Raw genomic sequence first — 57,671 nt, forward strand, 5'->3', positions numbered from 1 at the left:
AGGATCAACATATAAAGGCAGGCAGAGCGGCACGTTCGGCCGTTTCGGCATTTATTCCTTTAACGGCAACAAAATCATTACAACATCGGGAGGCGGCATGCTCGTGTCTGACGATGAAGCCGCGATTGAAAAAGCGAGGTTTCTTGCGTCCCAGGCGAGAGATGCCGCCGTTCATTACCAGCACAGCGAGCTCGGGTATAACTACAGGCTCAGCAACATTCTCGCGGGCGTGGGGATATCGCAGCTGGAAGTGCTCGAAGATCGCGTTCGGGCGAGGAGAGAAATCTTTCACAGGTATCGGGAAGCGCTGGAAACGTATCCGGGCATCCGCATGATGCCGGAGCTTGAAGGAACGGTTTCAAACCGCTGGCTGACGGCTCTGACGCTTGATAACGGCGTGACGCCGGAAGAAGCCGTCGCCTGTCTTGCGGAACAGAACATTGAGGCCCGGCCGCTGTGGAAACCGCTGCATACGCAGCCGCTTTTCTCATCTTCCGTCTTTTATCCTCACAGCGAACATGAGCGTGTCTCTGAGAACCTTTTCAGCCGGGGCATCTGTCTGCCGTCCGGGTCTGACTTGTCTTCTGAGGAGCAGCAGCGTGTCATTGACGCACTTGCGCAACTGTTTGAAACGAAAGGGGAGAAAACATGGACAGCCGCCATGTTATGAGCCGATTAAAAGAAACGCTGACGGGTCTGCTCAGCGTTATACCGCCGCAATCTGACATCATATATGCCGACTATCCCCTCTACGGAAATGTAGGGGATTTATTGATAATGAAAGGGACGGAGGCGTTTTTTAAAGCGCACGGCATCCGCGTGAAACAGCGCTGGAATCCCGACAATTTTCCATTCGGGCGCCGGGCGGACAAAAAGACGATCATCGTCTGTCAGGGTGGCGGAAATTTCGGGGATCTCTATCCGTACTATCAGACGTTCAGGGAAAAAATCGTCAAATCCTTTCCGGAAAACAGGATCGTCATCCTGCCGCAATCCATCTATTATCAGGATGAGACACGGCTTGAGAAGACATCGGCGCTTTTTGCGGAGCACAAGGATCTCCACCTGTTTACGAGAGATCATGTGTCATACGAAACTGCAAAACACTTCTTTTCGGCGAATCATATCGGGCTTATGCCTGACATGGCCCATCAGCTGTATCCGATGGCGGCGTCAGCGGCTCCGTCACGCGGCAGGCTTCATTTTATCCGCACGGATGGGGAAATCAATCCGAAGCTGCAAATCAATTCTTCCGTTAAAAGCTGCGACTGGCAGGATGTGCTGTCAGCAAGCGACCGCAGGGGAATCGCTTTTTTCCAAACGCTGAATGTTTTGAATAAAAAAGCGGGAAACCCGCTGCCGATTGCGCGGTTTTGGAAACGCTATTCCGATTTCTTAACGAAGAAAGCGGTCCTGTTTTTCAGCAGGTACGAATCGGTGGAAACGTCAAGGCTTCACGGCCACATTCTGTCCTCGCTTCTCGGGAAACCGAATACCGTCATTGATAATTCATACGGGAAAAACGCCAACTATTATTACACCTGGATGCACGAAGCGCCGGATGTCCGTCTGATCGGGGAAACCGCCGGCACGAAGGAAAACCTTCCGCTTTGAATGAGCGGAAGGTTTATTTTGTTTCTCCGCGTTTTACTTTGTTGTACGCCTCATCCAAATGCTGAATTCTTTTGAGCACAACCGAGTTTTTCGTCAGCTGATCCTGAACAAGGGTTGAGACGACGGAGCGGTAATAGCTGTTCATCGCATGAATTCGGTCTTCATTCGGATTCATTTCAATGTGCTGTGTAAAGTTTTCAATAAAATAAGGAACAGAAAAAAGTTCTGACATCTATAAAGCAACTCCTTTTAATAAGTATATACGGTATGAAACCAATCATGTACAATGAAAAAAGGGGAGTGAGCATGATGGATATCAAACTTCAGCAAACACAAATGTTAAAGCCTCAATTAACGCAAGAGCTTAAACAGGCTATCACATTACTCGGATACAATTCCGCGGAACTGGCCGGATATATTGATGAGCTCTCACTGGAAAACCCTCTGATTGAACGAAAGGAAACAGACACGCCGCCACTATCTTACCATAAAACAAGTAAAAACAGGATGAAAGAACGGGACGGAAGCCAGCAGATCAGACTTACCCGCAAAACACTGCAGGATTCGCTCAAACAGCAAGCCTTAGATATGAAGCTGTCCGATGATGAGAAAAAGATTTTCAATTATCTGATACATTCATTGGACTCAAACGGATATTTAAAAGAGGACATAGCAGCTGCCGCCGACCATGTATCCGCTTCACAAGAGGAGACGGAAGCGGTTCTGAAAAAGCTTCAATCCCTTGAGCCCGCGGGAATCGGCGCCAGGTCTTTGCAGGAATGCATCCTTCTTCAGCTCCGCCGTCTTCCCGAGCGGAACGAACAGGCGGAATGGATTGCCGACGCCTATTTTGAGCTATTTGCAAGAAAGAACTGGAAAGCGCTTACACTAAAAACGGGCATTCCGCTTAAAGACATTCAGGACATCGCTGACATGATCAGCGCCCTTGATCCGAGGCCGGGGCTCCGTTATGCGCATGAGGAGCCGGGTTTTTACGTGGAACCGGATATTTTCATCACAGTGAAAAACGGCATCATTCAAGCGCGGCTCAACAGCCGTTCGTTTCCTGACATCCAGCTTCATACCCATTATCAGCCGCTCTTGTCAGCTGCCGGGTGCCGTGACACGAAAAATTATCTGTCGGCAAAATATCAGGAATGGCGCTGGCTGAACCGGGCTTTGTCGCAAAGAAAACAAACGATCACGAGAATTATCGGCGTCCTGACTGAACGGCAGGAATCCTTTTTTCTCACAGGAAAAAGCGGAATGCAGCCGCTGACCTTAAGAGAGGTGGCGGAAACGCTGGAGCTCCACGAATCAACGATCAGCCGGGCCATCAAAGGGAAGTACGTTCAGACGCCGTACGGACTGTATGAAATGAAAACATTTTTCTCGGCGAAAGCTGAATCGTCAGGGGACGGCGGCGCCTCCAATTATGCCGTAAAAGCGCATCTGGAGGCATTGGTCGGTAAAGAAGATAAAAAGAAACCTTTTTCAGATCAAAAGCTTGCCGATCTGCTGCATGAACAATATGACATCCGAATCTCAAGGCGCACCGTCGCCAAATACCGTGACCAATTAAATATTCCGCCGTCATCGGCGAGAAAACGGTACAGCTGAAACCTCCCCGAGCCAAACCCCGGGGAGGTTCTCCGTGTTACGGGATCATCCATGAAAACAGATGATGCTGTAAAAATGTAATGAGACAGACGAGCAGAAGCAAAAACAGACTGTGCTTAATCGTAAAACGGAAAAGGTCGGCCTCCTTGCCCGCCAGACCGACAGCGGCACAGGCAACCGCAATGGATTGCGGAGAAATCATTTTTCCGGTGACACCGCCTGATGAATTGGCGGCAACGGAGAGAACCGGGTCCATCCCGACAGAGAGCGCCGTCACCTTTTGCAATCCGCCGAACAATAGATTGGCCGACGTATCAGAGCCGGTAATAAACACGCCGAGCCAGCCGAGCACCGGCGAAAAAAAGGTAAACATCGCGCCCGTCATGGCAAGCGCAAGACCGAGTGTCGTGCTCATGCCGGAAGCATTCGTCACATAAGCAAAGCCGACAACAGAAACAATGGTCACGACCGGAAGCGTTAACTCTTTCACCGTTTCTATAAACGCTTCGCCCCATGTCTTCCACGACATGCCGAGGGCGAACTTGGAGATGACGGCGGCAATCAGAATCGCCGTCCCCGCTGAACCGAAAAGCTCAAGTTTGTACACGGCTTCAATCGGCGTGCCGTCCGCCTGAAGAATCTGCTGATTCACAAATGGGACGGGAGGCGTGAAGGTCAATGCACGCCCGGCTGCATTCAGCCAGGAAAGCCACATTGACGTTCCTTCATAATGACCGGTTAAGGCAGCCTTCACGCCGGGAATCCCCCAGACGGATATCATGGCCGTCAGAAGAAGGAAAGGAGACCACGCTTTAAACACCGCGGCGCCCCCGTACTTGATCGGCGCCCGGTCAGCGGCCGCTGCTGATTCCCGTTCTGCCGCGAAACGAAAGGCCGTTTTCGGTTTCCAAAATTTCAAAAACAGAGCGAGCGCGGCCATGGAAACAAGCGCCGACAGCACATCCGGAAGCTCAGGCCCTAAAAAATTCGAGCTTGCGTACTGCACGGCCGCAAAGGAGACGCCGGAAACAAGAATGGCCGGCCATACCTCAAAAGCCTTTTTAAACCCGCTCATCAAAATGATTAAGTACAGCGGAATAAAGACGGATAAAAACGGAAGCTGCCGGCCGACCATTTGAGAAATTTCCATTGCCGGTATCCCGGTCGGACCTTCGACGGCGGTAATCGGAATGCCGATCGCGCCGAAGGCAACGGGCGCCGTATTGGCAATCAGGCAAATTCCCGCCGCATACAGCGGCTGAAAACCAAGTCCGACGAGTAAAGCGGCCGAGATCGCGACGGGAGCGCCGAAACCGGCGGCGCCTTCTAAAAACGCCCCGAATGAAAAGGCGATGAGCAGCGCCTGCAAACGCCGGTCATCTGTAATTGACAGCACCGAACTCCGGATAATCTCAAACTGCCCCGTTTTCACGGTGATTTTATACAGAAAGACCGATGTGACGATAATCCAGCCGATCGGAAGCAGCCCGTACACCGCTCCCTGAGAAGCGGACATCACCGCTTTTTCAGCCGGCATGCCGTAAACAAATACAGCGATTAAAAGTGAAACGGCTAACGTTAAAAGCCCCGCTATGTACCCCTTCATCCGTTTCACCGCAAGCGCCCAAAAAAAGAAGATAATCGGCACGAGCGCGCAAGCTGCCGATAAAAGCAAATTTCCCCCTAAAGGAGCGTACCCCTGTGTCCATTGCATCCCTAAAAAACCCCTCCTTATGTCATGTAAGCGATTACTTTTTATGATAAGGTCATCTGATGACCGGGTTAATTAGCATTATATTTTGAAAGTTTTGAAAGTACAATACTTTTCTTGAACAAATTGTCTGAACCTGTCGGCAATACAAAAAAAGAAGTATAATAGACGATAAACATCAAGATTCACAAGTGACGGGGTGATTGCGTTGAAATATAAACAAATTAAAACGAAAAAAATCTACGAGGAAGTCGCTGACGCATTGCTGGAGAAGATAAAAGCGGGCGAGCTTAAGCCGGGTGAAAAGCTTGATTCCGTTCAGGCGCTTTCTGAGAGTTTTCAGGTCAGCCGCTCGGCGGTCAGAGAAGCGCTGTCGGCTTTGAAAGCGATGGGGCTCGTCGACATGAAGCAGGGAGAAGGCACATACATAAGAGAATTTGAGCCGTCTCATGTTTCCCAGCCGCTTTCTTCCGCCCTTTTGATGAAAAAAGAGGACGTCAAACAGCTGCTCGAAGTCAGAAAGCTGCTTGAACTCGGCGTCGCCGCCATGGCCGCTGAAAAACGCACCGAAGACGATTTACAAAAAATCCGCCAAGCTCTCCTGGAGATGAAAGACATTGACGGAGACGAAGAATTGGGCGAAAAAGCGGATTTCTCCTTTCACATGGCGCTGGCAGAAGCATCACAAAACGGGCTGCTCAAGCATCTCATGAATCATGTCTCCGCGCTCCTTTTGGAAACGATGAGAGAAACGAGAAAAATTTGGCTGTTTTCTAAACGAACGAGCGTGCAGCGATTGTATGAAGAGCATGAACGCATTTACAGCGCCGTCGCCGCCAAAGACGCGGATGAAGCGGAAGCCGCGATGACGGCGCACCTGACGAATGTGGAAGACGTGCTGGGGGCTTATTTTGAAGAAAATGTATAGAAGCTGACTTGTGAAAGGGGATAACATCACATGCAGGCCGAATCTTTTTTTTCTGACCATGTAAAGAAAGCTCTGACAAACGATCCTCCAGGGGAATGGATGCCGGCAGTTCCGAAAGCGTGCATCCCCCTGCATTCCGGCTATCCCGATCCCGCACTCGTTCCTGATAAGGAGCTGAAAGAAGCCGCCGCCCGCCTTCTGGATGAGGAGCGCGATCTGCCGCTGCATTATATGGGAAGCCCGAGGACGGCCGTTTTAAAAAAGCAGATTCAAGAACGGTTAGCCATCCGCGGCATTCACTGTCGGGACGATGAGCTGCTCGTGACGTCAGGCGCCTGTCAGGCGATAGATCTGGCTGCACGTGTTTTCCTCGATGAACAAACCGCCGCTGCCGTTGAAGCTCCGGTCTACATGGAAGCGCTCGAGATGTTTAAAAATTACACACCGCATATCATGAGCATTCCGACAGATCAAGAGGGCCTGCAAACAGAAACATTAGCGTTCATGCTTGAGGAAAGAAAACGAAAAGGGCTTCTGCTTCCCCGTCTTCTCTACACGATACCCGCTTTTCAGAATCCTGCGGGAACCGTAATGTCAGCGAAGCGGAGAACCCGCCTGCTTCAGCTTGCCGAAACGTATGATTTTCTCATCTTGGAGGATGATGCATACGGCGAGCTCGGATTCACCGATATTCCGCCGCCCTTGAAAGCCATGGATCAAAACGGCCGGGTGCTGTACGCCGGTTCATTATCAAAAGTCATCGCCCGGGTATGAGGATCGGCTGGATTGCAGGAGACGCCGCATTCATCACGGCATTGTCATGGTTAAAAAAAGACTTAGGCCACCCGTTTTCCCAAGCGGTGACCGCCGTCTATCTGGAACAAACGAATGTTGAAAAACGGCTCGCCGCCTTGCGGGAAGCATACCGGAGCAAACGTGACGTTTTGCTCGCCGCATCAGCGCGATATCTTCCGGAATCCGCATCCTGGCACGTGCCGGAAGGCGGTTACTTTGTATGGGTGAAAGCGCCGGGGGCGGATACGTCCGCACTGCTGGCGCGGGCTCTATCTCACGGCGTTTCCTATGTCCCCGGTAAATATTTTTTTCTGCATCAGGAAGACGGTGCGGAATATCTTCGCCTGTCGTTCAGTTATGCCGGTAAAGCCGCGATAAAAGAGGGTGTGCAAAAACTGGGACGTCTGCTGGAAAACGGGATGTAGAGCAGCTTGAGGAGCTTTCGGGCTTCTCTTTTTTTGTCCCCTTCAGCGCATCGGACGAAAGGATTTTTCAGAAAAACCTTCCAATCCATATTCAGAATAGTGTAGGATATTCATAGAGCTTTCCTAAAAACAGGTCATCAGATGACCGGATCACATATTGAGGATGAAAGAGGGGTTCATCATGAAAGTCTCATTATTTGTCACGTGCCTTGTGGATATGTTCCAGACCAATGTCGGAAAGGCGACGGTTGAGGTGCTGGAACGGTTCGGGTGTGAGGTGGATTTTCCCGAGGGGCAGATTTGCTGCGGGCAGCCCGCATACAACAGCGGGTATGTGACGGATGCGAAAAAAGCGATGAAGCGGATGATTGCCGCATTTGAAGAAGCGGAGTACGTCGTCAGTCCGTCAGGTTCCTGTACGACGATGTTCCGTGAATATCCGCATCTGTTTCAGGACGATCCGAAGTGGGCGGCAAAAGCGCAGCAGCTTGCGGACAAAACATATGAGTTAACAGATTTTATCGTCAACGTTCTCGGGGTGGAGGATGTCGGGGCGGTGCTGCATAAAAAAGCGACAGTCCATACATCGTGCCACATGACGAGGCTGCTCGGCGTGTCGGAGGAGCCGATGAAGCTTTTGCGCCATGTCAAGGGGCTCGAGCTGACCGCGCTTCCCGGAAAGCACCAATGCTGCGGATTCGGAGGAACATTTTCTGTGAAAATGGCTCAAATCTCTGAACAAATGGTGGATGAGAAGGTCGCCTGCGTGGAAGACACGGAGGCCGAAGTGCTGATCGGGGCGGATTGCGGCTGTCTGATGAATATCGGCGGGCGTCTTGACCGTAAGGATAAAAACGTCAGAGTCATGCACATCGCCGAAGTGCTGAACAGCAGATAACACGAGAAACAACAAGGGGGGAAAATCATGGCGATGAAAATCGGTACCGCCGCTTTTAAAGAGCGGGTATCAGAAGGAATAGATAATGAGTTTATGAGAGGAGCCGTCTCCGGAGCGCAGGAACGGCTCAGGACAAGAAGGCTTCAGGCGGCCGAAGAATTGGGAAACTGGGAGGATTGGCGTTCCCATGCGGAAGAAATCAGACAGCATGTGCTGGACAATCTTGATTTCTATTTGGAACAGCTCGCCGAAAATGTCGCCAACAGAGGCGGACACGTCTTTTTCGCTGAAACGGCGGAAGAAGCGTCCTCCTATATCCGCGATGTCATCCGGCAGAAAAACGCCAAAAAAATCGTAAAATCCAAATCCATGGTGACAGAAGAAATCAATATGAACGAAGTGCTTGAGGAAGAGGGCTGTGAAGTCACTGAAACGGATCTCGGCGAATACATTCTCCAGATTGACGATCACGATCCGCCGTCACATATCGTTGCTCCCGCTCTTCACAAAAACAAAGAGCAGATCCGTGACGTGTTTAAAGAGAGACTCGAATACAAACAGACGGAAAAACCGGAAGAGCTCGTCATGCACGCGCGCAGCGTTCTCCGGAAAAAATTTCTCGAAGCGGATGTCGGCATTACAGGCTGCAACTTTGCGATCGCGGATACCGGATCGGTCAGTCTCGTGACGAACGAAGGAAACGGCCGCCTTGTGTCCGCGCTGCCGAAGACGCAGATCACCGTGATGGGAATGGAGCGGATCGTTCCGTCATTTTCTGAGTTTGAAGTGCTTGTCAGCATGCTGACGAGAAGCGCGGTCGGCCAGCGGCTTACAAGTTACATTACGGCGCTGACGGGTCCCCGGCAGCAAGGAGAAGCGGACGGGCCTGAGGAATTCCACCTCGTGGTTGTGGACAACGGGCGTTCCCGCATACTCGGCACGGAATTTCAATCAGTGCTGCAATGTATCCGCTGCGCCGCCTGCATCAACGTCTGTCCCGTGTACCGGCATGTCGGCGGACACTCGTACGGGTCCATCTATTCGGGTCCGATCGGCGCCGTCTTATCGCCTCTTCTCGGCGGATATGACGAATACAAGGAGCTCCCGTACGCATCTTCCTTATGCGCGGCCTGTACGGAAGCATGTCCCGTTAAAATTCCGCTGCACGAGCTGCTGCTCAAGCATCGGCAGAACATCGTGGAAAAAGAGGGCAAAGCGCCGATCAGCGAAAAACTGGCGATGAAAGCCTTCGGGCTCGGCTCGTCATCCCCGTCCCTTTATAAAATGGGATCGAAATGGGCGCCTGCCGCCATGACGCCGTTTACGGAAGATGACAAAATATCAAAAGGGCCGGGGCCGTTAAAAGAATGGACGGCAATACGGGACTTCCCGGCGCCGCATAAATCGAGATTCAGAGATTGGTTTAAAGACCGGGAAAAACAAAAGGGGGAAGAATGATGATGAAAGGGACGGTTACACATCAGGAATCCTTTTTAAACCGGATCGCCGAACGTCTGGGCAGAGAGCGCAGGAAATCAGGCGTGTCCCTGCCTGAATGGAAGTATCAGCCTCAATATCAAACGCATGCGGGCTGTACGGAAGACGATCTTGTCATGATGCTGAAAGACCACTGCGTCAACATTCATACCGAACTGATCGAAACGGATGCAGCCGGGCTTTACGATGCTTTGCGCACGCAGGTGAACCGCTTTGAAGGAGGGCCTGTCATCATTCCGAAGGACAGCCGCTTTGAAACGTACGGCTTGCAGACCCTTATGACAGAAGAGTGGCCGGATGAAGGGATTCCCGTTTGGGAATGGGACGCGGAACAAGGAGCGAAAAATATTGAAAAAGCGGAACAAGCGAATGTGGGCATCACATTCAGCGAGATCACGCTTGCGGAATCAGCCACCGTTGTTTTGTATGCGTCAGAGCATGCCGGCCGTTCTGTCAGCCTGCTTCCGACCACCTATATCGCAATCATCCCGAAATCTTCCATTGTGCCGAGAATGACACAGGCCAGCGATATACTGAAACAGCAGATCAGAGACGGCGTCACCGTTCCTTCCTGCATTAACTATATTACTGGACCGAGCAACTCGGCCGATATCGAAATGGATTTGGTTGTCGGCGTCCACGGACCCGTTAAAGCCGCTTATATCCTTGTGAATGACCGATAAAAAAACAAACCCCGGTTTGCGGCCGGGGTTTGTTTTTATATAAACGCGTTAATGATCATGATAAAACAGATTGCACTGACAGAAATAATCGTTTCCATCGCCGTCCATGTCAGGAACGTTTCTTTTACCGTCATTCCGAAATACTCTTTAATGAGCCAGAAACCGGAGTCATTGACATGTGACAGAATCAAAGAGCCCGCTCCCGTTGCCAAAACGAGAAGCTCGCTGCTGACGCCCGGCATGACAGATGCAATCGGTGCAACAATGCCGGCCGCCGTCATCATGGCGACAGTCGCTGAACCCGTGGCGACACGGATGACCGCCGCGATCGTCCAGCTTAAAAGAACGGGAGAGAAGCTTGAATGCTTCGCCATGTCAGCGATATACGTGCCGACGCCTGAATCAATCAGGACGTTGTTAAAAGCGCCGCCGGCTCCGATCACAAGCAGAATGGAAGCAATCGGTCCCAGACAGTCATTGCTGAATTTTAAAATGCTTTCTCTGTCAAAGCCCTGATAAAAACCAAGGCTGAAAAAGGAGTAAACCGTGGCGATCAAAAGCGCCGTGACAGGGTCGCCGATAAATTTAAAAGTTTCATAGAGCGTGCTTTTTTCCGGAAGCGCAATTTCGGCAAGCGTTGCCATAAGCATCAGGATCACCGGTACCAATATCGTAAACAATGTATTTGCGAATCCCGGAAGCTTGCGTTTTTCATTCCGTTCAATAAATTGTTTTTTCAACAGTTCGGGAACGGGTTTATGAATGCGCTTACCAATCCATTTTCCGTAAAGCGGCCCCGCGATGATGGCAGTCGGAATCCCAACGATTAAAGAAAACAAAATCGTTTTTCCGACATTGGCGTGATAAATGCCGACAGCCGCCATCGCCGCCGGGTGGGGCGGAACCAATCCGTGCACGACGGAAAGTCCCGCAAGGAGCGGAATTCCGATCGTCACTAATGAAACCCCGGTTTCAATCGCAATCGTAAACAAAAGCGGCACGAGCAGGACGAAGCCGACCTGGAAAAAGACCGGGATGCCGACAATAAAAGCGACGGCCATCATCGCCCAATGCACTTTCTTTTTGCCGAAGCGGCCGATCAGGGTGTGGGCGATACGCTCCGCACCGCCTGATTCAGCCATCATTTTTCCGAGCATCGTACCGAGGGCCAGCACGATCGCAAGCAGCGACAGCGTATTGCCGAGCCCGGTTTTCATCGAAGCGATAATGTCCGGCAGATTCATGCCCGTTGCGAAACCGACAAGGATGGATGTAATCAAAAGACTGATAAACGGATTTAATTTAGCGACCGTAATCAATAAGAGTAAAACGATAATAGCGGCAATGACAATAAACAGTAACATGACCTTTTCACCCTTTCAAAGAAGAATTAACGGCTTTGTTTGAGCTGAAATTCACTGATGACGTCAAATTCATCTTTGAGCTTGTCATACAGCCGCTCGTATAAGTAAAACAGCTCAATATATGTTTCGCTGTTTTTGACGTTCGGTTCATGGCGGTGAGAAATTCTGATCCAGTCCTGAACATCCTCGATCCGTTCCATTTCGCCAAGGCTGTGCAAAGCGAGAACGGCCGCTCCGAGCGCCGAGGCTTCGTAACTTTCCGGAACGAGGACTTCCCGTCCCATCGTATCGGACAAAATCTGCCTCCACAGCGGCGATCTCGCAAATCCTCCCGAAGCCCGCACGTCTTTCGCGGGGCCCGCCAAATCTCTCAGTGCGACACCGATTGAAAAGACGCTCATGATGACGCCTTCCAGCACCGCTCTGATAAAATGCTCCCGTTTATGGCGGAGGCTGATGCCGAAAAACGTTCCGCGGGCATTCGGATTCCAAAACGGCGCGCGCTCCCCTGATAAAAACGGCAGAAACAGCAATCCCTCAGAGCCTGCGGGCACTTTATCAGCGATATCAATCATTAAATCATACGGATCAATGCCGAGCCGCTTCGCCGTTTCGACTTCCGGAGAAGCGAATTCGTCTCGAAGCCAGCGCAGCATAATGCCTCCGTTATTCGTCGGGCCTCCGATGACCCAATGCTTGTCAGTCAGCGCGTAACAGAATGTCCGCGCTTTTTCATCCGTAATCGGCGCATCCGTCACCGAACGCACGGCTCCGCTTGTTCCGATCGTAACGGCCACTTCGCCTTTGCCGATCGCGCCGACTCCAAGGTTGGCGAGCACGCCGTCATTTGCGCCGATAATAAACGGTGTATCCGCATGAATGCCCATCCGTGCAGCGATTTCCGGCGCAAGGCCGCGCAGCTGATGAGTGGTCGGCACGATGTCCGACAGCTGATCTTCCCGGATTCCGGCAATCCGGAGCGCTTCTTCATCCCAGGAAAGCGTATCTAAACGGAACAGCCCCGTTGCCGAAGCGATCGAATAATCGACGACATAAGTTCCGAAAAACTCGTGCAGAATATATTCTTTAATACTGATGAATTTGGCGGTTTTCGCGAATGTCTCCTTGTCCTGTTCTTTCATCCACACAATTTTGGAAAGCGGAGACATCGGGTGAATCGGCGTACCCGTTCTTTTATAAATATCAAAACCGTTCATCTCTTTTAAAATACGTTTTGATTGCTCGGCGCTGCGGTTGTCCGCCCAAATGATGCTTTTGGTCAGCAGGCCGCCGTTTTGATCGACAGCTATCAATGAGTGCATGGCGGTGCTGATGCCGATTGCAAGCAGATTGTCAGGGCTCAGTCCGGCCTTTGTGACGGCGCCTCTGATGCTTCCGATAACCGCTTCCAGAATGTGCTCAGGATCCTGCTCGGCCCATGCCGGCTTTGGCTGTATTAAATCATAGTGAACCGAATGCTTGGCTAACACTTTGCCTCTTGGTCCGAACAGAACGGCTTTCGTACTGGTCGTGCCGATATCCAGACCGATAACAGCTTGGGTTTCCTTCATAATATATCCCGCCTAATCTGATTGAATAATAAGATAGATTGATAATGTATGCCCTTACAAAGTCAATTATAGGAATAATTTTTTTATAAATCAACGATGAAGAAGAAAATTTTTTTCATAAAATTGCCTCAATTCCCGCTGTATCGGCATTCTCTCTTTTGAAAAATAAATATTACAAACGTTTGTGCGCGATCATTTTTCTGATTTGCTGCAAGTTGGCGAGCGTTTTCTCCTGCCGCAGCCGGGCCGTGGCGAAATACAGTGTATCAATGACCGACAGCTGGGCAAGCCTTGCGGACATTGCTTCCGTTCTGAAAGCCGTCTCCCTTGTTGATGTATACAGCACCACGTCGGAAATCTGGGTGAGCGGCGACTTTTGGTAGCTTGTAATGCCGATCGTGCCGGCGCCGAGCGATTTGGCCGTTTTCACCGCGTCGAGCACGTCCTTGTTGCTTCCCGAATGAGAAATACCGATGACTGCGCTTTCAGGACCGAGAAGACCCGCTGACATCGCCTGAAAGTGAGAATCCGTGTGCGCGATGCAATTTATACCCGTACGCATAAATTTATGATACGCGTCTATGGCGATCAGCCCGGAACCGCCGTTTCCGTAAAATTCGATTCTGTCTGCGCGGTGAATCATTTCTACCGCTTTTTCAACGTCGGCCGGGTCTAATAAATGAAAGGTATCGGTCAGACCGGAAATGTTTGTGCGGAAAACTTTCCGGATGATGACTTCGATATCGTCGTCGGGGCTCATTTCTTCATGAATGTGCTGCACCGGCTCCTGAACGATCTCCTGAGCCAGCGTGATTTTTAAATCCTGATAGCCGGAAAAACCGAGCCGTTTGCACAGCCTGAAAATCGTCGCTTCAGAGCTTTTCGTTTTTTCCGCCAGCTGAATGATGGAAAGGTGAACCACGTCTTTCGGTTCCTTCACGATATGGTCTGCAATCGCTCTCAATTTTGGCGACAAACCTTTGCTGGCCGCCTGAATCTTCCCGATGCTGCTTGAATTCACAGGGGTCATGCTATAACCTCCCTACTCGAATGTAAACGCATACTTTTATGATAAAGCAAGTTCTGTCATAAGGGAATCAGGTTTTGCTTTCTTTACCGCAAATGAAAGAAAAGAGAAAAGTATATCGGGGACACCGCCTCAATGACACTTCATACATCCGATTTTTACAAAAAGTGATCGTTCTCTGAAAAGTGCCGGTGCCCAAGTCGCCGGCCATAAGTCAAACACATGATGGAAAGCTGTCCTGCTACAGTCCGGTTTCTAGTGAGTTGCCAGCGCTTGAAGTTCCAGATGAATTTCTTCAAATTAGTGTTCCGCCATTAGCAGTCAGTTCTTTATTAACTGGATTAATCAAAAGAGAAGGATCATTAAGCAGGAGAACACTTGAGAAGCACAGGTCTAATCAGCTTCTGGAGAAAAACTTCAAATTAATATAATAATCTAATTGCTCTGAAACGCGTACCATACATTATACTTTCAATGATTTTTAAACTCTGAGGAGGAAATTCACATGAAAGTAATTGCAATTGACTTAGATGGCACGCTGTTATCAGAGAACTTAACTATCCAAGAACAAGATGTAAGAGCTTTAAAGCTTGGACAAAAACAAGGTCATCTTGTAACAATCGCTACAGGGAGAGCTTTATTTGATGCAAAACACATCATCAATAAATATGGTTTGGATTTTCCGATTATTGCTTCAAACGGCGCTCAAATTGATGTGAGAAATCAGGTAATATTCGAACATTTTATGGATTCAGATGTAATCCAACCTATCATAACATGGTTAAATAAAGAGGAAATCTATTATCAGCTTTACTTATCTGACAAAATTGCCGTATCAAATCAAGGAATTCAGCAGCTTGAAAAAGAACTTTACAATACAGTAATGGAAGAACCTCATTTTAATCAAGAAGTATTTTGGAATTCTATTAAAGCTCAAATACATCAATACGGGTTAGAGGAAATACCGGGTACAATTGACCCTATCGATTATCGGTATGTCATAAAATGTATGATCGTTTCGCCAAACCAAAGAAAATTAAAAAAAGCTAAAGAATATTTTGGACAACTGAAGGAGTGTGCCGTAACGAGTTCAGGAGCATTCAATCTTGAAATCACAAGTGCAGGAGTAGATAAAGGAGCGTCATTAAATAAACTTTGTGAACATTATGGAACGGATGCGCGGAATGCAATCGCAATAGGTGATAATTTAAATGATCTGCCTATGTTTCATGCAGCAGGAATAGGGATAGCCATGGGAAATGCAGATAAGAAGCTTATTCAATTGGCTGCTTTTAAAACGTTATCGAATGATGAGTGTGGTGTATCTTATGCTTTTGATCATTACATTCTGACGAAAGAAGAAGACCCTAAACCGCGGAGTATACAGCCATGAGCCATTTTGTGAAAAGGTGTTTAATCTATATTGTCGGATTGTTTATTTTATCCGTGGGGGTTGTATGTATGATTAAATCTAATACCGGAATTGCCCCCTGGGATGCTCTGAACGTGGCTTTATCAGAACTCATTGGCCTTACAATCGGGTCATGGGTTTTCATTGTCGGAGGAATCCTTATCTTTATAAACAGCCTCATAAAAATGCGGTTTCCTAATCTAGCCGGTTTTATTCCGATTGTTATTATTGGAAGTTTTGTTGACCTTTTAAACTTAAAGGTTCTTTCGTTCTTAAAAACAGATGCTGTAATTCTTCAATGGAGTTTATTTTTGACAGGGTTGTGTATATTGGCTATGGGAATCGCTATATATTTAAGAGCATCTTTTCCTTCGATACCGAATGATGAATTAATGTTGGCTATTACTGAACGCACAGGTTGGGGTATTAATATTACAAAGACGATAGGGGAAGCTTTAGCTTTTGTGCTTGCAATCATTCTTCAGGGGCCGATTGGGATAGGAACCATCATTGTGCTGCTATGTCTGGGGATATTAGTAGGTTTATTTGACAAACTATTACACAAGATGGGGAAGCCCCGTTCTATCTATAGTGTGGGACAGGAAGGCGCACATATTCATGCAGGCCATGATAAAACAATTCATTAAATGCTTATTTTCCCTTGTGTTGTTCAGTGTGAAATCCTGATAACGCTGTCTAAGAAGGAGTAACAGTAATGACAAACATTACAGAGATAGCAAAGAAAGCGAACGTTTCTCGGACAACAGTTTCCAGAGTTCTCAATAATCATCCTTATGTAAAACCTGAGAAGCGGGACGCTGTGTTAAAAGCTATGAAGGAATTAAATTATGTACCAAATTTCAACGCGATTAACCTATCCAGGGGGAAGACAAATGTATTCGGAGTCATTGTTCCTAAAATCAACCATCCGTTTTTCAGTAAACTGATTGCCGGAATAGGCGAAGAGTGTAATAAACATAATTACAGTTTACTTGTGCACCAATCAAATAACGATCCTGAACAAGAAATGGAGTTTTTTAACAGACTGAAATACAAACTTATTGACGGTCTTATTTTGGGATCCTGTGTAAGCCCCCCTCACGTACTCGACGAGATATCTGGGTTTGGCAATATTGTTTCCTGTGAAGCTTCTGCAAGCAAACAGGTTGCACATATATTTATTAATCATGAGTCAGGAATCAAAATGGCAATTGATCATCTGCGAAATCAAGGACATCAATCCATTGGTCTGTGTATAGGAAATCCTAAGAGCGGTGTTGGCATAAGCAGAAAAAAATCATTTTTTCACTTTCAAAATGAATACGGATTGAAATGGAGTGATAATTGGTACTTTGAGGAACAGTACACTATTGAGAATGGTATAGAAATAGCAAAACTATTGCTAAATAAGTCACCTCGTCCTGCGGCAATGGTTGTAGGAAGTGATTATGTTGCGGCGGGGATCATTTATGAAGCGAAAAGACAGGGAATACGAATACCTGAAGAACTGGCGGTTATAGGATTTGATAATCAGCCGATATCTAAGGTAATAGAACTTTCAACGATACATCAACCTATTAAAGAGTTGGGACAAACAGCAGCAAATTTATTATATAACTTAATGAATAACAAAGATGTCCCCAATATAAATAAGTTGAACCTAAAACTTATGAAAAGAAAGTCAACTTAAAAAGACCACTTTATGGTGGTCTTTTTTGCTTAGCGTAGAACCAGCTCTGGGGCAGGCGCTTTGAAATGAGCTCTTTTTTTCGTTTCATCTATAAAACTGAAGGGCTTCATGGATAGGTTTTCAAGTTCATTTAGGAAATGACAAGCTTTTAATGGCACAAATGATGTCATATTCCATACAACTTTCTCATTAAAACCTATAGCACGAATATTATGCATAAGCCGATCAATTGTGTAAGACCCTGCTGCTACATACCCTTTCCCTTGATACCACAGATTATTCCCTTCAATTTTCTCCAGTGATTGGCCGCACATGGAATCTGTGTCAATGCGATCTGTCATTGCTATAATACCCTTAGAGCCAACAAGTTCTACAACCCGTCGTGCAACTTCTAAGTCTACATGTTCACTATCAAAATTCATACAAATGGTTAATAAACCTTCTTTCGCGGCTCTCATCAAAGTACCGGGAACTTCTCCGACAAGTGTGTTGATATTATCTATGTTCCATTTATCTAACCGAGCATCTTTTAACCCCTCTAATCTATGTACTCTTTCTTGGGGTGTTCTCCAGGTGTGTTTAAAATTGTTTGGCATATCATTAAACAAATGATCTGTTAAAACGGCATCTGATCCAGTGTAATTGCTGCGTTTTTGCGCTGTATCTATAACTTTCATTATAAGTTCAGAGGTTTCCTCTGGGTATGCTTTTTGGAAGTGACCCAGCGCCGGTTTTACTCCAGCCTCCACAAGTGTATCCACAATCCATTCTAAACTTGGATGTTCTTCTGTCATATATTTCTTTAGATAAGAGTTTTCAGTCATAGCATCTGGGGACAGTACAGTATAAATAAGACCGTATTCTCCGCAAGAAGCGATCTTTTCCCATTCTTCTTTTAAGGGTGCCCAATTCCCTTTTTCCGGTGTGCCTGCAAAGCTGGCCAATAATGGTCCTTCTAGTGAAATACCTAAAATATTACGGTAACGTCCTTTTCTCTTTTGTGTATGGAATTCTTTCATAAAGACTGCAAATTGGTCTAATTGATTATGAGGAAGAAAGATAGAGGGTACACAGAAAATCCCTTCTATTTCAGCTAGTGTATTGATCTTTTCAATATCTAATTGATCTAAATTGCTAAAATCATAGTCACCGATTCCATGACAATGAAATTCTACTGGAAGAGATGGAACTAAATAAGAACCTGATTTCTTAAAAATCCCTTTTCCTCCAATATCGAAGTTCAGCCATTCATTATTACTATAGGTTATATCAGCGATTTTCATTACTCCATTTGTTTCAAGGTAAGCCGGGCTGTTAAATGATGTGCTAGACTGCATAGGAAACGCCTCCTGGAAATGTTTATTTAGTATTCAGTGAAGACACATCATCATCTTAAAGTATGAAACCCGTACCATATCAACCTTTTATTATCAATTTTTGTAAAAATATAGGTTTTTTATTCAACTTTCTACACCTGATGTTCTCGTTATTGTTATTTGTATCCTGAAAATCTCCTTTAAACACTCAAAAACACTAGCTGTAACGCCACAAATGCTTCTATACTGTTTCGTGTTACGCCAACTAGTGTTCTCCACGAGTTTAATTTGTGGAATTGGTTTCATGTCAATAGCTTTAATAAATGGAATATGAATTCGGGGTATAGAACCTTGTGGAGTCATTGGAGTTGAACGATTAGAAATGAAATGTGTACAGTTGCTAAGCTGGGATACCAGCATAAGAGTAAAACCTTTCATATTTCTGCTAACTTTTTGCCGCTCAGTCCATATATCGTGGAAAACCTTTCGTCGGAATTTCTGTTTGAACAATATATATAAAGTGCTGATTACGCTATATTAGGGGCCGGCTCACCCCGCATATGAATTTAAACATGTTCAGTCAAAATGTCTTATATAGGTGATAAGAAAACCAGCGGCAAAAATTAGTATTGACTTTGAAAATAGAAGACTGTATATTATGTTACTATATTCAGAAAATAAAAACTCAAGAGATTCATTTAACATAAAACACTGTGAACGGGAGCAGTAAAAGAATCCAATCAGAAAAAGAGAGCCGCGGGTTGGTGCAACGCGGACTGATTGTTCTTTGAACTCACCCGGAAGTGGCAGGGCGGAACGGAATTATCGGAATATTCCCTATGTCCTAACGGCTGACCTTCGTTAAAAGGTTTTTAAGCTGGATTCCGGATATTCGGGATCAACAAGAGTGGTACCGCGGCTGCCTGAGGCACGCCGTCTCTTTTCCCAAAGAGGCGGCGTGCTTTTTTATGTGATGAACACTTTTTGCGAGAGGGCGTGTGATAGATGGAAAAGGACAAGCAAACGTTAAAACGGACGATGTCGTCCAGACACATTATGATGATGGCGCTTGGAGGCGCAATCGGGGCCGGGCTCTTTAAAGGCAGCAGCACGGCGATTGATGAAGCGGGGCCGTCCGTGCTGCTGGCCTACCTCCTCGGCGGAATCATTCTGCTGTTTATTATGCAGGGGCTGGCCGAAATGGCTGTCAGAAACAAACATGCAAGGACGTTCCGTGATTTGGTTCAGCAGTCTCTCGGGTCGTACGCTGCATACTTTTTAGACTGGATCTATTGGAAAATGTGGGTGCTCAATATTGCCGCTGAGGCGGTCGTAGCCGCCATTTTCATTCAATATTGGCTGCCGGAATGTCCGATATGGATATTGGCTTTGATCATTTCCATTGTGGTGACGGTCGTAAACATGCTTTCTGTGAAACTGTTTGCCGAGACGGAGTACTGGCTCGCGCTCATTAAAATTACAGTGATTGTCATCTTTATTTTATGCGGGATTCTGCTTTTATTTTTCTCATTCGGCAATCACACGGCGCCGGGGCTGTCTCATTTAACGGATCACGGAGGGTTTTTCCCGCATGGAGCGGGGGGCGTCATTACGGCGATGCTCGTCGTGATCTACTCATACGGAGGAACGGAAATCATCGGCGTCACGCTGGCGGAGACAAAAAACCCCGAAAAGGTGATCCCGAAAGCTGTCCGAAGTACGTTAACGCGGATTGTCGCTTTTTACTTGCTGCCGTTTTTCATCATCGTCAGCCTGATTCCTTGGAATCAAGTCAACAGCGTTCCGGAAAGCCCGTTTGTCATAGTATTTAAGATGATCGGAATTCCGGGTGCCGACCATATTATGAATGCCGTCATTCTTCTTGCGATTATCTCGTCTATGAACTCGGGACTGTACGGATCATCCCGCGTCTTGTTTACGCAGGCTTCTGACGGCCGGCTGCCGAAAATCTTTTCAAAACTATCGAAGAAAAAGGTTCCCGTCTATGCGATTCTGACTTGTACGTCATTTTTATATGTAGGCGTCCTGATTTCTTTATTCGCAGGAAGCCAGACGTTTAATTATTTGATGGGTTCCCTCGGCTATACCGTGCTGTTCATCTGGCTGATTATCGGATTCGCCCATTTGAAATCAAGAAAACATTCAACAGAACAGCCGGCTTATTACGTCAAATGGTTCCCGTACACGACATGGTTTGCGGTGCTTGCGCTTTTGGCCATTCTGATCGGCGTAATTGCGACGACATCCATCGTCATCACATGCATCACTGCGGCCATCTATCTCCTTATTACGGCTGCGTATCTTGTGAAAGGGAGACGTCAATAAATAAAAAAACTCTTGCCCCGCGGCAAGAGTTTTTTTAATGAACGGCCTTTTTTTCTGCGGCCAGAGCAGGTGTTTTCAGTTTCTTCGGTGTTATATTCACAAAACAAATGCTTGTGACGATCAGAAGCAGTCCGGCTAAAAGGCTGACGGTCAGCGGCTCATGCAGGAATATCGAGCTGACGACAATGGATATGAGCGGGATCAGGAAGGTGTAAGAGGCAACCTTGCTTGCTTCCCCTGAACCGACAAGCGTAAAAAAGGCGAGCCAGCCCAGCGCGATAACAAAAACTGAAATGAACAGAAGGCTCAGAATGAACGGAGCTTTCCATTGAATCGCTGAAAAGCTTTCTGAAAAACTGCCGGAGCTGACAAGCAGCACGCCGCCGATCAGAAGCTGAAGAGCGACCATCCAGATAGAATCCGCGCGTCCGCCCGTTCTTTTCACATATACCGTGCCGAGCGCCCAGCTGACTGCAGAGCCTAAGGCCAAAAGAATGCCGGCGATGGAAATATGGCCTCCGAAACCGGCTGCGCTGATGACGGCGACACCGGCAAAGCCCAGAATAAGACCGGCTATTTTTAAAGGATACATCGATTCCCCGAGCCACAGCCAAGAAAAAACGCCCATTAAAACCGGCTGGAAAAACACGATGGCTGAAAATAAGCCGGCAGGCAGGTAATTCAAGCCGACCGTTTGCAGGCCGTAAAATAAAGTAATATTTAAAATGGCAGAAATAAGATAGATCGGCCACGTTTCTTTAAAACGCAGCTTTTTAAAACGGGGCAGCGCAACCATTAATAATAGAAGTCCGCCGATCAGCGTGCGGATTCCGGCAAACAGAAGAGGCGGCGAATAGGCAAGCGCGGCCTTTGTCAGCGGCCAGTTAATTCCCCATACCGTGACTAGAAACGCCAGCATAAGAGCCGTCTGTATTTTCGAAAGCTGTTTCACGTCGTTCACTCCTTGTAGAACAATTCCATCATATGATACGGTAATCAGTAAGATAAATAAAATGAATCTTTTTTATAAGGAGCATAAGTAAAACGTTATGACGATTACACAACTGCGGGTTTTTGTTCAAATCGCTGAAACGGGAAGCTTTACAAAAGCGGGGCAGGCGCTGAATATGACGCAGCCCGCTGTCAGCCATGCCATCTCTGCGCTTGAGTCAGAGCTCGGCATCAAGCTGATCATCCGCGAGCGCCGCAACGGCGTAAGGCTCACGGACACGGGCGGAAAAATTCTCGTCCATATCAGAGAGGTGCTCAAAGGCATAGAAAAAGCCGAGCAGCTGGCGGCCGCGGAAAGAGGGCTTGAACAGGGAACAATTCATATCGGCACATTTCCGGCCGCTTCCGCTTATTTCATTCCAAAGCTGATCAGCGTGTTTAAAAATCGGTATCCGAAGCTTGAGTTGGTGCTTCATGAAGGAACGGTTAACGAAGTAAAGGAATGGCTCCGCTCCCGGGTAATAGATGTGGGTATCACTCTTTTTCCTACGGAAGACATGGAATATCTGCCGCTGAAAAAAGATAAAATGGCAGTCGTGCTTAGAAATGATCATCCGCTTTGCAGCTGTGAGTCAATCACTCTGAAAGATCTTGACCGCCAGCCGATGATCATCTGTGACGGAGGATACGAATCACCGTTTATTGATATGTTTAAGGAGGCAGGATCTGTGCTGACTGCCGCATTCACTGTTTACAACGTCAATACGTCCATCAGCATGATCAAAGAGGGGCTGGGAATTGCGATATTATCACAAATGTCTATGTCGGGAATATCGCTGCCGGAAAATGTCGTGACAAGAGAACTCAATCGTGCGGTGTACCGAGATGTTCTGCTTGCCGTTCCGTCCGTAAAGGAGGCTTCATTGGCGGCAAAACTTTTTATTCAAATCGCGCAGGAACTCACAAAGAACGAATAAAAAAAGACCCTAATAATCATAGGGCCCTGAATCTTATCGGTTAATTTTAAAAGAATTTGTCGTATTGACAAGTTTTGAACCGCTGAACGTGGCTTTGACACGATAATAACCTGTCTTGCATCCTTTTAAAGAGAATGACTTAGTCACCCTTACTGAGAAAGAAAAGGTTGTTTTTTTACAAGTCGTCCATTTCTTTCCGGACTTTCGCTGTAAGTATAGGTTTCCTTTAAAAGTTCGATCTGACGGATACGCTGTACTGAGAGTAAAATCGACACTTTTCGCTTTTTTCGTGTAGTAGGAGGCATCGGTAAATCCGCTTACATTTAAATGCTGCTGAGTGCCGGAGTAAAAGTCTGCGGCATATGCCTTATCGGTGTTTCCTGTAAAGAAGATTGCTGCCAGTAAAGCTGTTGTGAGTGCCATTAAGATTTTTTTACGCATATAGACTATGACTTCCTTCCTATTCAATATCATACATATCTTAACATTATTGGGTCTGTTCTTTCAACGATAGGTTTTCACTTTTATAGGATGAAAAGCTCATCATATCTGAATGTAATAGATTCATTCATAAAGAGTTCACTAGTGACGACCGCTGACTGATTGTTCGAAGATCATCGAATCAAATTGTTTAACTCACGGGAAAAGCTGTGGTAAGGTGTGTGGTAGAGACCTTGTTTAAGATCTGCTTACACTAAACCGCAAAGGAGAAAACGATGGCTGAACATACATTGAAAGATACTGCGTTTTCCGTATTGAATTTATCGCCGGTCGTACAGGGGGGAACGGTTGCTGAATCGTTCCGCAACAGCATGGATTTAGCGCGCCGCGCCGAGGAGTGGGGCTATAACCGCTATTGGCTTGCGGAGCATCATAATATAGAAGGAGTTGCCAGCTCGGCAACGGCGGTGCTGATCGGCCACATCGCCGGCGGCACGAAAAAAATCCGCGTCGGTTCTGGGGGTATTATGCTGCCGAATCATTCTTCACTTGTGATCGCGGAGCAATTCGGAACCCTTGAAACGTTATATCCGGGGCGGATTGACCTGGGGCTCGGACGCGCGCCGGGGACCGACCAATTAACGGCCAGAGCCTTACGAAGAAACATAAACAGCGGGGAAGATTTTCCGGAGCAGCTTGAAGAATTGAGAAATTACTTCAAACCGACAGGCAATGTGCGCAATCAAGTCCGCGCCATTCCGGGCGAAGGGCTGGACGTGCCGATCTGGCTTCTGGGCTCAAGCGGATTCAGCGCGCGTCTTGCGGGAGAGCTCGGGCTTCCGTTCGCCTTTGCGGCTCACTTTTCACCGAAAAACACCGTGCCCGCCCTTGAGCTGTACCGCAGCTCCTTCCGTCCGTCAGACGTACTGGATCAACCGTACGCGATGGTCGGCGTCACCGTCATTGCCGCCGATACGGACGAAAAGGCGGAGCATCTGGCAACATCGCATTATCAAAGATTTTTAGACCTCGTCCGCGGCACGCCGAACCAGCTGAAGCCTCCTGTTGAAGACATGGATCAAATCTGGTCGCCGTATGAAAAAGCGATGGTCAATGAACAGCTCAGTTCAACGATCGTCGGCGGACCGGAGCGTGTGAAGGAAAAGCTGGAAAGCTTCATCCGGACAACACAGGCGGATGAAATCATGGTGAATTCAGAAAGCTTTGAGCATGCCGACAGAATGAGATCATTTGAGATCATCGCCGAATTAAAAAACAGCTGAGCAAAAAAAGCAATGTGCCGCGCACATTGCTTTTTTTATTCGCCGATCCGCTTGACTGAATTCCGGATGACGAGTTCCGGTTCATACACGACGTCATCCTTCTTCGGTTTTTTATGCTCTAAGCAGTCGATGACGTATTTTGCCGCCGCTTTCCCCATAATGGATTTCGGATGCTTGACAGAGGTGAGCTTCACCTCGGAAATCTGGGAGAAATGTGAATCGTCATAGCCCATGACCGATACGTCATCAGGCACCTTTAACCCGAATTCCCTGAGAAGATTAATCGTCTTCAGCGCAATTTCGTCATTGTAGCAAAGAATGGCCGTCGGGTGTGATCCGCTGTTTTGCTCAAGGGTATGCTTAATTTTTTGGAGAAGCACGGTTTCTTTTTCTTCAGTCGTGTAAGTGACGATCATGTCCGGAGACGGGAAAATCCCGCGCTCCCGATGCGCCTGCAGATAGCCGTTCATCCGTTTGACGCCCTGCGTGTCATCCGCTTTAAAGATTCCCATAATGTGCGTGTGGCCGAGGGACATGACGTATTCGCAAGCCATCATGCCGCCTTTGACATCATTGACGGAAAAGCTTGGTGCGGCCAGCTCCGCATAAGAGGCGTTAATCATGGCAAACGGAATGCCGTTTTTCTCCAGATTGAGATAGTAGCCGATGTTGGGCGTCTGCAGCGCGCTTTTCGTAGGCTCGACAATCAGCCCGTCTATATTTTTGGACAGCAGGTTTTCAAGACCGCGCCGTTCACTTTCTGTATTGTTGTTGGTGCTCGTCAGCAGCATGGAATAGCCCTGTTCGCTTAAATAAGATTCGATTCCCCTGATGATGCTCGGAAAAATATAGTCTGATATGTACGTTGTAATGACGCCGATCGTTTTGTTTGAATGCATGGCTGATTTCGCCGTGCGTGAAGCGACAAAGGTGCCTCCGCCCTGAACGCTGTACAGCAGCCCCTGCGAGACCAAATCTCCGATCGCCTTTCTGATGGTATGGCGGCTGACGCCGAACTGCTGCATCAGCTCATTTTCCGTAGGCAGCTTTTCGTCCGGCTGTATTTTTCCTTGATTCAGCCATGAACAAATTTCTTCTTTTACTTGAGCATATTTCGGTAGCATATCAATTCCTCCAAAATGTATACGGACAAATTCCAGTATAACATAGTAAGCCCTTTCATCAAGCTGTAAAAATAATTGACAGATTATGAAAAACTGCTTATTCTTTATTTGTACGTACTAATTTTCCTTATTTTTAGATAAAATTCTTTATAAGTACGTACAAATGTGGCGGTTCTGAAGAAAACAAAGCAACATCAAGCGCCGCACTCAGATTTGTAAGCGTTTTTATTCTATTATTCGCGGGAGGGTAAAATTCATGAAGAATCACCCGGCACCAATTGGCTCAAATGTACCTGTCACTCGGCAGCATTCCAAGTGGTTTGTCATTCTCATCTCATGCGCGGCCGGACTGGGAGGGCTTTTGTACGGTTATGACACGGCGGTGATTTCCGGCGCTATCGGTTTCCTGAAAGATTTGTACCGCTTAAGTCCTTTTATGGAAGGGCTCGTGATTTCAAGCATTATGATCGGCGGTGTTTTCGGCGTCGGGATTTCCGGATTTTTGAGTGACCGTTTCGGACGGAGAAAGATTTTGATGGCAGCGGCGCTGTTGTTTGCGGTGTCAGCGGTTGTCTCTGCGCTTTCTCAAAGTGTGTCTTCCTTAGTGATCGCCAGAGTCATCGGCGGTCTGGGAATCGGCATGGGCTCCTCGCTTTCTGTCACGTATATTACCGAAGCCGCTCCGCCGGCCATACGCGGCAGTCTGTCTTCACTGTATCAGCTGTTTACGATATTAGGGATATCCGGCACTTATTTTATTAACCTCGCCGTCCAGCAGTCCGGCTCGTATGAATGGGGAGTGCACACCGGCTGGCGGTGGATGCTCGCTTACGGCATGATTCCGTCCGTCATCTTTTTTATCGTGCTGCTTATCGTGCCGGAAAGTCCGCGCTGGCTTGCGAAAGCGGGGCGCCGGAATGAAGCCCTCGCCGTGCTGACGCGCATTAACGGCGAGCAGACCGCGAAAGAAGAAATCAAACAAATCGAAACGTCTTTACAATTAGAAAAAATGGGTTCATTGTCTCAGCTGTTTAAGCCGGGGCTGAGAAAAGCGCTTGTGATCGGGATTCTGCTGGCTTTATTCAATCAGGTCATCGGCATGAACGCAATTACGTATTACGGGCCGGAAATTTTCAAAATGATGGGCTTCGGACAGAATGCGGGGTTTATCACGACATGCATCGTCGGTGTCGTCGAAGTGATTTTCACCATTATCGCGGTTCTTTTAGTCGATAAGGTAGGCCGGAAAAAGCTGATGGGGGTCGGATCTGCCTTTATGGCGCTGTTCATGATCTTAATCGGGGCATCCTTTTATTTTCAGCTTGCAAGCGGGCCGGCTTTAGTCGTCATCATATTGGGATTCGTCGCCGCTTTCTGCGTATCAGTCGGGCCGATTACGTGGATCATGATTTCGGAGATCTTTCCGAATCACCTCCGCGCACGCGCCGCCGGTATTGCGACGATATTCTTATGGGGGGCCAACTGGGCGATCGGCCAGTTCGTGCCGATGATGATCAGCGGGTTAGGGCTCGCGTACACCTTCTGGATATTCGCCGTCATTAATATTCTCTGTTTCTTGTTTGTCGTGACGATCTGCCCTGAGACGAAAAATAAATCATTAGAAGAAATAGAAAAACTCTGGATAAAATGAAAGCGTTTTACGACAAAAGTCCGCTCCGGCGGGCTTTTGTCTGTCACCTTCATTCCGTTTCTGTATATAATGACTGTATCAAGGAGATACTGGAAAATCCTGCGAAGAATGTCGAGGAATTGACCTTTAACAGTTGAATTAACAATGTCATCCTGTTAAAATAATTAAAGAAAGCAGACATAATTTTTTTTGGCTATGATGGGACGTTTTTTGTCATAGCGGGACATTTTCTGTCCAGTATGAATAGGAAGGAACGTTTGAGTCATGAACCAGTTAATACAAGCTCAAAAAAAATTATTGCCTGATCTTTTGCTTGTGATGCAGAAAAGATTTGAAATCTTGCAGTATATCAGGCTTACCGAACCGATCGGCCGCAGAAGTCTTGCAGCCAGTCTCGGATTGACCGAGCGCGTTCTCAGAAGCGAGGTTCAGTTTTTGAAAGAACAGAATCTCATCGATATTAAAACAAACGGCATGACAATGACGGAAGAGGGCTATTCACTGCTTTCGATTCTGGAAGATACGATGAAGGATGTTTTAGGGTTGACGCTTTTGGAAAAGACATTAAAAGAGCGGCTTAATCTGAAAGACGCCATTATCGTTTCCGGTGACAGCGACCAATCTCCTTGGGTCAAAAAAGAATTAGGGAGAGCGGCCGTTGCATGTATGAAAAAGAGATTTTCAGGCAAAAATATCGTCGCTGTAACCGGCGGTACGACAATTGAAGCCGTCGCCGATATGATGACGCCGGATTCAAAAAACCGCGAGCTCCTGTTTGTGCCCGCAAGAGGCGGTTTAGGCGAAGATGTGAAAAACCAGGCGAACACCATATGCGCGCATATGGCGGAAAAGGCTTCAGGCACTTATCGGCTTTTGTTTGTTCCCGGACAGCTGTCACAAGGCGCCTACTCATCTATTATTGAAGAACCTTCCGTAAAAGAGGTGCTTCACACGATTAAATCAGCGAGTATGCTCGTTCACGGAATCGGCGAAGCTAGAACAATGGCGGAGCGAAGAAACACGCCTTTGGAAGATTTGAAGAAAATAGATGACAATCATGCGGTGACAGAGGCATTCGGCTACTACTTTAATGCGGACGGAGAAGTCGTTCACAAGGTGCATTCAGTCGGAATGCAGCTTGATGACCTCGATGCCATTCCCGACATTATCGCGGTAGCGGGCGGATCATCAAAAGCAGAAGCAATCGAAGCTTATTTTAAAAAGCAGCGAAACACGGTTCTCGTCACGGACGAAGGAGCCGCAAAGAAGTTATTAAGGGATAACAGTCCCTCAATATAAATATCTCTCACTTATTTAAAGGAGGAAATAATCATGGCAGTAAAAGTCGGTATTAACGGTTTTGGTCGTATTGGACGTAACGTATTCCGCGCAGCATTAAACAATCCTGAAGTTGAGGTAGTAGCGGTTAACGATTTAACAGACGCTAACATGCTTGCTCATCTTTTACAATATGATTCCGTACACGGAAAATTAGATGCAGAAGTTAAAGTTGACGGCAGCAACCTTGTTGTTAACGGCAAAACAATCGAAGTTTCTGCTGAGCGCGATCCTGCGAAACTCAGCTGGGGCAAACAAGGCGTTGAAATCGTAGTTGAATCTACTGGTTTCTTCACAAAACGCGCAGACGCTGCGAAACACTTAGAAGCAGGCGCGAAAAAAGTTATCATCTCTGCACCTGCTAACGAAGAAGATATCACAATCGTTATGGGTGTTAACGAAGATAAATACGATGCAGCTAACCACGATGTTATCTCTAACGCATCTTGCACAACAAACTGCCTTGCGCCGTTTGCAAAAGTACTTAACGACAAATTCGGCATCAAACGCGGTATGATGACAACTGTTCACTCTTACACAAATGATCAGCAAATCCTTGATCTTCCGCACAAAGACTACCGTCGTGCGCGTGCAGCAGCTGAAAACATCATTCCTACATCAACTGGTGCTGCTAAAGCAGTTTCCCTTGTTCTTCCTGAACTGAAAGGCAAACTGAACGGCGGAGCTATGCGTGTGCCGACTCCAAACGTTTCTCTTGTTGACCTAGTTGCTGAACTGAACAAAGACGTAACGGCTGAAGATGTAAACGCAGCTCTTAAAGAAGCGGCTGAAGGCGATCTTAAAGGAATCCTTGGCTACAGCGAAGAGCCATTAGTATCCGGAGACTACAACGGCAATGCTAACTCTTCTACAATCGATGCTCTTTCTACAATGGTTATGGAAGGCAGCATGGTAAAAGTAATCTCTTGGTACGATAACGAAAGCGGCTACTCTAACCGCGTTGTTGACCTTGCAGCTTACATCGCAAAACAAGGTCTTTAATTCATAGCTCCCGGAAAGGGCCGGACTTGGTTCTTTCGGACAGAAACGCTATAATGAAAGCGGACAAGGGAAGGGGACGGACTCCCTTTCCCTTTTTCCATGAGAACCGGCTTTCAGAAAGCGCCGGATTGCTGCAGAACGTCCGCGTTTTGAAGTTTCCGCGGCACTTTCGTTTTCTGAGCCGCCTGCCCTGGCTCAGAAGACGATCTGCCCCGTGCCCGGAAGCTGCAATCTGCCCCGCGGCGGAAGCATCATGAGGCGGTTTCACGTTTCACGTTTTTCGTGCTATGCAAACCATTTTGAAGGAGGATCTCCTAAGGCATGAATAAAAAAACAGTAAAAGACATCGACGTAAAAGGCAAAGTCGTATTCTGCCGCGTTGACTTTAACGTTCCAATGAAAGACGGGGAAGTAACAGACGATACTCGTATCCGCGCTGCGCTTCCAACAATCAAACACCTTGCAGACCAAGGCGCGAAAGTCCTTCTTGCGAGCCACTTAGGCCGCCCGAAAGGCGAAGTGGTTGAGGAGCTTCGTTTAACTCCTGTCGCTGCACGCTTAGGCGAACTGCTCGGCAAAGAAGTGAAAAAAGCGGATGAAGCTTACGGCGATGCTGTAAAAGCACAAATTTCTGATATGAAGGACGGAGACGTTCTTGTATTGGAAAACGTACGTTTCTACCCTGGCGAAGAGAAAAATGATCCTGAGCTTGCTAAAGCATTTGCTGAGCTTGCGGATGTATATGTCAATGACGCATTCGGTGCTGCCCACCGTGCTCACGCATCTACAGCCGGAATTGCCGAGCATCTGCCGGCGGTTGCAGGATTCCTGATGGAAAAAGAGCTTGACGTTCTCGGCAAAGCCGTGACAAATCCTGAGCGCCCGTTTACGGCAATCATCGGCGGCGCGAAAGTAAAAGACAAAATCGGTGTAATCGAAAGTCTGCTTGATAAAGTGGACAACTTGATCATCGGCGGAGGTCTTGCTTACACATTCGTAAAAGCGCTTGGTTATGAAGTCGGTAAATCTCTTCTTGAAGAAGATAAAATCGAACTTGCAAAATCATTCATGGACCGCGCGAAAGAAAAAGGCGTTAAATTCTATATGCCGGAAGACGTTCTCGTTGCTGATGATTTCTCTAACGATGCAAACGTCCAAATCGTGCCGATCTCTGAGATCCCAAGTGATTTAGAAGCGATCGACATCGGAACGAAAACCCGCGAAACGTACGCTGAAGTTATCAAAAACAGCAAACTTGTCGTATGGAACGGACCGATGGGCGTATTCGAAATCGACTTGTTCGCTCAAGGCACAAAAGCAGTGGCTGAAGCATTGGCAGAGGCAAACGATACATACTCTGTCATCGGCGGAGGAGACTCTGCGGCAGCCGTTGAAAAATTCGGCCTTGCTGACAAAATGAGCCATATCTCAACAGGCGGCGGCGCATCCCTTGAATTCATGGAAGGCAAAGAGCTTCCAGGTGTAGCTGCGCTGAACGATAAATAAAAACTGCTATAAGGAAGTGGAACAGATGAGAAAACCAATTATAGCCGGTAACTGGAAAATGAACAAAACACTCGGCGAAGCTGTCAGCTTCGTTGAAGAAGTGAAATCTTCCATTCCAGCAGCAGACAAAGCGGAAGCCGTTGTTTGCGCACCAGCTCTTTTCTTAGAAAAGCTGACTTCTGCTGTTAAAGGAACTGACCTGAAAGTCGGCGCCCAAAACATGCATTTTGAAGAAAACGGTGCGTTCACAGGTGAAATCAGCCCGGTCGCTCTGAAAGACCTTGGCGTGGATTACTGCGTCATCGGCCACTCTGAGCGCCGTGAAATGTTCGCTGAAACTGATGAAACAGTTAACAAAAAAGCGCATGCCGCTTTCAAACACGGCATTGTGCCGATCATTTGCGTAGGTGAAACGCTTGAAGAGCGCGAAGCCGGAAAAACAAATGATCTTGTTGCCGATCAAGTGAAAAAAGGTCTTGCGGGTCTTTCTGAAGAGCAAGTTGCCGCTTCCGTTATTGCGTACGAGCCAATCTGGGCAATCGGAACAGGCAAATCTTCTACAGCGAAAGATGCTAACGACGTCTGCGCGCATATCCGTAAAGTCGTTGCTGAAAGCTTCAGCCAGGAAACTGCTGACAAGCTCCGCATTCAATACGGCGGCAGCGTAAAACCTGCAAATATTAAAGAATATATGGCAGAGTCCGATATTGACGGTGCTTTGGTCGGCGGCGCAAGCCTTGAACCGCAGTCATTCGTTCAATTATTGGAGGAAGGTCAATATGAGTAAAAAACCAGCTGCACTCATCATTCTTGATGGGTTCGGATTACGCAATGAAACAGTCGGAAACGCAGTCGCACAAGCGAAAAAACCGAATTTCGACCGTTATTGGAACCAATACCCTCATCAGACGCTGACGGCATCAGGCGAAGCAGTCGGACTGCCTGAAGGACAGATGGGGAACTCTGAGGTCGGTCATTTGAATATCGGCGCAGGACGTATTGTGTACCAAAGCTTAACACGCGTGAACGTTGCCATCCGCGAAGGCGAATTCGAACGCAATCAAACGTTCCTTGACGCCATCAAAAACGCGAAAGACAACGACAGAGCGCTGCACCTGTTCGGCCTTCTTTCTGACGGAGGCGTACACAGTCATATCAATCATTTATTCGCGCTGCTGAAGCTTGCGAAAAGTGAAGGACTGACGAAGGTGTATATTCACGGTTTCCTCGACGGCCGCGATGTAGGTCCGCAAACGGCGAAAACTTACATTCAGCAGCTGAATGAGCAAATCGAAGAAATCGGTGTCGGCGAAATCGCCAGCATTTCCGGACGCTACTACTCCATGGACCGCGACAAACGCTGGGACCGTGTGGAAAAAGCGTACCGCGCAATGGCTTACGGCGAAGGCCCGTCTTACCGCAGCGCGATGGATGTAGTCGACGATTCTTATGCGAACGGCATTCATGATGAATTCGTCATTCCGTCCGTCATCACAAAAGAAAACGGTGAACCCGTTGCGAAAATTCATGACGGCGATTCTGTGATTTTCTATAATTTCAGACCAGACCGCGCCATCCAGATTTCAAACACGTTTACCAACAAAGATTTCCGCGATTTCGACCGCGGTGAAAATCATCCGAAAAACCTGTATTTCGTCTGCCTGACTCACTTCAGTGAATCTGTTGACGGATATGTGGCTTTTAAACCGGTAAACCTTGACAATACAGTCGGTGAAGTATTGGCACAGCACGGGTTAAAACAGCTTCGCATTGCAGAAACTGAAAAGTATCCGCACGTTACGTTCTTTATGAGCGGCGGCCGCGAAGAAGAATTCCCGGGCGAAGAGCGCATCCTCATTAACTCGCCGAAGGTCGCGACATATGACCTGAAGCCTGAAATGAGCGCGTATGAAGTGAAGGATGCTCTTGTAAAAGAAATCGCGGCTGACAAGCACGACGCGATCATCCTGAATTTTGCAAACCCTGACATGGTCGGCCACTCCGGAATGGTCGAACCGACGATTAAAGCAATTGAAGCAGTGGATGAATGCTTAGGCGAAGTGGTTGACGCCATCATCGCTAAAGGCGGACATGCCATCATTACCGCTGATCACGGTAATGCGGACATTCTGATTACAGAAACAGGCGAACCGCACACTGCCCATACGACAAACCCAGTCCCTGTCATTGTGACGAAAGAAGGCGTGACGCTGCGCGAAGGCGGAATCCTAGGCGACCTCGCACCAACGTTATTAGACCTTCTCGGTGTTGAAAAACCGAAAGAAATGACCGGAACATCTTTAATTCAAAAATAAGCGTAAATCAAAAGGAGAGACAAACTCATGCCATACATTGTTGATGTTTATGCACGCGAAGTCCTTGACTCCCGCGGCAACCCAACAGTTGAAGTTGAAGTATATACAGAAACAGGAGCTTTCGGCCGCGCATTAGTGCCAAGCGGAGCTTCTACAGGTGAATACGAAGCGGTTGAGCTTCGTGACGGCGACAAAGACCGTTACCTTGGAAAAGGCGTGTTAACTGCTGTTAACAACGTAAACGAAATCATTTCTCCAGAGCTTCTCGGCTTTGACGTAACTGAACAAAACGCAATCGATCAGCTTTTAATCGAGCTTGACGGAACTGAAAACAAAGGCAAACTCGGTGCGAACGCAATCCTTGGCGTATCTATGGCTTGTGCGCGCGCAGCTGCTGATTTCTTACAGATTCCTCTTTACCAATACCTTGGAGGATTCAACTCAAAAACGCTTCCTGTACCGATGATGAACATCGTAAACGGCGGAGAGCATGCTGACAACAACGTAGACATTCAAGAATTCATGATCATGCCTGTAGGCGCGCCTAACTTCCGTGAAGCGCTTCGCATGGGCGCTCAAATCTTCCACAGCCTGAAATCAGTTCTTTCTGCTAAAGGAATGAACACAGCTGTAGGTGACGAAGGCGGATTCGCTCCGAACCTTGGTTCTAACGAAGAAGCGCTTCAAACAATCGTTGAAGCGATCGAAAAAGCCGGCTTCAAACCTGGCGAAGAAGTGAAACTTGCGATGGATGCTGCATCTTCTGAGTTCTACAACAAAGAAGACGGCAAATACCATCTGTCTGGCGAAGGCGTTGTGAAAACATCTGCTGAAATGGTTGACTGGTACGAAGAAATGGTTTCTAAATACCCAATCATCTCTATCGAAGACGGACTTGACGAGAACGACTGGGAAGGCCACAAACTTCTTACAGAGCGTCTTGGCAAAAAAGTTCAGCTTGTCGGAGACGACCTTTTCGTTACAAACACGAAAAAGCTTGCTGAAGGTATCAAAAACGGCGTAGGCAACTCTATCCTGATCAAAGTAAACCAAATCGGTACATTGACTGAAACGTTCGATGCGATCGAAATGGCGAAACGCGCGGGCTACACTGCCGTTATCTCTCACCGTTCAGGTGAAACTGAAGACAGCACAATCGCTGACATCGCTGTGGCAACTAATGCAGGACAAATCAAAACAGGTGCTCCGTCCCGTACGGACCGTGTTGCGAAATACAACCAGCTTCTTCGCATCGAAGATCAGTTGGCTGAAACTGCTCAATACCACGGTATCAACTCTTTCTATAACTTGAATAAGTAATGGAATGGACGCCGGGAGATATTCTCCCGGCGTTTTTTTATGCTCCCGGGCTTTTCCCTCCTTTTTCATCATCTTCATTTGGTCAATAATATTCATTTTTCCCCTTTTTAAAGGAATCAGTGTTCTTCAATCGAAAGGGAAGAGGTGTTAATAAGAGGAGGGATTATGATGAAATTTTCATTTATGTCAGCCGCGGTGGCAGCAAGCGTCATATGGGGCGCGTCTGCCGGGCCGCTGTCCGAAACTCATGCTTATTCAGCCGTGGCCGCGCCGGTTTTTGATGCTGATGAGGCATTGGACACGATGCATGATCTGAGTGAAACCATCGGACCGCGGGAAACCGGAACTGCGAAAGAAAAGGAAGCGGCTGAATACATATCGAATCGTCTGCGGGCTCAGGGCGCCAGTGTCAAAGTACAGTCATTTCCGTTGAAAAAGTACTTTTCAGGTTCAGTCACAGCGGGAGATCATGAATTCCCGCTCCGCTCCGCTGATCAATCCGCTGTTGAAAAAGAGCTGAGAATTGAGGGAGGGATTTTTGACGGCGGCTGCGGATCACGCGATGACGTAACAGGAGCCAAAGGAAAGATTGCAGTGATACGCGAAGGAAAGATCCCCGTTTCTCAAAAGATCAAACATGCCGAACAAGCGGGAGCCAAAGCAGTCATTATTTATAATCAGACAACAAAACCGCTCGCCGTCCGTCCGCATACCGATAAAGGAATCACGATACCGGCGGCGGGTATGAAAAAAGAAGACGGTGAAGCACTGCTGCAGGAAAAGCAGGCAGTCATTCAATTTAAAAACTATAAAAACCGCACCTCACAAAATATTATAGGAACGCGCAAAGCGGCACAGGCCAACTCTTCTGATGCTGATATTATTTATGTCACAGCGCATTATGACAGCGTAAAAGGCGCGCCCGGAGCGGATGATAACGCCTCAGGCACATCTGCCGTTCTGGAAATCAGCAAGCAACTCAAACACATACCGAAAGACAAAGAGATCCGCTTTATCCTGTTCGGTGCAGAAGAATTATGGTCTGCGGGTTCATCTTATTACGTCAGTACACTCACGAACAATGAAAGAAAGCACAGCCAGGCCAATTTTAATGCCGATATGATTGCGACTGACTGGGAAGAAGCGAGTCAAATGTGTGTCACGACTCCTGACGGCAAGGAAAACCCGAGCGTCCGGTATGCTGAAAAAGCCGCTGAAAAATCCCGGTTGGTCAAGCCAAACCTGATTCAGCTCGGTTACTCAGACCATGTCTCTTTTTATGAAGCAGGGATTCCGTCGGCTAACTGGATTTGGCTCAGCCCCGATACACAGGAGCCGGGGCCCTGGTATCACACTGAGAATGATAATATGAAACACATCAGCAAAGAACGATTAGAGAAAGCGGGAGCACTCGTTTCCGCGGCTGTAACTGAGGCAGTGAAAGAATAAAAAACAGGCTTCGGCCTGTTTTTTTATATTGTTTTCTGTATATTCTCTCAATTAAGGGAGATTTTCTCACTCGTTACCAGATATATACCATTTGACAGGATTTTATTTTACAAATAAAAGAAAAATAAATAGATAATACCTAATTTATAAAAGGATGTAAAACTCATTTATCAAATTTTAACTTTTGTTATAATTGCGATATCGATCGATATTTGTTTTAAATTGTAAAAAACAATACTCTTTTCTATCTATTAGGGGGCGAAAAATGAATACTGTCACAAAAGAAGCCAGCAACCTTGGTCAAAAACGGCTGTTACATCTGATTGAAACGAAGCAGGCAATTGTAGGCGTGTTAGGCATGGGATATGTGGGATTTCCTCTTGCGCTGGAATGTGTCGATAAAGGATACAATGTTATCGGATTCGACAAAAACAGTGAAAAGGTTTCCTTGTTAGCCGCCGGAAGCAGCCATATTCAAGATATAGAGGACGACAGACTGAACTCGGCTTTACAAACAAAACGCTTTCAAATCAGCGCCGACATGTCGCTCATCCAAAAATGCGACATCATTGTGATATGTGTGCCGACACCCCTGAACAAAAAAGACAAGATCCCCGATTTAACCTACATCGACAGTGCAGTTGACAGCATGATCGCTTATGGAAGGCAGCATCAGCTTTTAATTTTAGAAAGCACCACCTATCCCGGAACAACGAAAAAAAAGATTGCCGACAGAATGGCATCAAGCCGCGGCATGAAAATAGGAACAGACTTTTTTACGGCTTATTCTCCGGAAAGAATCGATCCGGGCAACAGGCAATATGAAGTTTCAGATATTCCTAAAGTAGTCGGCGGAACCACACAGACTTGCACAGAACTTGCCTCAGCGTTTTACAGCACCATTGTTACAAGCATTCACCCGGTCACCTCACCCGAAGTAGCTGAAACAGCTAAACTCCTAGAGAATACTTATCGTTATGTCAATATAGCTCTTATCAATGAAATGGCGCTTAATTGCCGTGAACTTGATATTGATATATGGGAAGTCATCTGCGCGGCGGACACGAAGCCGTTCGGCTTTCAAAAATTTATCCCGGGCCCCGGAGTCGGAGGCCATTGTATCCCGATTGATCCTTTTTACTTCAAATGGATCGCGAATGAAAAAGGGCTGCAGACAAAATTAATTGATCTCGCGGACGAAATCAATTCCAACATGCCGATTTCTGTCTCTGACTATGCTTTGAAACTGGCGGGCAAAGACAAATGCAGCATCTTAATAATAGGGGCCGCTTATAAAAAAAATACAAATGACCCGCGTGAATCCTCAGTGTTTACGATAATGGAAGAATTGATGGACAAGGGATGCGCGATTGATTATCATGATCCGTTTATCAGCGAGATCCGCTTGAATGACGGAAGCTGCAAACAATCTGTCCCTTTCACAAAAGAACAAATCAATCAGTACGACGTCATCATCATTCATACAGATCACGATGTAATCGACTACAGTATTTTGAAGGATGCCTCACCGATTATCTTTGACACAAGAAATGTATGTAAGGAAAAATCAGCCGACAATTGCAGAGTTGTCACTTTATAGGAGGGAACGGTCATTAGTAATCGATTTATCTCTTTTCACAGACCTGATATGACAAACGAAGAAATCGCAAGCGTAACCGAAACGATTCAATCGGGCTGGATTTCGAAAGGCCCGAAGGTAATCGATTTTGAAAAAAAGCTGGGAGAATGTATAGGAGCCGAACACGTCATCAGCTGTAATTCAGGCACCGCTGCATTACATATGGCTTTATTGGCGCTCGGTGTGGGAGAAGGCGATGAAGTCATCGTGCCGAGCTTCACGTTCTGTTCCAGTGTCAATGTCATCCTGCACGCCGGAGCCGTTCCTGTGTTTGCGGATATATGCGAGAAAAGTCTATGTGCCGATCCTGAAGATGTCAGGAAGAAAATAACGCCGCGCACAAAAGCGGTAATTGCGGTTCATTTTGCCGGCTATCCGGCTGATCTGGAAAACTTGCAATCCATTTGTAAAGAAAACGGATTGTATCTGATTGAAGACGCCGCTCATGCGCTCGGTACAAAATATAACGGAAGCATGATCGGCACTCACGGCGATGCCGTGTGCTTCAGCTTTTATGCCACCAAAAATATTACAACGGGGGAAGGCGGAGCCCTCGTCATGAAAGACGAACAGGCCGCAGAAAGAGCGAGGCTGTACGGATGGCACGGCATCACAAAAAATGCCTGGAACCGGTACGGTGAAAAAGGCAGCTGGAGATACGACGTTTTACTGCCGGGCTTTAAATATAATATGACGGATATTCAGGCCGCGCTCGGTCTGGTTCAATTGAAGCGCGCAAACGACATTCAAGAAAAACGGGAACAGATCGCTCAATTTTATGTACGTGAACTGTCAGGCCAATCTGATAAAGCGGCGCTTCCGCTTTCTGACATTCCAAACGGCATAACGCACTCATGGCATTTATTTATTTTACGGATTCGAGAAAACGGCGATATGGACAGAGATCTGTTTATTGAGAAAATGAAAGAAAAACAAATCGGGCTGAGCGTGCACTTTATTCCCGTGCATTTGCATCCTTACTATCAAAAACATTTTCCTGCGGAGCTTCCGGTAACTGAACGTGTTTTCCGGGAGATCGTATCACTGCCTCTTTACAGCCAGTTATCAGATGAGGATTGCAGCTATATTGTCAAGTCTATAAAAGAAGTTTTGACTATCAGCCAGGAGGTAGGATCATGAAACATATTGCGATTATCGGAGGGGCCGGTTTTATCGGAAGCGAACTGGCGGCATTATTACAGGATAAAGGTTATCACACCATCATTGCAGATCAAAAGAAGCCGGCTTTTGACACTGAATACCGCCAAACGGATATCCTTGACCGGACGTCCCTCCGCGAATCACTGCGGGGAGCGGATGCGGTTGTCCATTTGGCGGCAATGGTCGGAGTGGACAGCTGCCGAAGCAATGAAGAAGACGTCATACGGGTCAATTTTGAAGGAACGAAAAACGTCACTGAGGTATGCGGTGAATTGGGAATCAGCACACTTCTTTTCTCATCGAGTTCAGAAGTGTTCGGAGATTCACCGGATTTTCCTTATACCGAGACAAGCAGAAAGCTTCCGAAATCAGCTTACGGAAAAGCCAAACTGCAATCAGAGGAATATTTGAGAGAACAGGCTACCGACGAACTTCATATTCGAGTCGTCCGGTACTTTAATGTATACGGGCCGAAACAGCGCGAGGATTTTGTCATCAACAAGTTTTTCAGCATGGCCGAGAATGGCTCTGAGCTGCCTCTTTACGGGGACGGCGGACAAATACGCTGCTTCAGCTACATCAGTGATATCGTCACCGGAACTTATCTCGCTCTCATTCATGAAGGAGCCGTCTTTGAAGACTTCAATATCGGGAACGACCAGCCGATCACGATAAAAGAACTGGCTGAAAAAGTCAATGTGCTCTCAGGCAGAGAGAAGGATAACTATCTGTTTAAAAAGCTGGGCGAAGACGGCGTGAGGGGAAAAGACATCGAGATTTTTAAACGGGCGCCGTCAATCGAGAAGGCGAAACGTTTGCTCGGTTACGCTCCGAAAGTAAGTCTGAATGAAGGCCTGGAGATCATAAAAGATGAAAGACAAAAGCACAAACTTTCACTTTCCTAAAAACCCGGAAGTGGTCAAATATCCCGTTTATCCCGGACAGTTTTCCGTCAGCGGCCGTCTGCGCGCAGTGAAACACTTGCTTACTGCCGGACAAAGCGGACTGACTGAAAAACTGGAAAAACGTTACGGAAAAGGGGTTGTGCTGACCTCCAGCGGCAGTGCGGCACTGGTGCTCGCATTAACTTATTCGGGAGCCGGGCCGGGGAAAGAAGTGATTTTCTCATCCTTCAGCTGCCCGAATGTCATTGATGCCGTGCTTCAATCCGGTGCGACGCCTGTGTTTGCGCAGCTGGATGAGCATCTATCCTTATCTTTTGAGGATGTCAAAAAAAAAGTGACGAGGCGTACGTGTGCGGTTATCCTCACACATGTATACGGCCGGAGAGAAAATACCGCTATCATTGACTGGGCGAAGGAAAACGGAATTGCTGTCATTGATGATGCCGCTCAAGCCATGTTTACAAAACAAGCCGATACATTTGCCGGCGGTTTGGGCGATTTCGGCATTTTAAGCTTCGGCCCCTCAAAGCCGCTTGCGAGTATCGGAGGCGGCGCGTTAATCGCGCCGAAAGAATGGCTTCGGCAAAAAGCAAATCTCCCGATGGAACAGCGCAGCCAAGTGGCAGCTGACTATCGAATCTATATCAGAAATCAAAGAATCCAAGCTGTAATGAAACGGAAACGGCATCATCCTATTTCATATATGTTTAGAAAAGCGGGCGCCATGCCTTCCATGAAAGCCACAAAGCTCGAAGCTCTGCCGGATAAACCGGCTGTTGTACCCGTGCTTCGTATGCATCCGGCAAGGGAAGCCATTATTGATGATCAGCTTTCACGTATAGATCAGCTTGTAACAGCTTCGCTTCGAAACTTACAGACGGCGGGAGAAATCTTTGCAAAGGCGGGAGAAACAAACGGCATAAGAATGATCCAGCCCCAAGAAGGAGAACATCTGAATTATTTAACAATTGTATTTCCCCGGGATGAAGAGCGGTACGGGTGTTCCGTTTATTTAGCCGAAAGAGGCATCCAAACATGCTGGAACTACCTTCCCCTCGGACGTATTCCGATTTATGAAACATACGCGGGGGAAGGCGGGGAAGACCCGCTTTGGAAGAGAGTTCTTTCCCTGCCGTTTAAACCTCCTCTTCAAAAGAAGCAAGTCAGATATATAGCCGAATCCGTTTTATCATATTGTGAGCAACAGAATAAGACTGAATAGTGGTGATAACTATGCAAAAAACAGCAGTATGCACGACCCGCCAGGCATGGGATCGGGCCGCTGACATGTATCAGGCGGGGTTGTTTCAAAGCTATGATTGGGGAATCCTCATGGAAGAGCTTCCCGGCACGTCATTTCACCCTGTCAGACTGACAACGGACGGAGGACAAGTCATCTATCTTCCGCTTTTTGAACAGAAGGGCGTATTATCCGGCAACATGATCGGATACGGCGGCGTTATTTCAGATCGCCCCATCTCATTTGAATGGCTTCAAAGTGAAATCCAGGCCATATTCGGTCGGAACATATCCCGGATGCTGCTGCCGTACGGTCAGACTTCTTTTACAGAAGAAATCAGGGAAGGATGGACGGAAAAGGCAACGCGGATTCTTTCGCTTCCGGACACGTTTGACGAGCTTTGGACGGGCATTTCCGGAAAAGCCCGGACGGCAGTCAGATACGCTGAAAAAGAGAATATTGTCACCCGGCTGATCGGGCGAAAAGAACTTGGCGCGTTTTATGACCTCTACAAAGAGCATACGGCGGCAATCGGCGCGGCTTATGTGCTGAGCCAGGGCTTTTTCCAAAGACTGCTTGACACGTTTGCGGACCGAATGTTTTGGGTCGGAGCATATCAGGATGAGACGCTGATCAGCAGCAGTATTTTTCTCTATGACCGCTCTCATTTCTATTATTGGCAGAATGTAAACAGCCTGGCGGGAAAAAAAGCGCAGGCCTCTTACTTATTGATGCGTGACGCCCTGCAATTCGCCATTTGCCGCAAGCTTCAATGGGCTGATTTTGGCTATTCACACAGTAAAGAAATCGCGAGACCGAAACGATATTGGGGAGCTGAAGAAAAACAATGCCGACTTTTTACGAAACCGGAATGAAAACAATAAGCGGCCATCAATCCAGTTATCTGCCGTGGTACGGTTTTTTTGAAAAAATGTATAAGTCGGATCTGTTTGCCATTCATGACACAGCTCAATTTGAGAAAAAAGGATTTCTCAACCGCAACAGGATCAAAACGCCGCAAGGCCCCCGATGGCTGACAGTGCCTTTGCAGATGAAACAATATAAAGACATAGAGCTTCGGCATATGAAAATCGACCAGACACAGGATTGGCGGAAAAAACATTGGATGGCGATTAAAATGAACTATGCGAAAGCTCCCTATTTTGAGCGATACCAGCATTTTTTTCAAGATGTCTATCAGCGGGAGTGGGAATATCTCCATGATTTGAATATGCACATCATTGAATTTTTCCGAAAAGAGCTCCGAATTGAAACGCCGCTCTGTTATGTCTCTGAGCTTGAATGCCGGAAGGAGAAAAAAAGCGATTTTGTTTTAGCGCTTTGTCAGGAGCTGGGGGCGGACCGTTATTATTCAGGCAGTCAGGGTTCCGACTATTTAATAGAAAGCGATTTTGAAAGAAACGGAATTGTCATTGAGTATCAGCAGATCCGACATTTTGGCTATCCTCAATTATTCGGGGAGCATATCCCTCACCTCTCCATGCTCGATATGCTGATGAACTGCGGAGCGGATACAGCTGAAATGTTAGTTAAAGGAGGGCAATATGATGAAAGTAATGGTATTTGCAGCGCATCCCGACGATGAAATTATCGGCGTCGGCGGCACGCTCGCCAAACATGTCCGCCAAGGTGACAGCGTGTCGGCAGTCATTATGGCGGAAGGCAAATCATCAAGAAAAACGGATTACAAAAAGCCTGAAGATTCCGTTATGGAGCATTCTAATCAAGAAACGGAGCAGGCGCTCAGCACTTTGGGCATCCATGATTTTGTCAGGCTGAACCTTCCTGATAACAGAATGGATTCAATGGATTTGCTGGATGTCGTGAAGGAAGCGGAGAAACAAATCAATCGTTTTCAGCCTGACATTGTGTATACCCAGTACGGCGGTGACATTAATATTGACCACTCCGTCGTATTCAGAGCGGTCATGACGGCAACCCGTCCGCTTCCCGGTCATACGGTAAAACGGGTTTTTGCCTATGAAACATTGTCTTCGACGGAATGGAATTACTGTCAGAAGGATCAGTTTCATGCCAATTTCTTCGTTAATATTGAAGACGAGCTTGAAACGAAATTGAAATCGATGGCGTGTTACGGCTCCGAGCTCAGAGACTTCCCTCATCCCCGCTCTTTGCAGGCGATCGAACATAATGCCCATGTGTGGGGAGCAAAATCGGGTTTTACCGCTGCGGAAGCGTTTATGCTTGTGAGAGGAACATGGTGACTGTCCTATGATTGCTCAAATTCCGTTTTTCGGACTTGATCCGAAGCAAATCGATGAGAAATGGGTGGAGGCGGGATACGGTCTGGAAGCGAATATTTTTGACGGCCATTCCTTTGGGGAAGCGGATTATCTCAAAACATTCAATCAGACGCTGGAATATGCGAAACAGCTTGATCCTTCATTATTGACGCTGCATTTCCCGACAGATCATGCCGATTATGTGAATGAAGATCACATCAAAAAACAGCTTTATCACTTTGCGGAGCTCGCTGTGAAATACGGCGCCAAGGGCATAACCGTTCATGCGAATCAATTTATGACGGTTGAGGAATTTCAAGTCTATGACCTGGAAGGAAACCGTAAAAAAATCGTTGAGTTTTTCGCGGAGTTTGATGAGCGGCTGAAAGGGACGGATATCTGGATCGGTGTGGAAAACCTTCCGATCATCGGGAATCTGGGAGAGGATTTTGATCCGATTTTCATTTATCCTGAGGATTTTACAGAGCTGGTGCAGATGGATCTGAAGCATGTCGGTATTACGTGGGATCTGTGCCATTGGGCGATTACCTATCAGACTCACTTGTCTTCCGCTCTTATGTTCAGAAATGATCAGCTGAAATATCCCGATTTCTTTCAGTTTCTTTCGATAAAAGAGAGCATTAAGCATTATCACTTCAGCTCATTTCGCCAGCTTGCGTTTCCGCATGGGGGTGTCCGCTGTTTTGAGGGCCGCCATCCGAGTGAAGGGACGATCGCTGAGGAGCTGCTGAGACGGGCTGCCGATACTTTGCAGGAGCTTTATCGGAATCAAGATACCGGCATTGTATTTGAGGTGATGGAAGAGGATTATACGGAAAGACGGGAATCATGGAGAACGCTGGAATGGTTCGGCGGTGTTTCTGATGACGAGGATCAAAAAAGGGCCTGATATGACATATCGAACACCGAACTATGCAAAGCTTTGGTGTGCACAGGTGTTTTCTTCAGCAGCGGACGGGGTCTGGCTTATTGCACTGCCGCTGTTAGTGCTGGAATTGACCGGCAGCAAAATTCTTGTCGGCGTTATTTCTTTTATCGAACTCGTGCCGTTGACATTTGGCGTGCTGGCGGGACCGCTGATTGATTTATTCCGAAAAAAGTCGATCTTGTATTTGTGCAATACGGGCCGGGCCGTCATCATGATCCTCTTGGCGGTGCTCAGCGCGAACGATTTATTAACCGTGTGGATAGCCGGGGTGTGCGCCTTTTGTCTATCTCTGCAATCGATGCTGTTTGCGCCGGCGAAAGTCGCGATCATTCCGCTGCTCGTCCGCAAACAGCATCTTGATCAGGCGACATCTCTGATCAATACGAGTGACTTGATCGGACTCATCGTCGGAAAATTGATCAGCGGGATCATGATTGCGGCTATTCCGTTCGGGATGCTGTTTGCCATAAACGGAACTGCTTTTTTGATCTCCGCGGCATTTATCGCGTTCATTCGTATTTCAGAACAGCCCAATGAAAAAAGCAACGGAACTGAAGATGTAAAATCCGGTTACAGAATGCTGAAAGGAAATGCGGCATGGCTGACATCGGTCGGATACTTTTTCGTCGTAAATCTCGTCATTGCCGGCCTTATTTCAGTAATGGGGCCGATTCTTGCTGTGGAGCGTTTTCAGCAGAACTATTCTGTATGGTTTGCCGTCATGTATTCAATGTTTCAGGCGGGGATGCTTTTGGGCAATCTGGCCGTATTTTTCAAATGGAATACAAAACGCTTGAACCGGCTGTACCCGCGGACGTTAACGGCAGCGGGACTGCTCATTATGCTCCTGTTTTTTCCCCTTCATGGGTTTGAGTGCATCATCTTCCTGGTGCTTGGCATCATCATCTCGTATATTGATGTGCAAACGGTGCTGTATTTCCAAAAGACGGTTCCGGCCGCATATTTCGGAAGGGTCTTTGCACTGATTTTTTCCATTGTCAAAATGGGTGAACCGCTGTCGGCCGCTGTCTACACAGGGCTTCTGCTGTTGATGAATGCGGATTATATTTTTGCGGCGGTCGGACTGACCCTTACGATCGTTTTTGCTGTTTTTTCAGTCAGACAAGGAAGTCAAAGAAATACAGAGAAACAAGCGGATCAATCCGTCTGAATGGTAAACGAAGGGGCGCCGATGTCAGCCGGCGCCCTTTTTATCATAAATCCAAATAAAGCCGTATCATATCCCGGCATTGAATGCCGTTTTCAAAAATGTCTTCATCATAATGTCTGATAAAAAAATCATGGTCGACAGCCTGAATGCGGAATCCGCATTTTTGATAGAGTGACAGCTGATGAATACTGGAATTTCCGGTGCCGATTTCAATCGTGTCAGCCCCCGATTGTCTCGCTTTTTCAATGGCATCCCGCACCAGCTGTTTTCCGAATCCCCTGTTCTGCAGCGATTCTTTTACCGCGATGTTTACGATTTCTATCGTTTTAGGCCTTGTTTGCAATAAAACGTAAACCCCTGCAAGCTCGTCTGACGTCCAGGCCGTATAGCATTCTCCTCTTACAAGATAATCATCGACAATCTCTTTCGACGGATCGGCCAGCAGCAATAGTTCATACAGCGCTTCATCCGGCTCCGCGGCTTTTCGGATGCTCAGTTTTTGCATGTCCGTTTCTCCTCCTCCGTTATGATCGACAGCTATTTTTGAAAATAACTCCAAAATCATTCTACTTTATTATAAAATACGAAACATAGGAAAAGTTATACAAGTTTTGTAGATTGAATAGGAGGAAAGTCATGTTTTTTTGTAAGCATTGCGGCCAGCAGAACAATGAAGAAGCGCATTTCTGTAAAGAATGCGGAAAACCGATCGGGAAAGGAAGCCGGCTGGAGCGGCAGGCGGCTGTAAAAGCGGCTGAACCTGCTTCACAAATGAGAAAGCCGATCCCTAAAAAAACGCTCTTCATGTGGGGCGGCATTGCCGCAGCGCTGATCTTATTGATTGCCGCATATAAAACCGGAGCCTGGCTGACATCTGAAAAAAGGCTCACGGATCAATTCGAACAGGCGGTTCATGACGGGGACACGAAAAAGCTCGCAGCCCTGCTCACTCCTTCAGACAAAAAACTGAAGCTGAATGAGACCAATGTCAAACCGCTCCTTGCATACGCAAAGAAACACGATGAACTGCTGGCAGCGCTTCGCGGCAATTCATCAGAAAAAGATGCGGTATACGTAAAAAAAGAGGGAAAAACCCTTCTTTTGTTTGACCATTACGAACTGAAAGTCGATCCGGTTTATTTCCGCGTCACAAGCAATTATAAAGGCGCCGATCTTTATATCAACAGCGAGAAAACAGGTACGGTCAAAAAAGCCGATGAAATCCAAATCTTCGGCCCGTATGCACCCGGTGTCTACACGGCGGAAGCCAAGCTTAAAAATGAGACGGTTGACGTTGTCAAAAAGCAAGAGGCAGAGGCGGCCGGCAGCCGGAATGTTGAGTTTGACCTGCCGTTAGACGCCGAGGATGTGACATTCACTCCGGCAGACAGCTTCAAAAGCGCGAAAGGCGATCTGCTGATAAACGGCAAGTCCGTCCATAAAGATCCGTTTACATCCGTTACATATGGTCCGCTCTTAACTGACGGTTCCATGACAGCCGCCGTGGAGGCTGATTTTCCTTGGGGGAAAATGAAAACTGCCGATGTCCCGATCAACAGTACTGATGTGGACTTAACGCTTATCCCGGATCAAGATACACAGCAAACAATCATGGACACGATTGTCAAAACAACGAAGCAGTATACAAAAGCGATGGCAGACGGAAATACCGATCAGATGACCGAGGCTGGTTCCGCCTGGAAAGAGCAGACGAAAGAAGTGGTATCCGGCATGAAGAGTTCCGGCACCTTTTTGAAGGATCAGTATAAAGAGACAAGCTTTGATCTGGATTCATTTGCGATTTCTCAAGAGAACGGCCGCTGGCAAGTAACTGTTACGGGTAAAGAGCTTCATGAGTCTGCTTATTTCGACGGGAATACGAAGCCTGATATGGAAGAGGCTGAGCCGAGCTTTCACTATGTACTCTCATATGATACAAAACATAAAAAATGGGTTTTCGAAAAAGCTGACCCTGCCTCAGATTCTTCTGGGACAAATGTAAAAAAAATAAAAAACGACCAGCCGAAAACCTATACATCCGCATGGGCATCATCCAAAGGAAATACAGCTTCAGGCAGCCTCACGAATGAACAAGTCACATCGTTTATGACTGATTACCTGACAAACCAATCAAGCGCCGTCAGCCTTAACAATTTCGCGATCATGGAGGGTAATTTAGAAGAGGGAAGCCCTTTGTATGCTGATCAGCAGAAACTGGTCAAAAAACTGCACAGCGAGGGGACGACCGAAGTATTTAATGAAGTGAATGTCAAAAGCTTTTCACAGAAAGGCTCTCATCTGACGATTCATACGTACGAGGAGTTTTATATTACGAAAGCCGGCGGCAGTCCGAAGCTCAGAACATATAATTGGACGTATGGCGGCATTGTTAAAGACGGAAGAATTTATTTAACATCCATTCAATAAAAAAACCCCCGCGCCAATCAGGCGGCGGGGGTTTCCGTTTTTAAAAGAAGAAATAATTCATGAGTTCTTTTATATAATGCTTGATCGTGAATTGAAACGTTACGCAAATGATCAAATAGATGACGATAACAGAATAAATGATATCCGCCTTAGTAGTGAGCTGATGCTGATAGCTCGCCAGCATGAGCGGAGGCACGGCAAACGCCGCTCCTAAAAGACCGACAGCCAGAATGGTGAAGCAAACGGTTGTATGAAGCAGCATAAAAATGAGGGCAAGAAGCAAAATAGCTGTAAACGGAATCAAAAATGCCCCGAATCGGGACAGCGAATCTTTAAATGACACCTGCGCGCCGCCGGCCTTCAAAGCAATAAAAATCAAGAGATACAGGCAAAAAACGCATAATGCAAAGGTAAGCGCCGGTTTGACCACAATCGCGGTAAAACTGACGTCACGAAAGCCGTCTGATAAGAGAATATAAAACATAATCGGCGTCACCAGGCAGAAAAGCACCATGTTGATGATGCTGCTGACAAGCTGTTCGCCGCCTGTCGTTTTACATGTTTGGTACGGTCGCTTTAACACATCAAGCACGAATAAGGCAAATTGCTTTGAAGCCTGCTTAGCCGCGGCGCCGGCCTGAGCGGCCTGGCCCTGCGTTTGACCTGCGCCTCCCTGCCCGGGCTGGGGCGCCCCGCACTTTTCACAAAATTTTCCGCCATCAGTATGATGGCCGCATTGAGAACAATACATTCTAAAACTCCTTTTACAAGTAATATAGGGATTTTGTTCAATATTTACATTATAAAAGAAAATAGGACGGATGTAACGGAGTTTTCTAAAGATATACAAATCACCTTCTCTATGAATTGATAATAGAGAAAAAGTACCCTTTATGGTAGAATTTTATTGGAGCTGATAGATATCATGTCTCTCGGCGCATTGATTCAGAGTGAAAAAGGAAATTAACGCATGCTAAAAAAATTGAAAATGCTTTATCGGCTGTTGAAATTCGGAAAAGGCTTATGGAGATAGCAAACAGAAAAAACCGTCCTTACAAGGACGGTTTTTTTCTGTTTCCGGATCGTCCGGCTGAGGTTATAAAAAGCAGACCCCGGGGTAAAAACCATGCATAAGAAACAGCGGAGAACAAAACATAACTCAATAACGGCAAGTCATAAGGAGGTACGCATGTTTTCATTCATCATTCATGTCTTCATTTCACTGTTTGCAGTCTCCAATCCCATCGGAAACGTGCCGATTTTCCTTTCACTGACGGAAGGGTACTCGGAGAAAGAACGGACAGCGATCGCGCGCAAGGCTTCCGTGCTGTCGTTTATCATCTTGGCGGCTTTTTTAATCTTCGGCCATCTGATCTTTAAACTGTTTGACATTAACATTCATGCCTTACGTATCGCGGGCGGCATTTTTATTTTCGGCATCGCTTATAATCTTCTGAACGCGAAGAAATCTCATGTACAGTCTCTCCATCATGAAGAGAAAGGGGAGAGCAAGGAGAAAGCCGATATATCTGTGACGCCTTTGTCGATTCCGATTATCGCCGGACCCGGTACGATCGCGACGGTGATGAGTCTGTCGGCCGGCCATGGCGGCATCTTCCATTACATCAGCGTGCTTATCGGCATTGCGGCCGTCATCGCGATGACGTTCATCTTCTTTCACTATTCATCTTTCATCAGCAATAAGCTCGGGAAAACCGAAATGAACGTCATTACCCGACTGATGGGGCTGATTTTGGCGGTGGTGGCCATCGGCATGATCGGCGCCGGTCTGAAAGGCATGTTCCCGATATTGGTTTCCTGACTTAAAAAAGCAGCGCCCGGTTATCTTCGGGTGCTGCTTTTTTCTATTTTCGGCACATGCTGAAACACTTCTTCACTCTCAAAAAATTCTATCAAACGGCTCAGCCAGTCATAATAATGGAGCCAATCCGTCAGTTCATCCAAAAGCTGACGGGCTTTTTCTTCAATATCGGGACTGAGATTTTCCGATTCCAGAAGCTCAGTCAGCTCGCGGTTCAGTTTTTTATAGAGCATTTTGTTTTTGCTGACCGCCTTTGTCCAATTTGCCGTAAACAGGGAGATAAACGTCTGGTAATAATCACGCTCCACGTCATAAAGGTCTTTCCGAACGCCTTTTTCAAACACTTTTTCAGCCAGATTGACATCGGTCATTTCGCGGACCACCTGGCTCATCCTCGTTTTGCTCATCCCGGTCGCCTCTGACAGCTCATTTAACGTCATCGGCTTGCGGTTCATATAAATAATACCGAGCACACGTCCCAGTGTGGCCGGCATTCCGAATGTATGCATATTCTCGGCGATTCTCTCAATGAGATGCTCTTCAGCATGCCCGATGATATCAAGAGCGTTTTTTTCCACGGCTGATCATCCCTTCACTGGCTTTTCATGCTGACAATATATCATATTTTTTACAGTTGATGAAAAAGATGATGCGGCAGGATATGCGAGCTATCGGGAGCGATTGTAAGAACATCCGCATTGTCAGCGGGATAACATGAAAAAATACGTATATTGTATATAATTTCAACACATTGTAAACTTTTTATTTTACAAATTTCATCTTATAATAAAGATTATACTTTTCAGAAAAATAACGGAACCCTTCGGAGGTGCACGGATTGCTGAGATTAGAAAATGTATCAAAAGTCTATAAAGGCGGAAAAAAAGCTGTCAACAGCATTGATTTAAATATCGAAAAAGGCGAATTTATTTGTTTTATCGGGCCGAGCGGCTGCGGAAAAACGACGACGATGAAAATGATTAACAGACTGATTGAGCCGTCATCCGGAAAGATTTTTATCGATGGCGAAAACATTATGGAGCAGGACCCGGTGGAGCTGAGACGGAAAATCGGCTACGTCATTCAGCAGATCGGACTTTTCCCTCATATGACCATTCAGCAGAACATTTCCCTCGTGCCGAAACTGCTGAAATGGCCGGAACAAAAGCGGAAGGAACGGGCGCGGGAGCTTTTGAAGCTCGTCGATATGGGCCCGGAATATTTAGACCGCTATCCTCACGAGCTGAGCGGGGGACAGCAGCAGAGAATCGGCGTGCTGCGCGCCCTTGCAGCGGAACCTCCCCTTATTCTCATGGATGAACCGTTCGGAGCGCTTGACCCGATTACGCGGGATTCCCTTCAGGAAGAATTCAAAAAACTGCAAAGAACATTGAATAAAACGATTGTGTTTGTAACACACGATATGGATGAAGCCATTAAGCTGGCTGACCGGATCGTCATTTTAAAAGCGGGAGAGATCGTTCAGGCCGGCACTCCTGATGACATCCTCCGGAATCCGGCTAATGAGTTTGTCGAAGAATTTATCGGCAAAGAACGGTTATTGCAATCAAGACCGGATATTGAACGCGTCGAGCAGATGATGAATAAAAAGCCTGTCACCGTTACGGCGGACAAAACGCTTTCGCAGGCGATACAGGTGATGCGGGAACACCGTGTCGATTCCCTGCTTGTCGTTGATGACCTGAATGTGCTGCAAGGATATGTTGATGTCGAAATCATTGATCAGAACCGGAAAAAAGCGAGCCTTGTCGGCGACGTGCTCCGCTCTGATCTGTATACAGTCGAGCAGGGGACACTGCTGCGTGATACCGTACGCAAAATTTTAAAGCGCGGAATGAAATATGTACCCGTCGTTGATGAACAAAGGCATTTAGTCGGAATTGTCACGAGAGCGAGCCTTGTCGACATCGTTTACGATTCAATCTGGGGTGAGGAAGACCAGCTGGTGACAGGCTGACAAGGGGAGGAACGCTTACAATGAATGAAATGATCAAGTTTTTGCAGACGAACGGCGGAGAACTGTTATATAAAACGTGGGAGCATTTATACATTTCGATCATCGCCGTCATATTAGGCATTGTCGTCGCCGTTCCGCTCGGAGTGGCGCTGACGAGAATGAAAAAGGGCGCAGGCGCCGTCATCGGCGCCGTCAACATTGTGCAGACCTTGCCGAGTCTCGCGATACTGGCGTTTTTTATCCCGCTGTTAGGCGTGGGAAAGGTGCCCGCGATCGTCGCGCTGTTTTTCTATTCGGTGCTGCCGATTCTCCGGAACACGTATACCGGCATTCAAGGCGTAAACAAAAATCTGCTGGAATCGGGAAAAGGCATCGGCATGACGGTCTGGGAGCAGATCAGGCTTGTGGAACTGCCGCTTGCGGTTCCGGTGATCATGGCGGGCATCCGCACATCCACCATTTATCTGATCGGCTGGGCGACGCTTGCTTCCTTTATCGGGGGCGGCGGGCTCGGAGACTATATTTTTATCGGCCTGAATCTCTATCAGCCTGAATATATTATCGGCGGCGCCGTGCCAGTCACCATTTTAGCCATTATCATTGATTATCTGCTAGCGGCGACGGAACGGAAGGTGACGCCGAAAGGGCTGAAAGGACTGAAGGAAGTATCATAAGGAGTTGGCTGTTGTGAAAAGAAACCAAAAGAGATGGATGTGCGCACTGGCGCTGTCAGCTGCTCTGCTTCTAGGCGGCTGTTCCCTTCCCGGCCTGAGCGGGGCTTCCGATGATACGATCAAAATCGGGGCGCAAAGCATGACGGAATCAGAAATTATCGCCAATATGCTCGCACAGATGATTGAACACAATACAGACTTGAATACGGCATTAATTAAAAACCTCGGATCGAACTATGTCCAGCAGCAGGCGATGCTCGGCGGTGAAATCGATATCGCCGCGACGCGCTACTCGGGAACGGATTTAACGAGCACTCTCGGCATGGAAGCGGAAAAAGACCCGAAAAAAGCATTATCCATCGTACAGAAAGAATTTGAGAAACGCTTCCATTACAAATGGTTTGATTCTTACGGATTTGAGAACACATACGCTTTTACCGTCACGAAAGAGCTTGCGGAAAAAGACCATTTAGACAAAGTGTCCGATATTAAGAAGCATGCGGATCAATTTAAGCTCGGTGTAGACAATGCGTGGCTGAAAAGAAAAGGTGACGGCTATAAAGGCTTTACCGACACGTACGGCTTTGAATTCGGCACAACCTATCCGATGCAGATCGGACTTGTATACGATGCCGTGAAAAACGGGAAAATGGATGCCGTCCTCGCCTATTCAACGGACGGACGGATCAAGGCGTACGATCTGAAAATTTTAAAAGACGACAAGCAGTTTTTCCCGCCGTATGACTGTTCGCCGGTCATTCCCGACAGCGTGCTGAAGCAGCATCCTGAACTGAAGGGCATTGTGAATAAACTGATCGGCAAAATCGATACGGAAACGATGCAGGAATTGAATTACGAGGTGGACGGCAAGCTGAAAGAACCGTCCGTCGTCGCTAAAGAATTTTTGGAGAAACATCATTATTTTGAATAAGAAATGAGGTGGGGCAAATGGAAGTGCTGCAGCAGCTCGGCACTTATTATTCTCAAAACGGCGCCTATGTGCTTCAGGAGTTTTACCGCCATTTTCTCATGTCGGTATACGGCGTTTTATTTGCGGCGATCGTCGGGGTTCCGCTCGGCATCTTCATTGCCAGGTACAGAACATTAAGCGGCTGGGTATTCGCGGTGACAAACGTGATTCAGACCGTACCGGCGCTTGCGATGCTTGCGGTGCTGATGCTCGTCATGGGGCTCGGCGCCAATACGGTGATATTGTCGCTGTTTTTATATTCGCTTCTTCCGATCATCCGGAATACGTACACGGGAATCGCCAGCATTGAACACGCTTATCTTGAATCGGGAAAAGCGATGGGCATGACCAAATTTCAGGTGCTCCGCATGGTGGAGCTGCCGCTTGCGCTTTCCGTCATCATGGCGGGGCTGCGGACGGCGCTCGTCATCGCGATCGGCATTACGGCAATCGGTACGTTTGTCGGCGCGGGCGGACTCGGTGACATTATTGTCAGGGGCTCAAACGCCACGAACGGAACCGCGATTATTTTGGCCGGCGCCATTCCGACAGCGCTGATGGCCGTTATCGCAGATCTTGTGATGGCATGGCTGGAGCGGGCGCTGAGTCCGGTGAGAAAGAAAAAACGAACCAAAGCGCCGAATGCGGCATGAAAAAAACGCCTTGCGGGTCAGGGCGTTTTTTTCTTATGGCTTCGGAACATGCTTGAAAATTTCTTCGCTTTCAAAAAACTCGATCAGACGGCTGATCCAGTTGTAGTAATCTAGCCAATCCTTTAATTCTTTCAGCAGTTCGTTGATTTTTTCCTCAGCTTCTTCCGGCACGCCGTTTTCAAGGACGGCTGTCAGTTCGCGGTTCAGCTTTTTATGCATCATTTTATTTTTGCTGACGACCTTGCTCCATGTGGCCGTAAACAGCGTAATAAAGGTTTGGTAATAATCCTGCTCGACGTCGTATAAATCTTTGCGGACGCCTTTTTCAAACACTTTTTCCGCCAGATTGACGTCAAGCATTTCACGGACCGCCTGACTCATTCTCGTCTTGCTCATGCCGGTCGCTTCTGATAATTCAGTTAAGGTCATCGGCTTGCGGTTCATATAAATAATGCCTAAAATGCGCCCCACCGTCGCGGGCATTCCGAATGTATGCATATTTTCAGCGATTCGTTCTATCAAATGATCTTCAGCTTGTTCGATTACGTGTAACGGATCTTTCTCCAACAGTTTCAATCCTTTCAGTCAGCAATTCCGATGTCAATATACCACATTTTTAAACCGGCGGAAATGCTCTTCCGAGAGAATTTGGCAGTAATCCGGAGCAATAAGAAGAACTTTGCCGGTCAATACGGGTTAATCAGTGCTTACACAACCTTTATATATAATATGGACAAATTGTAAACTTTTTAATTTACAAAGTTTAATTTATAATGGAAAACGTTCAATTGTCTGAAAAGTTAAATTTGAATTTAACGAATTGAATAAACTTAATCGTGGAGGTGTGAGTGTTTGCTGACATTAGAAAATGTCTCGAAAATGTATAAAGGTGGGAAAAAAGCCGTCAACAGCATCAACCTGAATATCGCCAAAGGCGAATTTATTTGTTTTATCGGGCCGAGCGGCTGCGGCAAAACGACGACGATGAAAATGATCAACCGCTTAATTGAACCGACAGAAGGCAGAATCCTGATAGAGGGCCGAAACATTATGGAACAAGACCCGGTGGAACTCAGAAGAAGCATCGGCTATGTCATCCAGCAGATCGGGCTGTTTCCGCATATGACCATTCAGCAGAACATTACGCTCGTTCCGAAGCTTTTAAAGCATCCTGCCGAAAAACGGAAGGAACGGGCGCGGGAGCTTTTAAAGCTCGTTGATATGGGGCCTGAATATTTAGACCGTTACCCTCATGAACTGAGCGGAGGACAGCAGCAGCGAATAGGTGTATTACGGGCACTTGCCGCAGAGCCGCCGCTCATCTTAATGGATGAACCGTTCGGGGCGCTTGACCCGATTACGAGAGATTCCCTTCAGGAAGAATTTAAAAAACTGCAAAAAACCTTACATAAAACCATCGTATTTGTTACCCATGATATGGACGAAGCCATCAAGCTTGCGGACAGAATCGTCATTCTGAAGGCGGGAGAAATCGTCCAGGCCGGAACGCCTGATGAGATTCTCAGATTTCCGGCGAATGAATTTGTTGAGGAGTTTATCGGCAAGGAACGGCTGATCCAATCATCCAGCCCTGATATTGAACGGGTGGAACAGATCATGAATCCCGATCCCGTGACGGTAACACCTGAGAAAACACTGTCAGCCGCCATTCAGCTGATGCGTGCCGAGCGGGTGGATTCGCTGCTCGTCATTGATGAAAAGAACGTTCTACAAGGTTATGTCGATGTGGAGATGATTGACCGCAAACGAAGACAAGCGGTAACCGTCGCGGAAGTGCTTGAGCGGGATCTGTACACGGTCAGAAGCGGCACTCTGCTTCGCGACGCCGTCCATAAAATTTTAAAAAGAGGCATAAAATTTGTGCCGGTCCTTGATGAAGCCGGCCGGCTAACGGGAATCGTGACAAGGACAAGCCTCGTTGACATCGTCTATGACTCCATCTGGGGAGAAGAGAATCAGCTCGCGGTGATGTCATGAGGAGGCTTCAATTGATATGAATCAGACCGTGCAATTTTTACAGGCAAATGGAGGAGAGATGCTTTATAAAACATGGGAGCATCTGTACATCTCATTAATCGCCGTCATGGCGGGCATTCTCGCCGCCGTTCCGCTCGGCGTCCTGCTGACGAGGATGAAAAGAGGAGCCGGCGCCGTCATCGGCATCGTCAACATCATTCAAACCTTGCCGAGCCTTGCCATTCTTGCGTTTTTTATTCCGCTTTTAGGCGTAGGAAAGATCCCGGCCGTTGCGGCGCTGTTTTTCTATTCCATGCTGCCGATTCTCAGAAACACGTATACGGGGATTCTCGGCGTCAATCGGCATCTTCTGGAATCGGGAAAAGGAATCGGCATGACGGCATGGGAGCAGATCAGGCTTGTAGAACTCCCGCTTGCCGCTCCTGTCATCATGGCGGGCATCAGGACGTCTTCGATTTATTTAATCGGCTGGGCGACGCTCGCCTCCTTTATCGGCGGAGGCGGGCTGGGAGATTACATTTTTATCGGCTTAAACCTTTATCAGCCGGAGTATATTATCGCAGGGGCCGTTCCGGTCACAGTGCTTGCGGCAGCCGTCGATTACATGCTGGGGATGACAGAACGGAAAGTCACGCCTGACGGGCTGAAGAGCATAAAGGATGCTTCATAAGGAGGAGGTCTCTCATGGGGAATAGATGCAAAAAACGGCTGCTCGCAATCGCCTGTATCGGCATGCTGCTCCTTGGCGGATGCTCGCTCCCGGGATTGAGCGCCGCATCGGAGGACACCATTAAAATCGGCGCGCAAAGCATGACCGAATCAGAAATCATCGCGAGCATGCTCGGACAGATGATCGAACATCACAGCGGGTTGAAGACAACGGTTATTAAAAATCTCGGCTCCAATGCCGTACAGCAGCAGTCCTTGATCAACGGTGATATTGATATCGCCGCTACGCGCTATACAGGTGACGCGCTGACCGGGACGCTTCGCATGGAGCCGGAAAAAGACCCGGACAAAGCGCTGCGGCTCGTTCAGCGTGAATTTCAAAACAGATATGACATGAAATGGTTTGATTCTTACGGCTTTGATAATACATACGTCTTTACCGTTTCCGAACAGCTTGCCCGCAAGTACCATTTAGAATCGGTATCCGATGTCAAAAAAGAAGCGTCTCATCTGAAATTCGGCGTCGATAACTACTGGATGAAGCTGAGAGGCAACGGATATCAGGATTTTATGAACACATACGGAATGTCATTTGAAGGCACGTATCCGATGCAGATCGGCCTTGTTTACGACGCGCTGAAAAGCAGAAAGATGGATATCGCGCTCGCTTATTCCACCGACGGAAGAATCATCGCTTACGGACTGAAAACGCTGAAGGATGATAAGCGGTTCTTTCCTCCGTATGACTGTTCACCCGTCGTTCCGGATCAAGTATTAAAAGAGTATCCCGAACTGGAGGGCGTGATCAATAAAATGATCGGCGCGATTGATACAAAGATGATGCAGAAAATGAATTACGAAGTTGACGGCCGATTAAAAGAGCCGTCCGTCGTGGCCA

52 protein-coding genes, 1 pseudogene and 1 other annotated feature (2 of these 54 cut by a window edge) are annotated in these 57,671 nt (G+C 47.2%); of the genes and pseudogenes, 40 read left to right on the top strand and 13 right to left on the bottom strand.

Annotated features, from left to right (window positions below; translation table 11 throughout):
- Both BGM27_RS13180 and BGM27_RS13185 read left to right on the top strand, forming a co-directional pair.
- On the top strand, positions 1-670 hold the 3' portion of the coding sequence (locus tag BGM27_RS13180) for a DegT/DnrJ/EryC1/StrS family aminotransferase (protein WP_007407381.1). The gene continues 503 nt to the left of window position 1, outside the view; 670 of the gene's 1,173 nt are visible here — the last part of the coding sequence; its start codon lies beyond the left edge, outside the window; its stop codon occupies positions 668-670.
- On the top strand, positions 649-1,614 hold the full coding sequence (locus tag BGM27_RS13185) for a polysaccharide pyruvyl transferase family protein (protein WP_007407380.1): 966 nt from the start codon (positions 649-651) through the stop codon (positions 1,612-1,614). The genes BGM27_RS13180 and BGM27_RS13185 overlap by 22 nt, the downstream gene beginning before the upstream one ends.
- 13 nt (positions 1,615-1,627) lie before the next feature.
- On the opposite strand, the gene yvfG is transcribed toward BGM27_RS13185, so the two are convergent.
- Entirely contained in the window at positions 1,628-1,846 is a 219-nt protein-coding gene (gene yvfG, locus BGM27_RS13190) for a protein YvfG (RefSeq protein ID WP_003151570.1), read from the bottom strand.
- A gap of 77 nt (positions 1,847-1,923) precedes the next feature.
- On the opposite strand from yvfG, the gene rpoN reads away from it, so the two are divergent.
- A complete protein-coding gene (gene rpoN / locus BGM27_RS13195) occupies positions 1,924-3,234 on the top strand; it encodes an RNA polymerase factor sigma-54 (RefSeq protein ID WP_007407379.1) in 1,311 nt (436 codons plus the stop codon).
- A 37-nt stretch (positions 3,235-3,271) separates the two neighbouring features.
- Here rpoN and lutP read toward each other — a convergent pair whose 3' ends face one another.
- Complete coding sequence (gene lutP, locus BGM27_RS13200) at positions 3,272-4,948, bottom strand: L-lactate permease LutP (protein WP_007407378.1); 1,677 nt, start codon at positions 4,946-4,948, stop codon at positions 3,272-3,274.
- A 205-nt stretch (positions 4,949-5,153) separates the two neighbouring features.
- On the opposite strand from lutP, the gene lutR reads away from it, so the two are divergent.
- The 5 genes and pseudogenes from lutR to BGM27_RS13225 all read left to right on the top strand — a co-directional run bounded on the left by lutR (position 5,154) and on the right by BGM27_RS13225 (position 10,171).
- A complete protein-coding gene (gene lutR, locus BGM27_RS13205) occupies positions 5,154-5,873 on the top strand; it encodes an L-lactate utilization/bacilysin biosynthesis transcriptional regulator LutR (protein ID WP_007407377.1) in 720 nt (239 codons plus the stop codon).
- Between the two features lie 30 nt (positions 5,874-5,903).
- Positions 5,904-7,093 (top strand): annotated as a pseudogene (locus BGM27_RS13210) (aminotransferase-like domain-containing protein).
- Positions 7,094-7,274: 181 nt separating this feature from the next.
- Positions 7,275-7,991: a (Fe-S)-binding protein gene (locus BGM27_RS13215; protein ID WP_007407376.1), complete on the top strand. Its 717-nt coding sequence runs from the start codon at positions 7,275-7,277 to the stop codon at positions 7,989-7,991.
- Between the two features lie 27 nt (positions 7,992-8,018).
- Positions 8,019-9,449, top strand: coding sequence for a LutB/LldF family L-lactate oxidation iron-sulfur protein (locus BGM27_RS13220; RefSeq protein ID WP_007407375.1), 1,431 nt, complete (start codon positions 8,019-8,021; stop codon positions 9,447-9,449).
- A complete protein-coding gene (locus BGM27_RS13225; protein ID WP_007407374.1) occupies positions 9,449-10,171 on the top strand; it encodes a LutC/YkgG family protein in 723 nt (240 codons plus the stop codon). The genes BGM27_RS13220 and BGM27_RS13225 overlap by 1 nt, the downstream gene beginning before the upstream one ends.
- Positions 10,172-10,206: 35 nt before the next feature.
- Here the strand turns inward: BGM27_RS13225 and BGM27_RS13230 are convergent, their stop codons facing one another.
- The 3 genes from BGM27_RS13230 to BGM27_RS13240 form a co-directional block, all read right to left on the bottom strand.
- On the bottom strand, positions 10,207-11,535 hold the full coding sequence (locus BGM27_RS13230; protein ID WP_007407373.1) for a GntP family permease: 1,329 nt from the start codon (positions 11,533-11,535) through the stop codon (positions 10,207-10,209).
- 26 nt (positions 11,536-11,561) lie between these two features.
- On the bottom strand, positions 11,562-13,106 hold the full coding sequence (gntK, locus tag BGM27_RS13235) for a gluconokinase (RefSeq protein ID WP_007407372.1): 1,545 nt from the start codon (positions 13,104-13,106) through the stop codon (positions 11,562-11,564).
- A gap of 172 nt (positions 13,107-13,278) precedes the next feature.
- Positions 13,279-14,136, bottom strand: a complete 858-nt coding sequence (locus BGM27_RS13240; protein WP_007407371.1) for a MurR/RpiR family transcriptional regulator — start codon at positions 14,134-14,136, stop codon at positions 13,279-13,281.
- A 502-nt stretch (positions 14,137-14,638) separates the two neighbouring features.
- Between BGM27_RS13240 and BGM27_RS13245 the strand changes: the two genes are divergently transcribed.
- The 3 genes from BGM27_RS13245 to BGM27_RS13255 all read left to right on the top strand — a co-directional run bounded on the left by BGM27_RS13245 (position 14,639) and on the right by BGM27_RS13255 (position 17,234).
- A complete protein-coding gene (locus BGM27_RS13245; protein ID WP_007407370.1) occupies positions 14,639-15,526 on the top strand; it encodes a Cof-type HAD-IIB family hydrolase in 888 nt (295 codons plus the stop codon).
- Positions 15,523-16,191: a YczE/YyaS/YitT family protein gene (locus BGM27_RS13250; protein WP_007407369.1), complete on the top strand. Its 669-nt coding sequence runs from the start codon at positions 15,523-15,525 to the stop codon at positions 16,189-16,191. The genes BGM27_RS13245 and BGM27_RS13250 overlap by 4 nt, the downstream gene beginning before the upstream one ends.
- A 68-nt stretch (positions 16,192-16,259) precedes the next feature.
- On the top strand, positions 16,260-17,234 hold the full coding sequence (locus tag BGM27_RS13255) for a LacI family DNA-binding transcriptional regulator (protein ID WP_007407368.1): 975 nt from the start codon (positions 16,260-16,262) through the stop codon (positions 17,232-17,234).
- 29 nt (positions 17,235-17,263) lie between these two features.
- On the opposite strand, the gene BGM27_RS13260 is transcribed toward BGM27_RS13255, so the two are convergent.
- Positions 17,264-18,571, bottom strand: a complete 1,308-nt coding sequence (locus BGM27_RS13260) for an amidohydrolase family protein (protein ID WP_007407367.1) — start codon at positions 18,569-18,571, stop codon at positions 17,264-17,266.
- A 683-nt stretch (positions 18,572-19,254) separates the two neighbouring features.
- Positions 19,255-19,494, top strand: a binding site (T-box leader).
- Between the two features lie 61 nt (positions 19,495-19,555).
- Here BGM27_RS13260 and BGM27_RS13265 point away from each other — a divergent pair.
- Positions 19,556-20,896, top strand: a complete 1,341-nt coding sequence (locus BGM27_RS13265; protein ID WP_007407366.1) for an amino acid permease — start codon at positions 19,556-19,558, stop codon at positions 20,894-20,896.
- Positions 20,897-20,930: 34 nt separating this feature from the next.
- Here BGM27_RS13265 and BGM27_RS13270 read toward each other — a convergent pair whose 3' ends face one another.
- Complete coding sequence (locus BGM27_RS13270) at positions 20,931-21,848, bottom strand: DMT family transporter (protein ID WP_007409950.1); 918 nt, start codon at positions 21,846-21,848, stop codon at positions 20,931-20,933.
- A 97-nt stretch (positions 21,849-21,945) separates the two neighbouring features.
- Here BGM27_RS13270 and BGM27_RS13275 point away from each other — a divergent pair, with 97 nt between their 5' ends.
- The gene (locus tag BGM27_RS13275; RefSeq protein WP_007409951.1) at positions 21,946-22,824 is read left to right on the top strand and encodes a LysR family transcriptional regulator; all 879 of its coding nucleotides are present in this window, start codon (positions 21,946-21,948) and stop codon (positions 22,822-22,824) included.
- 33 nt (positions 22,825-22,857) lie between these two features.
- On the opposite strand, the gene BGM27_RS13280 is transcribed toward BGM27_RS13275, so the two are convergent.
- Positions 22,858-23,265, bottom strand: a complete 408-nt coding sequence (locus tag BGM27_RS13280; RefSeq protein WP_003151600.1) for a hypothetical protein — start codon at positions 23,263-23,265, stop codon at positions 22,858-22,860.
- 275 nt (positions 23,266-23,540) lie between these two features.
- Between BGM27_RS13280 and BGM27_RS13285 the strand changes: the two genes are divergently transcribed.
- Positions 23,541-24,548, top strand: coding sequence for an LLM class flavin-dependent oxidoreductase (locus BGM27_RS13285; RefSeq protein ID WP_007409952.1), 1,008 nt, complete (start codon positions 23,541-23,543; stop codon positions 24,546-24,548).
- Positions 24,549-24,583: 35 nt separating this feature from the next.
- On the opposite strand, the gene araR is transcribed toward BGM27_RS13285, so the two are convergent.
- A complete protein-coding gene (gene araR / locus BGM27_RS13290) occupies positions 24,584-25,672 on the bottom strand; it encodes an arabinose utilization transcriptional regulator AraR (RefSeq protein WP_020954324.1) in 1,089 nt (362 codons plus the stop codon).
- A 256-nt stretch (positions 25,673-25,928) separates the two neighbouring features.
- Between araR and araE the strand changes: the two genes are divergently transcribed.
- The 17 genes from araE to BGM27_RS13375 all read left to right on the top strand — a co-directional run bounded on the left by araE (position 25,929) and on the right by BGM27_RS13375 (position 45,582).
- The gene (gene araE / locus BGM27_RS13295) at positions 25,929-27,323 is read left to right on the top strand and encodes an arabinose-proton symporter AraE (protein ID WP_003151605.1); all 1,395 of its coding nucleotides are present in this window, start codon (positions 25,929-25,931) and stop codon (positions 27,321-27,323) included.
- A gap of 264 nt (positions 27,324-27,587) precedes the next feature.
- Complete coding sequence (cggR, locus tag BGM27_RS13300) at positions 27,588-28,622, top strand: gapA transcriptional regulator CggR (RefSeq protein WP_003151607.1); 1,035 nt, start codon at positions 27,588-27,590, stop codon at positions 28,620-28,622.
- Positions 28,623-28,655: 33 nt separating this feature from the next.
- Complete coding sequence (gene gap, locus BGM27_RS13305; protein WP_007409954.1) at positions 28,656-29,663, top strand: type I glyceraldehyde-3-phosphate dehydrogenase; 1,008 nt, start codon at positions 28,656-28,658, stop codon at positions 29,661-29,663.
- Between the two features lie 321 nt (positions 29,664-29,984).
- Positions 29,985-31,169, top strand: coding sequence for a phosphoglycerate kinase (locus BGM27_RS13310; RefSeq protein WP_003151616.1), 1,185 nt, complete (start codon positions 29,985-29,987; stop codon positions 31,167-31,169).
- Between the two features lie 25 nt (positions 31,170-31,194).
- Positions 31,195-31,956: a triose-phosphate isomerase gene (gene tpiA / locus BGM27_RS13315; protein WP_003151618.1), complete on the top strand. Its 762-nt coding sequence runs from the start codon at positions 31,195-31,197 to the stop codon at positions 31,954-31,956.
- Positions 31,949-33,484 (top strand): 2,3-bisphosphoglycerate-independent phosphoglycerate mutase, encoded by a 1,536-nt coding sequence (gene gpmI / locus BGM27_RS13320; RefSeq protein WP_007409955.1) that lies wholly within the window; start codon positions 31,949-31,951, stop codon positions 33,482-33,484. Before tpiA ends, gpmI begins: the two co-directional genes overlap by 8 nt.
- Positions 33,485-33,511: 27 nt before the next feature.
- A complete protein-coding gene (eno, locus tag BGM27_RS13325) occupies positions 33,512-34,804 on the top strand; it encodes a phosphopyruvate hydratase (RefSeq protein ID WP_007409956.1) in 1,293 nt (430 codons plus the stop codon).
- A gap of 168 nt (positions 34,805-34,972) precedes the next feature.
- Positions 34,973-36,253 carry a M20/M25/M40 family metallo-hydrolase gene (locus tag BGM27_RS13330; protein WP_007409957.1) on the top strand — a complete coding sequence of 427 codons (1,281 nt, stop codon included), beginning with the start codon at positions 34,973-34,975 and terminating at the stop codon, positions 36,251-36,253.
- 265 nt (positions 36,254-36,518) lie between these two features.
- A complete protein-coding gene (locus tag BGM27_RS13335; RefSeq protein ID WP_007409958.1) occupies positions 36,519-37,853 on the top strand; it encodes a nucleotide sugar dehydrogenase in 1,335 nt (444 codons plus the stop codon).
- A 48-nt stretch (positions 37,854-37,901) separates the two neighbouring features.
- Positions 37,902-39,032, top strand: coding sequence for a DegT/DnrJ/EryC1/StrS family aminotransferase (locus BGM27_RS13340; RefSeq protein WP_007409959.1), 1,131 nt, complete (start codon positions 37,902-37,904; stop codon positions 39,030-39,032).
- On the top strand, positions 39,029-39,958 hold the full coding sequence (locus BGM27_RS13345; RefSeq protein ID WP_007409960.1) for an NAD-dependent epimerase/dehydratase family protein: 930 nt from the start codon (positions 39,029-39,031) through the stop codon (positions 39,956-39,958). The genes BGM27_RS13340 and BGM27_RS13345 overlap by 4 nt, the downstream gene beginning before the upstream one ends.
- Positions 39,924-41,180, top strand: a complete 1,257-nt coding sequence (locus tag BGM27_RS13350) for an aminotransferase class V-fold PLP-dependent enzyme (protein WP_020954323.1) — start codon at positions 39,924-39,926, stop codon at positions 41,178-41,180. The genes BGM27_RS13345 and BGM27_RS13350 overlap by 35 nt, the downstream gene beginning before the upstream one ends.
- Positions 41,181-41,191: 11 nt before the next feature.
- Positions 41,192-42,073: a GNAT family N-acetyltransferase gene (locus BGM27_RS13355; protein ID WP_007409963.1), complete on the top strand. Its 882-nt coding sequence runs from the start codon at positions 41,192-41,194 to the stop codon at positions 42,071-42,073.
- Positions 42,046-42,804 carry a WbqC family protein gene (locus BGM27_RS13360; protein WP_007409964.1) on the top strand — a complete coding sequence of 253 codons (759 nt, stop codon included), beginning with the start codon at positions 42,046-42,048 and terminating at the stop codon, positions 42,802-42,804. Before BGM27_RS13355 ends, BGM27_RS13360 begins: the two co-directional genes overlap by 28 nt.
- A complete protein-coding gene (locus tag BGM27_RS13365) occupies positions 42,767-43,444 on the top strand; it encodes a PIG-L deacetylase family protein (RefSeq protein ID WP_007409965.1) in 678 nt (225 codons plus the stop codon). Before BGM27_RS13360 ends, BGM27_RS13365 begins: the two co-directional genes overlap by 38 nt.
- A 7-nt stretch (positions 43,445-43,451) precedes the next feature.
- Positions 43,452-44,372 carry a TIM barrel protein gene (locus BGM27_RS13370; RefSeq protein ID WP_007409966.1) on the top strand — a complete coding sequence of 307 codons (921 nt, stop codon included), beginning with the start codon at positions 43,452-43,454 and terminating at the stop codon, positions 44,370-44,372.
- Positions 44,347-45,582, top strand: a complete 1,236-nt coding sequence (locus BGM27_RS13375; protein ID WP_020954321.1) for an MFS transporter — start codon at positions 44,347-44,349, stop codon at positions 45,580-45,582. Before BGM27_RS13370 ends, BGM27_RS13375 begins: the two co-directional genes overlap by 26 nt.
- Positions 45,583-45,625: 43 nt before the next feature.
- Here the strand turns inward: BGM27_RS13375 and BGM27_RS13380 are convergent, their stop codons facing one another.
- Entirely contained in the window at positions 45,626-46,087 is a 462-nt protein-coding gene (locus BGM27_RS13380) for a GNAT family N-acetyltransferase (RefSeq protein WP_007409969.1), read from the bottom strand.
- A gap of 131 nt (positions 46,088-46,218) precedes the next feature.
- Between BGM27_RS13380 and BGM27_RS13385 the strand changes: the two genes are divergently transcribed.
- A complete protein-coding gene (locus tag BGM27_RS13385) occupies positions 46,219-48,009 on the top strand; it encodes a zinc ribbon domain-containing protein (protein ID WP_007409970.1) in 1,791 nt (596 codons plus the stop codon).
- Between the two features lie 40 nt (positions 48,010-48,049).
- Here the strand turns inward: BGM27_RS13385 and BGM27_RS13390 are convergent, their stop codons facing one another.
- Positions 48,050-48,760, bottom strand: a complete 711-nt coding sequence (locus BGM27_RS13390) for a hypothetical protein (protein ID WP_007409971.1) — start codon at positions 48,758-48,760, stop codon at positions 48,050-48,052.
- Between the two features lie 438 nt (positions 48,761-49,198).
- Between BGM27_RS13390 and BGM27_RS13395 the strand changes: the two genes are divergently transcribed.
- A complete protein-coding gene (locus BGM27_RS13395) occupies positions 49,199-49,831 on the top strand; it encodes an NAAT family transporter (RefSeq protein ID WP_007409973.1) in 633 nt (210 codons plus the stop codon).
- 20 nt (positions 49,832-49,851) lie between these two features.
- On the opposite strand, the gene BGM27_RS13400 is transcribed toward BGM27_RS13395, so the two are convergent.
- On the bottom strand, positions 49,852-50,409 hold the full coding sequence (locus tag BGM27_RS13400) for a GbsR/MarR family transcriptional regulator (protein WP_007409974.1): 558 nt from the start codon (positions 50,407-50,409) through the stop codon (positions 49,852-49,854).
- Positions 50,410-50,669: 260 nt separating this feature from the next.
- Between BGM27_RS13400 and opuCA the strand changes: the two genes are divergently transcribed.
- Genes opuCA through opuCD form a run of 4 tightly spaced genes read left to right on the top strand, consistent with a single transcriptional unit; the run spans position 50,670 to position 54,106 of the window.
- Positions 50,670-51,809, top strand: a complete 1,140-nt coding sequence (opuCA, locus tag BGM27_RS13405; RefSeq protein WP_003151651.1) for an osmoprotectant ABC transporter ATP-binding protein OpuCA — start codon at positions 50,670-50,672, stop codon at positions 51,807-51,809.
- Positions 51,810-51,829: 20 nt separating this feature from the next.
- The gene (locus BGM27_RS13410) at positions 51,830-52,483 is read left to right on the top strand and encodes an ABC transporter permease (protein WP_003151654.1); all 654 of its coding nucleotides are present in this window, start codon (positions 51,830-51,832) and stop codon (positions 52,481-52,483) included.
- A 37-nt stretch (positions 52,484-52,520) separates the two neighbouring features.
- A complete protein-coding gene (opuCC, locus tag BGM27_RS13415) occupies positions 52,521-53,414 on the top strand; it encodes an osmoprotectant ABC transporter substrate-binding lipoprotein OpuCC (protein WP_088005516.1) in 894 nt (297 codons plus the stop codon).
- Positions 53,415-53,431: 17 nt separating this feature from the next.
- Positions 53,432-54,106 (top strand): glycine betaine/carnitine/choline/choline sulfate ABC transporter permease OpuCD, encoded by a 675-nt coding sequence (gene opuCD, locus BGM27_RS13420; protein WP_003151658.1) that lies wholly within the window; start codon positions 53,432-53,434, stop codon positions 54,104-54,106.
- A gap of 33 nt (positions 54,107-54,139) precedes the next feature.
- On the opposite strand, the gene BGM27_RS13425 is transcribed toward opuCD, so the two are convergent.
- On the bottom strand, positions 54,140-54,673 hold the full coding sequence (locus BGM27_RS13425; protein ID WP_003151660.1) for a GbsR/MarR family transcriptional regulator: 534 nt from the start codon (positions 54,671-54,673) through the stop codon (positions 54,140-54,142).
- 285 nt (positions 54,674-54,958) lie between these two features.
- Between BGM27_RS13425 and BGM27_RS13430 the strand changes: the two genes are divergently transcribed.
- The 3 genes in view from BGM27_RS13430 to BGM27_RS13440 are tightly spaced (at most 16 nt apart) and all read left to right on the top strand, a layout consistent with a single transcriptional unit that may run on beyond the window.
- Positions 54,959-56,104 carry a betaine/proline/choline family ABC transporter ATP-binding protein gene (locus tag BGM27_RS13430; RefSeq protein ID WP_007409976.1) on the top strand — a complete coding sequence of 382 codons (1,146 nt, stop codon included), beginning with the start codon at positions 54,959-54,961 and terminating at the stop codon, positions 56,102-56,104.
- A 16-nt stretch (positions 56,105-56,120) separates the two neighbouring features.
- Complete coding sequence (locus BGM27_RS13435) at positions 56,121-56,774, top strand: ABC transporter permease (RefSeq protein ID WP_007409977.1); 654 nt, start codon at positions 56,121-56,123, stop codon at positions 56,772-56,774.
- A 14-nt stretch (positions 56,775-56,788) separates the two neighbouring features.
- Positions 56,789-57,671: the 5' portion of an osmoprotectant ABC transporter substrate-binding protein gene (locus tag BGM27_RS13440; RefSeq protein ID WP_007409978.1), read on the top strand. It continues 35 nt past the right edge of the window; the window shows 883 of its 918 coding nt (coding positions 1-883); the start codon lies at positions 56,789-56,791; its stop codon lies beyond the right edge, outside the window.

Source organism: Bacillus sp. FJAT-27001 (assembly GCF_019039175.1).
In the GTDB taxonomy this organism is placed as follows: Bacteria; Bacillota; Bacilli; order Bacillales; family Bacillaceae; genus Bacillus; species Bacillus velezensis.

Bases quoted from the DNA above. Each gene is read 5' to 3' on its own strand.
- cggR (WP_003151607.1), top strand. From the start codon at position 27,588: ATGAACCAGTTAATACAAGCTCAAAAAAAATTATTGCCTGATCTTTTG.
- eno (WP_007409956.1), top strand. From the start codon at position 33,512: ATGCCATACATTGTTGATGTTTATGCACGCGAAGTCCTTGACTCCCGC.
- BGM27_RS13265 (WP_007407366.1), top strand. From the start codon at position 19,556: ATGGAAAAGGACAAGCAAACGTTAAAACGGACGATGTCGTCCAGACAC.
- BGM27_RS13240 (WP_007407371.1), bottom strand. From the start codon at position 14,136: ATGACCCCTGTGAATTCAAGCAGCATCGGGAAGATTCAGGCGGCCAGC.
- BGM27_RS13360 (WP_007409964.1), top strand. From the start codon at position 42,046: ATGCCGACTTTTTACGAAACCGGAATGAAAACAATAAGCGGCCATCAA.
- BGM27_RS13215 (WP_007407376.1), top strand. From the start codon at position 7,275: ATGAAAGTCTCATTATTTGTCACGTGCCTTGTGGATATGTTCCAGACC.
- BGM27_RS13310 (WP_003151616.1), top strand. From the start codon at position 29,985: ATGAATAAAAAAACAGTAAAAGACATCGACGTAAAAGGCAAAGTCGTA.
- BGM27_RS13370 (WP_007409966.1), top strand. From the start codon at position 43,452: ATGATTGCTCAAATTCCGTTTTTCGGACTTGATCCGAAGCAAATCGAT.
- BGM27_RS13350 (WP_020954323.1), top strand. From the start codon at position 39,924: ATGAAAGACAAAAGCACAAACTTTCACTTTCCTAAAAACCCGGAAGTG.
- tpiA (WP_003151618.1), top strand. From the start codon at position 31,195: ATGAGAAAACCAATTATAGCCGGTAACTGGAAAATGAACAAAACACTC.
- BGM27_RS13365 (WP_007409965.1), top strand. From the start codon at position 42,767: ATGAAAGTAATGGTATTTGCAGCGCATCCCGACGATGAAATTATCGGC.
- BGM27_RS13250 (WP_007407369.1), top strand. From the start codon at position 15,523: ATGAGCCATTTTGTGAAAAGGTGTTTAATCTATATTGTCGGATTGTTT.
- BGM27_RS13435 (WP_007409977.1), top strand. From the start codon at position 56,121: ATGAATCAGACCGTGCAATTTTTACAGGCAAATGGAGGAGAGATGCTT.
- rpoN (WP_007407379.1), top strand. From the start codon at position 1,924: ATGGATATCAAACTTCAGCAAACACAAATGTTAAAGCCTCAATTAACG.
- araR (WP_020954324.1), bottom strand. From the start codon at position 25,672: ATGCTACCGAAATATGCTCAAGTAAAAGAAGAAATTTGTTCATGGCTG.
- BGM27_RS13335 (WP_007409958.1), top strand. From the start codon at position 36,519: ATGAATACTGTCACAAAAGAAGCCAGCAACCTTGGTCAAAAACGGCTG.
- BGM27_RS13380 (WP_007409969.1), bottom strand. From the start codon at position 46,087: ATGCAAAAACTGAGCATCCGAAAAGCCGCGGAGCCGGATGAAGCGCTG.
- BGM27_RS13355 (WP_007409963.1), top strand. From the start codon at position 41,192: ATGCAAAAAACAGCAGTATGCACGACCCGCCAGGCATGGGATCGGGCC.
- BGM27_RS13385 (WP_007409970.1), top strand. From the start codon at position 46,219: ATGTTTTTTTGTAAGCATTGCGGCCAGCAGAACAATGAAGAAGCGCAT.
- BGM27_RS13375 (WP_020954321.1), top strand. From the start codon at position 44,347: ATGACGAGGATCAAAAAAGGGCCTGATATGACATATCGAACACCGAAC.
- BGM27_RS13185 (WP_007407380.1), top strand. From the start codon at position 649: ATGGACAGCCGCCATGTTATGAGCCGATTAAAAGAAACGCTGACGGGT.
- BGM27_RS13390 (WP_007409971.1), bottom strand. From the start codon at position 48,760: ATGTATTGTTCTCAATGCGGCCATCATACTGATGGCGGAAAATTTTGT.
- BGM27_RS13275 (WP_007409951.1), top strand. From the start codon at position 21,946: ATGACGATTACACAACTGCGGGTTTTTGTTCAAATCGCTGAAACGGGA.
- opuCD (WP_003151658.1), top strand. From the start codon at position 53,432: ATGGAAGTGCTGCAGCAGCTCGGCACTTATTATTCTCAAAACGGCGCC.
- BGM27_RS13285 (WP_007409952.1), top strand. From the start codon at position 23,541: ATGGCTGAACATACATTGAAAGATACTGCGTTTTCCGTATTGAATTTA.
- BGM27_RS13345 (WP_007409960.1), top strand. From the start codon at position 39,029: ATGAAACATATTGCGATTATCGGAGGGGCCGGTTTTATCGGAAGCGAA.
- lutP (WP_007407378.1), bottom strand. From the start codon at position 4,948: ATGCAATGGACACAGGGGTACGCTCCTTTAGGGGGAAATTTGCTTTTA.
- gap (WP_007409954.1), top strand. From the start codon at position 28,656: ATGGCAGTAAAAGTCGGTATTAACGGTTTTGGTCGTATTGGACGTAAC.
- BGM27_RS13395 (WP_007409973.1), top strand. From the start codon at position 49,199: ATGTTTTCATTCATCATTCATGTCTTCATTTCACTGTTTGCAGTCTCC.
- BGM27_RS13410 (WP_003151654.1), top strand. From the start codon at position 51,830: ATGAATGAAATGATCAAGTTTTTGCAGACGAACGGCGGAGAACTGTTA.
- BGM27_RS13260 (WP_007407367.1), bottom strand. From the start codon at position 18,571: ATGCAGTCTAGCACATCATTTAACAGCCCGGCTTACCTTGAAACAAAT.
- BGM27_RS13330 (WP_007409957.1), top strand. From the start codon at position 34,973: ATGAAATTTTCATTTATGTCAGCCGCGGTGGCAGCAAGCGTCATATGG.
- gpmI (WP_007409955.1), top strand. From the start codon at position 31,949: ATGAGTAAAAAACCAGCTGCACTCATCATTCTTGATGGGTTCGGATTA.
- araE (WP_003151605.1), top strand. From the start codon at position 25,929: ATGAAGAATCACCCGGCACCAATTGGCTCAAATGTACCTGTCACTCGG.
- BGM27_RS13255 (WP_007407368.1), top strand. From the start codon at position 16,260: ATGACAAACATTACAGAGATAGCAAAGAAAGCGAACGTTTCTCGGACA.
- BGM27_RS13340 (WP_007409959.1), top strand. From the start codon at position 37,902: ATGACAAACGAAGAAATCGCAAGCGTAACCGAAACGATTCAATCGGGC.
- gntK (WP_007407372.1), bottom strand. From the start codon at position 13,106: ATGAAGGAAACCCAAGCTGTTATCGGTCTGGATATCGGCACGACCAGT.
- opuCC (WP_088005516.1), top strand. From the start codon at position 52,521: ATGTGCGCACTGGCGCTGTCAGCTGCTCTGCTTCTAGGCGGCTGTTCC.
- BGM27_RS13225 (WP_007407374.1), top strand. From the start codon at position 9,449: ATGATGAAAGGGACGGTTACACATCAGGAATCCTTTTTAAACCGGATC.
- BGM27_RS13280 (WP_003151600.1), bottom strand. From the start codon at position 23,265: ATGCGTAAAAAAATCTTAATGGCACTCACAACAGCTTTACTGGCAGCA.
- yvfG (WP_003151570.1), bottom strand. From the start codon at position 1,846: ATGTCAGAACTTTTTTCTGTTCCTTATTTTATTGAAAACTTTACACAG.
- BGM27_RS13230 (WP_007407373.1), bottom strand. From the start codon at position 11,535: ATGTTACTGTTTATTGTCATTGCCGCTATTATCGTTTTACTCTTATTG.
- BGM27_RS13245 (WP_007407370.1), top strand. From the start codon at position 14,639: ATGAAAGTAATTGCAATTGACTTAGATGGCACGCTGTTATCAGAGAAC.
- BGM27_RS13220 (WP_007407375.1), top strand. From the start codon at position 8,019: ATGGCGATGAAAATCGGTACCGCCGCTTTTAAAGAGCGGGTATCAGAA.